We start from the raw sequence: 57,671 nt of genomic DNA, 5'->3' as shown, positions 1-57,671 counted from the left end.
TTATTTTACACACATAAGTAATGTTGTAAAAGTATCAAAAAAACCTTTATACTTAATCTTGGAGGAATGAAAATGACCTACACCACATATGAACACGGCGGAATTTATGATAAGAATTTTAAGATAAAATATGATTTCAGCGTAAACGTCAATCCACTCGGAATGCCCGAGAAAGTAAGACGCGACATCACTGAAAACATTTCTCTTTTGGAAAAATATCCAAACATGAGCGACTGCGCGCTTCTTGCCAAGCTGTCCGCATATCACAACCTTCCCGAAGAGTATTTTGTTCTGGGAAACGGCGCATCGGAGATAATAACTCTTTTATCCCAGGCGATCATTCCGCGTGGTGCCATGATCCCCGTCCCGACTTTTTCAGGATACAGGAAAGCCCTGGCATCAAGAAACTGCCGCGTAAATGAATACGTCCTCAAAAGCGAAGATAACTTCAGGCTCACAGAAGATTTTTTAATATCTGTAAAAAGAGCAAGTACCGTGGATGCAATCTTTATCTGCAATCCAAATAATCCAACGGGAGCACTTATATCCCGTGAACTCGTAAAAAAACTTGCGGATTTCTGCGAGAACTTCGGAATATACCTCATAATCGACGAATGCTTTATGGGATTTGTTCCCGATGAAAAAAAGACAAGCGCGGTCTCACTTATAAAAGATCACCCTCATCTTATAATAATCGACGCTTTCACCAAGCTTTATTGCCTCCCCGGACTAAGGCTCGGCTACTGCATATGCTCGAATCAGCGCATATTGTCAGAACTTAACGCTCTTAAACCCGAATGGAACATCTCAAGCCTTGCACTGCTTGCAGGGGAAGAATCAATATCAGAAATTGACTATGTAAAAAAATCCATCTCATTCATAGAGACCGAAAAGAGTTTTCTTATAAAAGAACTCTCTGCTCTTGGCTTTACCGTCTTTGACAGCGATACAAACTTTATCCTGGCAAGGCTTCCGTTATCCTTGCTCACCACGTCACACTCTCATCTCGAAGGAAGCTCCCTTACAGACCGCCTCGCAAGAGAACACGGGATCCTCCTTCGTAACTGCGCAAACTTTAACGGACTCGATAACTCCTATTTCCGCATAGCAGTCAGAAATCACGATGAGAACATTGCGCTCATAGATGCGCTGATCAAAGAGTTGCATGGCAACTCTTTGCGCGCCGATGCGCGCAAACTTTAGCTTGCATAATTTCAAATAAAAAGTGCCATAACCCGCAAAAAAGCTATGGCACTGCATCTTACATTATATAAATTATTCCGCAATCTGTTTTTTCTCTTTAAGAAAAACAGTCTCTCCGACAACCCAGAGGTTATCGCCTTTTCTCTTTTTCCCAAGTAAAACGATCACAACTATTCCGATAGCAAGAACCACCGATGAAAGAACTGTTCCTTCAATTCCAAATCCGACATTATATGCAAAGCTGTTTGTCGCAGAAGCTACGTCCAGTTTAAAGATAGAAAAATCAAAGACAAGTCCGCTGTTGGGAAGTCCCAGAACTATACTCTGCATGTAGTTCCAGCCGGTATGAACCGCAATCGCCATCCACATGCTCTCGTAATAATAGATCATAAGAGCCATAAATACACCGAACAAAACAATATTCAAAAATCCAAGGAACGATACGTCCGGATTAAGAAGATGCAAGGCTCCGAAAACCAACGCATTTCCTATTATTGCAACCCACGGTGATCTGAACGACCTTCTAAGCCTTTGATACAGAAATCCTCTGCACAGGATTTCTTCGCTTCCCGATTGGAAAAATACCATTATAAAAACAACGAACACTTTGAAAAACTGAAATCTGTTAAAATAAACGGCTATATCCTTGTTGAGCATTGCAATGATAGCGCAAAAGACATTCATTCCGCCGCCAACAAGAAGTCCCAGAAGGAAAAACAGTACCGTATTTCCTTTATATTTTTTCCAAAACGTTTTGAGAATCGGTCTGTCGGGTTTTATTATCAAAAGAAAAACAATAAGCACGATCCATGATCCTATAGTCTGGCCATATCTCGTAACCGCTGTATTAAACGCCAGATCTTCAAGTCCCATATTCGGAATGATCAATAAATTGAACAATAACTGACCTGCAATCTCCCCCGCAAGCAAAAGCGCAAAGAACACCACCGGCAGAATAATCAGAAAATCATACCACCTGTAGTAGTCATTATGAATCTTGTAAAAAAGTTCCTTAAACTTCTCCATGTTGCCCCCTCCATTTTTTTGTTTTCTTCATCCAAATAAACATAATATGATAGAAGTGGCACGTCAACAGGAAGATTTTACCTTATAACGGTTATATCCAGATCCTCATACTCCTGACTCAAAGAAAAGATAGTATTCACGCCTTCCGTGACAATCACCTCTCTGTCATCCGTAACCATGATAAGATCAAATGCCGCGATTCCCTTATCGCCTGTAGAATATTCTTTATAAAACTTCTCGGCTTTTTCTTTTCCCATAACAAAAAGAGCTGTTGAAAGACCGTCACAGACTGTTCCGTTTCTTCCCACAACCGTGACCGAAACAAGACCGCTCTTTGCAGGCTTCCCTGTCTTAGGATCAAGAATATGCCAGTACTTCTCACCGTTTTCTTCAAAAAATCTCTCATATCCTCCGGAAGTTATAACAGCCATATCGCTTGTCTCTATAACACCAAGCACTCCGCTCTTACTGTCTTCAAACGGACTTTTTATCGCAACTCTCCAAAGACTTCCGTCAGGCTTTGTTCCTATGCATTCAACATTTCCGCCAAGATTTATAAGTCCCGATGTCACTCCTTTTTCCCTGAAAAAATCCGCAAGATATGATCCAGTATAGCCCTTAACCACGCTTCCCAAGTCAATTTGCATGTTGTCTTCTATGTTTACGCTGCACTCTTTATCGCCTGAATAATCCACATTGATTCTGTCATAGCCCACATTTGAAACAAGTTCTTTTAACTCATCATCCGAAGGTACCCTGAAATCGCCCGTTGTAAAGCCCCATGTCTTAAGTACCGGATAAACCGATATATCAAGACTTCCTTCTGTAGCTTCACATATTTTAAGCGCTTCCTGAAGGATTTTTGTTCCGTCTTCAGACAGCTTTCCGCTTTTATCATTATTGAGCTTCCCTATTTCACTGTCCTCATCTGTCACGGAAAGTGTACCTTCTATATCTCTGATTTTTTTCTCCGCTTCCGCAAGGAGCTTGTCGTCTCCCTCTATCTCAAGCTGCATCACGGTATCCATCGCAAAGATCGTCGATGTATTTTCTTTATTCTTTGCACCGCACCCTGTTGCCAGCAGTGTAAAGGCGCATATTATCGCTAAAACTTTTTTCTTTCTATTCATATAGTATTTCTCTTTACTCTCTTTCAAAGTCCGTTCCTGATATTCTTACTATAAACTGTCAGAACGATTAATAAAAGAATTGATAATTTCAACTTTTCACTACTGATAAATTTTATTTATTTCCCAAATCGTGTTTCAATCTTGTATAATGCATTCATACCAGTTGAGGAGAAAAACATAAACAATGGTATCGAGGAGGATATGAAACATTATGAAAAAGAGAGTAATTACAAGTTTGGTATTGTCAGCAGCCCTTGCTTTCGGAGCACTTACAGGTTGCGGAGCAAAAGAAGAGTCACAGCCTGCAGATACTACAGCAACAGAAGAAGCTACACAGGCTGAAGCAGATTCAGCATCTGACGCAGACAAGAAGATCACTGTAGGAGCAACACCCGTTCCTCACGCAGAGATTCTTGATAATATCGTAAAGGAAGTTCTTGCAAAAGACGGATGGACACTTGAAACAGTTGTCTTCCAGGACTACGTACTTCCCAACACATCACTTGAATCAGGCGAGATTGACGCCAACTACTTCCAGACACTTGGATATCTTGACCAGCAGAACAAAGACGCAGGTCTTCATCTTTCAGCAGTAGCAGGCATCCACATCGAGCCAATGGGTATCTACTCAGAGAAATACACTAAGATCGATGAGATTCCCGACGGTGCAGAGATCGGTATTCCTAACGATCCCGACAACGGTGCAAGAGCACTTGACCTTCTTGTTCAGAAGGGACTTCTTACATCAAAGGGTTCTTTCGGAGAAGATGCAAGCTACACAGAGGATTCTCTTTCAAAAGATAAGGACGCTAACCCTCATGGATACAAGATCACACCTCTTGAGGCAGCTAACCTTCCTCTTTCACTTCCCGATCTTGATGCAGCAGCCATCAACGGAAACTACGCTCTTGAAGCAGAGCTTCCCGCTAAGCATCCTGCACTTGATATCGAGGAATTCGATGATGAGACAACAGTTAAGAGAACTAACTTCCTTGTAGTTAAGGACGGCAATCAGGAGTCAGAGAAGATCAAAGCTCTTGTTGCAGCACTTAAGTCAGACGAAGTTAAGAAATATATTGAAGAGACATATAAGGGTGCAGTAATTCCTTCATTTATTGACCCACAGTAAACCATTTTAAAAGCCAATAACGTATATGATATACGAAGTGCTTCTATATCATAAAAATCCTACCTTTCATATTACATACTAAAAATATGACACGTCTCCTTGCCAGTGACGTGTCATATTTGATATTTATGGAAAGTAATGTAATAATGTGAAGGCAGCATATAGAAACAAAACAAAAAGGTGGTCTGATTATCCATGATACAGATTAAAAACGTCAAAAAGACCTTTAATAAAACCGAAGTATTAAAGGGAGTCAATATCGACATCGAAAAGGGTGAGATATTCGGCATTATCGGCCAGAGTGGTGCGGGAAAATCCACTCTCCTTCGTTGTATCAACGGTCTCGAATCTTATGATGAAGGTGCTATCGTCGTTGACGATGTAACCGTCGACATCAAGAACAAAAAGGTTCTTCGAAATCTCCAAAAAAGAATGGGAATGATATTTCAGGGATTTAACCTCCTTGAAAGACTCGATGTATACCAAAATGTCGCTCTCCCCATGAAGTTCTGGGGAATACCTACAAATACTCCCGAAGCAAAAGAGAAGATCTTAAATCTCATAAAGCTCGTGGGACTTGAAGAAAAAGTACATTCAAAGCCAAGAGAACTCTCAGGCGGTCAGAAGCAGCGTGTTGCCATAGCAAGAGCACTCGCACTCGATCCCGATTTTCTTTTGTGCGACGAAGCTACAAGCGCACTCGATCCTGAGATCACAAAGGGTATCTTAGCTCTTTTACAAAAGATCAATAAAGAAATGGGCATTACGATCATCATCGTTACCCATCAGATGGAAGTTGTTAAACAGGTCTGCCAGAAGGTTGCATTTCTTAGCGGAGGTAAAGTTCTTGCAGTCGGAAAACCTGAACAGCTCTTCGTTTGGCCAAAAGAACGCGAGATACGTGAATTCCTTCGCGAAGAAAGCGACAAGCTTCCGACAACGGGAATCAATTTAAAGCTCTTTTTCTTTGGCGAAGGCAATCAGCGCCCTATCGTAACCGAGATGTCGAGAGAACTTCAGACAAACTTCAACATCTGCTGGGCTAAGCTTGAAGATTTCAGGGAAGATGTCTACGGAAGTCTCGTCCTCAATATGGAAGAAAAAGATCTTGAAAAAGCATGTGCTTTTCTTGACAGCAAAAATGTCACATGGGAGGTAATTAAGTAATGTCCGGAATTTTATCTGATGCAGGCATGAGTTCTGTTATAATGACTGCCTTTAAACAAACTTTATATATGGTATTCTGGTCCACTCTTTTTTCGGTGATAATAGGATTTATTCCCGCCATTATACTGACACTTACAGCTCCTGACGGACTTAAGCCAAACAAGATTGTTTATGAGATCTTAAGCTTTTTGGTAAACGTATTCAGAAGCTTTCCGTTCATCATCCTTCTTGTAATACTTATTCCTTTTACAAGAATGGTTGTAGGTAAATCAATCGGAACAACTGCTTCTATAGTACCTCTTACGGTATCAGCGATTCCTTATATCGCAAGGGTATTTGAAACAAGTCTTCGAGAGACCAATCCCGGAGTCATCGAAGCCGCAAGATCGTTTGGAGCATCAAACTTCCAGATTCTTATGCGTGTTTATGTAAAAGAATCTATTCCAAGAATGCTAAACGGCGTGATCCTTCTTGTAATCTCACTTATCGGATACTCAGCAATGGCAGGAACTGTCGGAGGCGGCGGTATCGGTGACATCGCAATCCGTTACGGCTACCAGCAGTACAAAACGGAATACCTTATCGTATGCTCCGTTATTCTGATTGCATTTGTTCAGTTTATACAGATGCTTGGAAACTACATGTACAAAAAAATGAGTTGAATTAATTATCTATAGACGAAAAAGAGGGGTTCTTTCCCCTCTTTTTTCATGTCACTACAGTTTTCCGCCCGATGTTGTAACACCTTCGATAAACTGCTTCTGGAAAAATATATAAATAATTATCATAGGCACGCATGAAATAAGTGCCGCCATCATAAGTTCCGGATACTTTTGCGAATACTGTCCGTTCATCTTGGCAAGCGCACTTGCAAGCGTCGTAGCCTTGTTATCGGGACATACGATCATCGGCCACATGAGATCTTTGTAAGCAAATACCGCCGTGAATATTCCAAGCGCAACCATAGATGATCTGGTAAGCGGAGCCATCACAAACAGAAATGTCTCCGGAATATTACATCCGTCAAGTCTTGCCGCCTCCTCCAGATCTTTTGGAAACTGCATAAATGTCTGTCTTAAAAGAAATGTTCCGAATGCTGTCACAAATCCCGGAAATAAGAGTCCTAATGCCGTATTTGTAAGGTGCAATTTGCTGGCCATAACATACTGAGGAATAATGAATATCTGCACCGGTATCATCATCTGGAAAAGAACTATCGCAAACATAATATTCTTTCCCTTGAATTCAAGTCTTGCAAATGCATATCCGCTGAGTGATGCCGTGATCACGGCACACAATATCCTAAATCCGATCATAACCAGCGTATTGGCATAAAGCCTCATAAAATCCATTGTTTTAACCACATTTGTGAAATTCTGCGTCTGCCATACTTTTGGAACGATCACAAACGGCTCTACCTGAGTTGTTTCTCCGACCGTCTTAAATGCAGTTAGTATCATCCAGACAAACGGCACAAGCATTATCACAGATACTGCGACCAAAAAGAAATAAACAAGTATCTTCGAAATAGTATTATTCATGATATGTTCCTCCTACTCGTAATGAACCCATTTTTTCTGACCTACGAGTTGGATTGCGGTTATTACCATGATCACCGCCAAAAGAACTACCACAACCGTCGCACCGTATCCCTTCTTGCTCTGTTGAAAAGAATACTTATAAAAAAGATAAACCATCGATTCCGTCTTTTTCCAAGCAGGATTATTAAGATCTATCATCATATATATAAGATCAAATACCTGCAGCGCACCAATAATCCTCGTGACAAGCACAAAGAAAATAGTCGGAGAAATAAGCGGAACAGTTATATTGATCATCAACTGAAAACTGTTTGCTCCGTCAAGAGACGCCGCTTCATAATAGTCTCTCGGCACCTCCTGTAGTCCTGCAAGAAACAACACCAGGTTATATCCTATACCGGACCATATGCCGATGACAGCTATAGAATAAATAGCAATGTTTGGATCTGATATCCAATTCACTTTTATCCCGAGTACATTATTGATAAGTCCAAAGTTCGAATTATACAACCACTTCCATATCATTGCCACCGCTGCCGGTGCAACAACCATCGGAAGAAAAAAGATAGTTCGGAATACACTTCTGCCTTTAAGTTTTTTGTTCAAAAGAACCGCAAGCACAAGAGCAATAACAATTGAAAAAGGTACCTCTACCAATGCATATTTCACAGTATTCCACAATGCCTGCCATACTTCCGCATCCCCCAGAACCTTCTTATAATTGCTCAGCCCAACAAAAACATTTCCCTTTCCGAAGTCACCTGTTTTATAAAAGCTTTGTCTTATTGTATCAATCATGGGATAGATATTTAATATAATAAGTCCTGTCATCGTTGGAATGATAAACAACCATCCCCATATAAATTCGCTAATTTGTCTTGACGAAGCTTTCTTTTTCACTTAAGTCTCCTATCTCCACCCTGTCATTACGTCAATATTCTTCTGCAAGCGCAGCGTTCATCTCATATGCAATTTCTTTGCAGACCACATCAACAGGTGTATCTCCTGTCCACGCATCCTGAAGTTTCTCAATCAACATATCTTCCCAGACAGTGGTATCTCTTGAATAAGGTCTGAAAACAAGCTTAGCATCAAGCATATTGATATGTCCATTCAAATTAAACGCAGGAACACTCTCAACCCATGCATCCGATGTTCCAATATACGCTGACATTGTAATTCCAAGTTTCGCCTGCTCAATCTGAGCCTCTTTTGATCCAAGATATTCTATAAGTGACCATGCCGCGTCAATGTTCTTGCCGTTTGCCGAAGCCGCCCATCCAAGTCCGTTGTATATAGACACTCTGTCGGAAGGACTGCTTGTATAAGGCAAAACTGCAACATCACAGTTGGCTACCGCATATTCGTTGTCACGATAACCTGAAAGATTCCATGAACCGCTGATACACATTGCAGTCTTTCCCGCACACAAAAGTTCATTGGGAGCCGTTTCTGAAACAGTAGCAAGATCGGGGCACGAACCCTCAGCAATCATATCTGTAAACATCTTAATTGCCTCGATTGACTTAGGATCATCCATTCCCGATTTTTTCTTGTCGTCGCTTATTACATATCCGCCCATTGAATAGATAGCGTTGTAATAACCTTCCTGGTTGTTACCGGGGGCAATGGCAAATCCCCAATGCTCGTCATTTGTGAGCTTCTTCGCATTTTCTTTAAGATCGGCCCATGTCCAGGTATCATCGGGATAGGGAACTCCCATCTCGTCAAAAATTGTCTTGTTATACCATAATGCTATCGTATCAATATCTTTAGGCACGCAGTATTGCTTGCCGTTTGACTGATAAAGCTTAACTATACCATCATAATAGTTTTCCATATCAATCTTTACACTTCCATCTATATAATCCGTAAGGTCAAGCAAAAGATCGTTTTCCATATATTTCTGAGCCACGTTTGAGTGCATCCAAAATACATCGGGAAGTTCTCCGCCTGTCGCTCCCGCTTCAAGAAGTGTCCAGTAATTGCTCCAATCAACAACCTGAATCGTTGCTTTTATCCCAAGTTCTTTACTCCACTCATCAATGATCTGCTGCAGTCCCGGTCTTTGACCTTCATCCCAGATTGCGACCATCAACTCTCCTTCTTTACTTCCTATGCTGTTTTCAAAAGCATCTCCCTCCGGCAAAATATCGTCATACGACTGCACCGTCACATCTTTAGCCGATGATGAGGCTGCGCCACAGCCAACTGCCGCAATTGCCGTAGCAACACTCAACAAAACAGTAATTACCTTTTTTCTCATAGAATAGCGACCTCCCAAGCTTGTCATAAACGCACCTCAAACTGCTTCAATAACGGTAACAAAAGAATCAAAATCTCTGGCTAAGGCAAATCCCTTTTTTTGGAACTCTAAGACAGATAATCCCATATTCATAAGTTCATCGCCAAAATATATCTTTCCTTCCATCTTATATTTTTTATTTTCATCAAGCCCCGCAAGTTTTAAAAAACCCGGAAGCACATTTACATTGGATCTCATGCAATAAAATCCGACAATCGCCTTACTTTTATCTTCCGATACGACCATCCAGGCACACTGGTCTTTTTCAAACGGCGATCTAAGCCTGTAGAAATCACCAAACTGAATAAGCTCTCTGTTCTCTTTCATAAATTCGATCTGTTTTTTTACCAGTTCAAATTCCTCATCGGAAATCTCATTCAGATCAAGTTCATATCCAAAAGTTCCAAAGTATGCTACATTTGCTCTGGTATCAATTGAAGTGCTTCTTCCCGTCTGTTGATTGGGAACCGCAGATACATGTGCTCCCATAGAAACCAACGGATATCCATACGATGACCCATACTGTATGCGTATTCTGTCAATCGCATCCGTATTGTCCGAGCACCATGCCTGCGGAGCATAGTACAACATTCCGGCGTCAAACCTGTTTCCACCCGATGAGCACGACTCAAAGAGAATATCCGGAAACGCTTCCGTAAGTCTTGAATACAAGCTGTATACTCCAAGTACATATTTGTGCGCTATCATTCCCTGCTCTTCCGAAGACGCTGCTACGCTGTAAACCTCTGTGAGCGGTCTGTTCATATCCCACTTTATGTAATCAATCTTAGATGAACTGATGACCGCATATAGCATATCAAAAATATGATCCACTACTTCTTTTCTCGAATAATCAAGAACAAGTTGGTGCCTTCCCAGTGACGATTTTCTACCGGGAGCAGCCAGTATCCAGTCAGGATGTCTTCTGAAAAGATTACTGTCAGGATTTACCATCTCAGGCTCTATCCAAAAACCGAATTTGAGTCCGAGGTCATTTATTTTCTTCGACAATCCGGCCATTCCCTGCGGAAGCTTCTTGGGATTTTCCACCCAATCTCCCAGTCCGGCAAAATCATCGTCTCTATCTCCAAACCATCCGTCATCAAGTACAAAGAGCTCTACCCCCGCGTCCTTTGCCTTTGATGCAATCTTAAGTATGCTATCCTCGGTAAAATCCATGAAAGTTGCTTCCCAGTTGTTGATAAGAATGGGCCTGGGCTTATTCTTCCACTTTCCTCTCACGAGATTATTGTTGTACAGTCTGTGATAAGTATGGCTAAGATCGTTAAGTCCGCTGTCCGTCATTGCAATCACAACTTCCGGAGTCTCAAAGCTTTCTCCGCTTTCAAGCGGCCATGCGAATCTGTCCGGGTTGATACCCATAAGCATTCTTAGCCTTCCGTGCGTACTTCCGTCTGCAAGCGCAATGAAATTTCCGCTGTAGACAAAAGAAAAAGCAATCGCCTCTCCCATGAACTCATCAGTATTAGGTCTTTTCAAAATCACAAACGGATTCTGATTGGCACTGGATACTCCGCGCCTTGATTCAATATAGGTTACACCTGTCGACAGTTTTTTTATCTCGGGGATTCTCTCTCTCGCCCACGCCCCCGAAAACTGCATCCATTCATAGTTTTGATCCGGAAGATCAAGACAACATGAAAGCGCTCTGGTAATCTTAACTTTTGCTTCTCCGATATTTTTAAATACGGTATGCCTTGCCACAACAGGATATTTATCAAAGATAGTATATGAAAGTACAAGCCCCACTCCTGCAAGTTCATCCTTCAATGTAATATCCAAAGTCATAGCTTCGCTTTCATCGGCATATGTCGCAGGAAGTCCTGTAATTACCGGCTTGCCGGCGTAGATCTTATGGCTCTTATATGAAAAAGAGCTGATCCTTGAGCCGTTCTCCATCTCGATTTCAAAGGCTTGCACCCCAAAATCAGTTGTACCGAATGACGAGTACTCCTGCCTGTTAAGTTCCTTCGAATAGCTTTCCGTATCAGCATCGACAGCCACATTAGGTAATCCCATACGAAAGATTACATGTGAAAAATCATCTCTATCGTGAATTCTTTTCCCGTAATATAAATTTATAATATCCCCACCGACGGTTATTCCGATAATATAGCTGATCCTGTCGTTGTAAAGGTGGAAGTGATTTGACGTCTTATTATATACAATGTTCATTGTTGTACTCCCTTTTTGTTAAGTCGTGCACTTTATTTAGTATATTATTCTTCACCTCAAAGGCTAATGGTAGATTTTGATATCATTATGTCAAAATGTGACATAAAAGCAAAAAAATCTATAAGTAATTTCAAGACATGCTACAATAAAAACACCGCATTAACACATCGCTACGCAAAAGAGGAATAATTATGCCAAAAGAAACAGATTTGGTCGGTTGTGATTTTTGTAAATTTGTAAACTACGAAGATTCAGACGATTTCTATCTCTATGAAGTCGGCACCTACAAATGTGAGCCGCTGTATTCATACGAACATCTTGTAAAGAATCGCATTATTATACATTTCGTTTTAAACGGCAAGGGAATACTTCACCTAAACGGCAAGAAATATGAAGTAGGGCCTCATCAGATTTTTCTCATTCCGCAGGACACGAAAACTTTCTATCAGGCGGACAAAGACGATCCTTGGGAATATATATGGCTTCATATAGGAGGCCCAAAGATTCCTCTGATATTGGAAGAAGCCGGACTTACTCCGTCCAATCCCGTCTATGTTCCCATGGCATGCGCCGATAAGATAGAAGCTCTCGCAAAAGATATTGTAAATAATTACACGCGGCAATATTATTGCGTCGGAAATTTATACAAGATATGTGATTACATGATTGAGAATTCGATCACAAAGCATGGCGGTGCGGTTGATCATGCCCGTGTATATGTAAAGAATGTAATATCTTACATTCAGCTCAAATATTCAGAACCCGTGAAAGTAGAACAGATTGCGTCAGCTCTTGGTCTTAACAGAAGCTATCTTACAAGATTGTTTAAAGAAGTAACAGGCTATTCCCTTCAGGAATATCTTTTGACCTACAGAATGAAGATGGCATTCAAAATGCTTTCAGAGAACAGACTAAGTGTTTCAGAGATTGCGGCAGCTGTGGGATACAGTGACACTTTTACCTTTTCCAAAGCCTTCAAACGACACTTCGGCAGTTCTCCTTCTTCCTTCAAAGGAGTAAGCTACGATATGTCTCACGGAGTAAACGGGCGTACATAATAATCATTAATGCTAAAAGAGGTTGCGAAAATAATTTCACAACCTCTTTGTATTCTCTGAAATGTTTAATTGTACTGCTGAAGTTTCTCGATAAATGTCTTTGCCATATCGCTGAGTTCACTGCCTTTACGGATGATGTATCCGAGAGTAAGTGTCTCTTCTTCCTTGAGCTTAACATGATGAATCTCGGAAGTATTAAGACTTTCACCAAGCATTGCCGCACCTACGGCATAGCCGTTAAGTCCCAGCATAAGCTCTACAGAAGTTGCTCTTTCGTTGGTGCTTATGACTTTCTTGTAATCATAGGTTGCAAGCGCCTCTTCTCTGTAATAAAAAGATGTGTTATCGCCCTGATCGAATACCATGCATGGATAATCCTGAAGTTCTTCAAGTGATATCTCATCTCTGTCAGCAAGCGGATGATCTTTTCTAAGGTATACATAAGTATCTCTTGTAAAGAGCTCATGGAATTCAAGAGAAGCGTCCGCAAAAATCTTTTTGAACATGTTTCTGTTAAACTCGCTGAGCGCGATAACTCCGACCTCACTTCTAAGGCTCTTGAGGTCGTCTATTACTTCACTTGTCTGAGTCTCTCTTATTGAGAACTGGTACTCTTCAAGATCATATTCTTTTACCGTATCAATAAATGCATTTACAGCCACTGTGTAATGCTGCATTGAAACTGAGAATGTGGGCTTATCAACCTTGGCATTGATGTACTTGTCTTCAATCTTCTCAAACTGCTCAACCGCGCTTCTTGCATAAGCAATAAACGCGCCGCCCGCAACAGTTGTCACAACGCCGTTATGTACTCTCTGGAATATCTGGATTCCGAGCTCGTTCTCAAGATCTCTTACCGCACTCGAAAGTCCCGGCTGTGACACGTAAAGTCTGTCAGCCGCTTTTCTCATTGAGCATTCCTCATCAATCGCAATTACATATTTAAGCTGCAAAATTGTCATATGTATAATCTCCGAACTGAATTTTTATACATAATAACACATTTTTGACAATATAAGTGCCAAAATTTTTTCAGCTATAATACACGCACATTTAAATCACATATGCATCCTGAGGAATAATTCTTGATAAGAATTGTCTTGTTCGCTCTTCTTTTGGCTTATAAAAAATCTCGCCGGGTTTTCCCTCCTCCACGACAACTCCGCCGTCCATGAATATTACTCTGTCTGCAACATCTTCAGCAAAAGACATCTCATGGGTCACAACTATCATGGTTATTCCGGTCTGTGCCACTTTTTTAATTACTTCAAGTGTCTCTCCAACAAGCTCAGGATCAAGTGCAGAAGTTGGCTCATCAAACAAGATAAGCTCAGGGCTTAGCGCAACCGCTCTTGCAATTCCGACTCTCTGCTGCTGTCCTCCCGAAAGCTGCGAAGGATAGGAATCCTTCTTTTCAAGCATTCCGACTTTTTCAAGAACATCTTCCGCAATTTTCTGTGCCTCAGCCTTACTCTTTTTCTGAACCTGAACAAGTCCCTCCATTACGTTTTGGAGAACCGTTTTATGTGCAAACAGCCCATAGTTCTGGAATACAAAACCTGTATGTCTTCTCATATAAAGAATATCTTTTTTTCCGGCCTTCTTGAAATTTATTTCCTTATCTCCAAATTTCATTATTCCGCTATCGGCTTTCTCAAGAAAATTTATACTCCTAAGAAGAGTTGTTTTTCCGGACCCACTTGGTCCCAAAATTACAACCACTTCGCCGTCATTAACTTTTATAGATACATCTTTTAGCACTTCCTGTTTACCAAAAGCCTTTTTTACTCCCGTAAGTTCTATCAACTCTACTATTCCTTCCTGCTTCCAATCTGCCTTCTATATCAACTTTCTGTTGCTATCTTCAAATACTTACCGCATCTCTTTTCCGCGAAATGAGCAAGTATCTCTATAGCAGCTCCTATGATCCAATAAACAAGTGCCGCCGCAACATACCCTTCAAGATAGCTGTAATACAACAGACTGGGTAAAAGAGCTCCCGTCATGATCTCAACCACAGATATCGCACTTACCAGATTTGAAGCCTTCAAAAGACCTATGAGCGAATTTTGCATTCCGGGTAAAAGAATCGGAATCATCTGCGGAAAGATTATTCTTGTAAGTGTCTTAAATCTTCCCATTCCTATACTGTATCCGGCTTCATACTGCACCTTTTCGATTCCTCTAAATGCTCCTCTTATGCTTTCGCTTATTGAACACGTCGTTCCTATTATCAAAGTAAAATATCCGATTATTATCGGATTCACATCACTTATAGGTACCGATATATGAAACGCATTCGCCACATCTGCATATAAAGTCATAAACAAAAGATTGTAAATAAGAAGCGCAACCATCGTTGGAAGTCCAAGATATACCGTCACAAAGAAAGCAAAAAACTGTGACAACACAGGTATCCTATAATTTCTTATCGTTGCGATCACCGCTCCAAAAATCAGACTGACTATAAATGTTATAGCCGTAAGCTTTATCGTAACCGGTGCATATAGGAGAGCCGATTTAAAAGAATCATAAAAATTTTGCATACTAAAACTCATAGCATTTCTCCTTATATCACCTTTGCCGTTCCGTTATTCATTTTGTATTCAGCCAAAAGAAATACCGCTTTTAAAAACAGGCTGAACGCCACATATATTAAAGCTGCGGAAAGATATCCTTCGATAGAATGCCCCGTAGCCGCTCCGAGTGTTTTTGCTTTTCCAAGAACATCGACAACACCAAGCAAAAAAACAAGCGATGTATTTTGAAAAACGCCGATAAAATCCACACCATAATGCGGAAGTGCCACTTTAAACGCTTGAGGGAGCACAATCCTGTAAAAAGTTTGTGCTCCTGTCATTCCTATAGAATATCCCGCCTCTGCCTGCACAGCAGGTACAGATGTTATAGCTCCTCTGAAGATTTCGCCCAAGAAAGCTCCTTCATTCAGTATTATTGCGATTTCCACAAATATCACAGGATCAAGCCTGTTAAGATTTATTCCAAACACATTTAAGAAAAGATTGCCGAGTACCAATGGTATTCCATAAAAAGCTATCATCATCTGTACCAGAAGCGGCGTCCCCCTCATAAAGGATATATACACTCCCAAGAAGCCGCTTATTACAGGCACTTTGCGTATCCTAAGCACTGCTACGAATATTGCAAGCACAGTGCCAAAAAACATTGACCAAAAAACAATATGTAAATTGACAGACAGACATGAAATTACTTTAGGAAAAATATTTACAAATCTTTCCGAGCTAAAATAATTTCCCATACTACTTATTCCTCTTCCGTCACATCATATCCAACCCACTTAATGGCAAGTTCGGAAAGTTTTCCGTTATCTTTAAGTGTTTTGAGCGCGCCGTCAATCGCATCTCTAAGTTCTGTTTCATCCTTACGATACAGATAATATGTCTTTGAATCATTGATGGGATCTCCAACCAATTTAAGCCATTCTTTTCCGTCGTCACTAAAATTCTTGTTCATCTTGGCAGCATCACTCTTTTTAAGAACAGTCGCTCTTACCGCTCCTGACTTAAGTGCAGCAGCGCCTTCTTCATCAGAACTGCTCTCGGAATTTACAATAACAACTTCCTGTCCCGGATGCTCTTCATTCCATTTTGTAATAATCTGAGTTGTTGCACTTGTCGATCCACCGGTCCTTATCTTCTCACCAGCAAGATCTTCGAGCTTAGTTGCATTATCATCAGCGAGAACTGCAAGATATGTTATATATGATGTATATGACTCACCCGAGAAAAGATATTTCTGTTCCCTTTCAGGTGTGAACTCATACTGGTGAGCCGCAACATCGATTTTTCCCGCTTCAAGCGAAAGAACCAGCTGATCAAATGCCATTGACTGATATTCAAACTCGTACTGAGGAAGAAGCTCATCAATTTCTTTTAACACATCATACTCATACCCGACTGCATCTCCATTCTCATCTATATAGCAATACGGGTTATAATTTATTCCCGAACCTATCACTACTTTCTGTACTTTGCCGTCACTCGAGCCGGACTTTTCTTCGCTTTCAGCGCTATTTGAATTATCTCCCTTGATATTCCCCGCTGCGCTTGCTTCTGCGGCACTTCCGCATCCAACAACCGACATCATCATTGTTCCAACCAATGTTCCTATTACAATAATATTTTTAAGTGTTTTCTTTTTCATAATCATGTTCCTCCTACAAATAATTCCCAAAAGCCCGGATAAATAAAAAATGCCGGAGATTACTGCCCCGCCTAATGATGGCGAACCATTAACCTCCGGTTGTCCGGTAAGTAAACATATGAGTTTGCTCCTTGTTGCTTTTGTTGAGCTTAATATACTATAGCCTCCCCAAAGCCGCAATTACGCTAAACTTTAGGGAGGCTATAACTAAAAGTTATTGTTTAATTATTGCAATTGATTTTCAATATATTCCTTAAATCTGGGAAGCTTCAGTGATATAACACCTCTCACCGCTCCATCTATCACGCCTTTTCCAATCAGTCTTTTTCTTGGTTCACTCCATTCATTATGTTTCTTCTTGGTCATCTCAAGAAGTTCTGTGGCACTCATTGTCTCTTTTTGCGCAATGAATTCCAAAAACCATCTGTCTTGTGGTCTAAGTTCACGCCAGATCTCATCATATGCTTTTGCGGCGAGTGCTTCATCCACCATAGCTATAACTCTTGGTGTTATTTTCTTTGCCTTTTCTTCCCACATATACTTACCAAAAGCCTGATATGCAAACGCATATCCCTTCGTCATAACAGCCAATTCATATGCAACATCATCTGTAAGTCCAAGCGTCTCTTTGTAATCTTCCTTGATTATTCCGATATTAAGAGGAGCAATCTCACACTTTTCCGCTCTCAAAAAGAATGTCAATCCTTTGGTTGTTTCCAAATCCTCAATGTCGTCATATAGTCCGGCCACCAATAGATATATGGGATATTCTTCTCTTATAAGTATTTGAAATTCCTGAATAAAATCAATCAAAGCATCTGTTTTTCGAGCTTCATCTATAACCACAAGTATTTTCTTTTTCTTTGCCTTTACCTCTTTTAAAAGTCTCCCCAAGATAACACTGAGACTACTCACAGGCGCTTGGTCTTTGGATATGCTGACTCCTATGCCAAACGCAGACAGATTAAGATTAGCATCTATGTATTTCGTCATAAAAGGGACATTTGCATAAAGATAGGCAACCAATTCATTTGTAATATCCGCATTAGACCTGATGTTAACTACAATCCATTCCTTTTCTTCTTTTAACTGATTTGCTATGGCGGTAAGTGTAACAGTTTTGCCACATCCCCTTACGCCTGTCAGTTTGAATGCCTGTTCCTGCACAATATCACTATCTAAGGTATCTATAATATCATCTATCAATAAGCTTCTTCTGATATATTGATTTGGAATCCTTCCAAAACTTATCGCATACGGATTTCTTTCACTCATACTCTCGCCTCTCGATCATCGGTGTTTCCCTATCTGAAAATATACACCTGATTACTCTATCGTCTACTATATAATTCCATTACAAAAATATAATACGATATAATTCGATATAAAACAATATAATACGATATAAAACGATATAATATGATATAAAGTAATATAAAATAATATAATAAAATATAATATGGGCGTAATGCCTATTTTTCGCATTACGCCCATATTTTACATCGTTATGATAATACTTATTTATCCCAACCAAGGGCTGCTCTCTTATCTTTCATATCCTGTACAATCTGTTTTGCAAGTGCTACAGGATCCGTGTTTACATTCATTGTTGAACCAAGAAGCTCCTTTGTGCCGTGTTTAAGGAACTCGATTACATTCTTTGAGCCAAAGATCGGAGCTTCAACGCAGTGATAAGAACTGATTCCGTTAAGTCTGAATCCAAGTGCCGCATCGATTCCCTTTTCATTTCCCCACTCGGGAGATGAGAATGCAAAAGGAAGCTCGTAGAGATTCTTTCCAAGCACGCCTGCAATTCCCGCAAATATACCTGTAGAACGTGTATTATCAATACACTCTCCGACATGCCATACGGGCGGAAGGTCGGGCTCAAGAAATTCTCTTAAGGATTCTCCTGCCTTCTCTTTTCCCGAAACTGCGCAATATCCAAGCTTCATAAGAGGGAAAGATGCACATCCGTTGGTGATAATAAGAACGTTGTTCTTAAGAAGTTCATCGGCCACATCAATAATGCACTTCTCATAAAGGACCTTAGGATTATTACATCCGACCATATTTACAACACCAAGGATCTGTCCCGATTTAATTGCTTCGGCAAGAGGCTTCATGCTTCCGAATCTCTTGTGAACATACTCAACAGAGAATCCGACTTCTGCCTCTACCTCGTATGGTGGAATATATACTGGCATTCCTTTTCTGATCTCAAAGCTTTCGATCGCACGTCTTACTATCTTCTCTGCAAGTTCCTTAGTCTGACCTATATTGCTGTGGTGATGATCGTATTCATATCTCTCAGCCCCCGGAAGTCTTGCAGAATCACTTGTTGTAACCACAACAGTCTTAAAGCACTTAGCAACATCCATGATTGAAGGAAATACATCCTGAACATCCGCAACCCACAGATCGAGCGCTCCGGTAGCAAGTACAAGTTCCGCCGAAACCGCATTTGAAAGCGGAATAACACCACTGTCTCTGTACATCGCAGAAAGTCCGGAACAGCAGATACCGTAGAAACGAATGCCCTTTGCACCTTTAGATTTGGCAAGTTCAATCAGGTCTTCTCTTTTTCCTGCGGCAACAATCTGGCTTACAAGTGTTGGAAGATGTCCGTGCACCGCAATATTTACATAGCCTTTTTTGAGCGCACCGATATTGACCTTGGACGTAACTCTGTCACCGACACCAAACAATGCATCGGTCGCAATGCCTGCTCCGACAACACCTGAAAAAGTAAATGCAAGTCCGCAGCGAAGGAACTGCTGCATGATGCTCTTCCAGTCACCGTCCGTAGCACATCCCGACTTATGATATGCTTCAAAAACTTCATGGTAAGCACTGATTGGAAGAATATCCAGATCTTCCCAAACCTTCTGTCTCTCGGGAAGTGCGCAGGCCTTTATTGTCTTATAATCATCGGGAACACTTCTGGACATATCCTCAAGCAAAGCATCCGCTAGATCTTTTGCGACATTTTTAAGCTGTCTGTTCTTTTGCTTTATTCCAAATGCTTCCGCAGTGCTCCTTATCTTTTGCTCGCCAAGGATAGGAATATCAAGTTCTCCCTCAGCAACTTTTTTCAAAGTAAGCATGACTTCCCTTGCATGCATACCATGCTGAGCCGCACCTGAAGCCGCTGAACGCAAAAGATTTCTCGCAACTATCAGATCCGCATCCGCACCGCAAACACCTCTCTGTGCTTTCGCAGTGATATGACAAGGTCCCATGTTGCAGATCTTACAACATGTTCCGCTAAGTCCGAACGCACACTGCGGCTTCTGAGCATCAAACCTGTCAAAAGCCGTATCTATTCCGATCTGCTCCATCCTAAGGATCATCTCCCTTACGGCCGGATCGGGTGTATTATCGATTACGTCCTGCTTTGACGGAAATGTCTTTCTATATTCCGCCACAGCGTTCATATAGTCCTTGGTAAAATCCTCGGGACTACTCTCTCCGCCGTGGTCACTTGCCTTAAGTGTCACTGTCGGAATACCATGCTCATCAAAACCGATCAGATTTCTGTGTGAATGAATGTGCTCTAATCCGTTTTTGCCATGATGGTGGTGATGTTCGTGTTCATGTGAATGTGTGTGGCTCATTTTTTCCCTACCTTAAATCGTATATTCAATATCTTCTTCTATCTTCATTTGCAATAGATCAAAGATTTTGTCTCTTATCAGCAAAAAGTCTCCGCTTGTTCTGTCTCTGAAATGGTGAATCGGAACTGTTATAACACCTTTTACTTTGCCGGGGTTGGGTGTCATTACAACAATCCTGTCCGCCAGATAAACAGCTTCTTCAATGTCATGTGTTACAAAAATGATTGTTTTCTTTTGGCTCTTGCAGATATCCAAAATATCATCCTGAAGCTTCATTCTGGTAATCGCATCCAATGCTCCGAAAGGCTCATCCATAAAGATGATATCGGGCTCCACGGCAAGTGCCCTGGCTATCGCAACTCTCTGTTTCATTCCGCCGGAGAGCTGCCTTGGAAAACTATCCGCAAAGTTCTCAAGCTTTACAAGTTTAAGGTACTCTTTTGCAATTTCTTTTCTCTTTTCTTTTTCAATACCTTTTGATTCCAGCCCTAGTTCTACGTTTTTTATGACAGTACGCCACGGAAGCAAGCCATAGTTCTGGAAGATAGTTACATTCTTTGTGCTTGGCGCCATCACTTCGTTGCCATCAATCTTAACGCTTCCAAGGTTCACCGGATCAAAGCCTGCAATAGCATTTAAAAGAGTACTTTTTCCACAGCCCGAAGGACCAAGGAGGCAGATAAACTCACCTTTTTCAATATCAAGATTTACATCCGACAAAGCTGTGAACTGCGTGCCATTCTGTATGAAGGTTTTTCCTGCATTTTCTATATGAATATATGACATTACTGCTCTCCTCCCCAGGCCTTAAGAATTCTTTTTTCCAACAATCCGATAAGGAAATCAAGTAACAGTCCAATAAGGCCTATCACAAGAATTGTTGCCAAAAGGATGTCCGCTCTGATATTGTTTCTCGCATCAATAATCTGGAAACCTAGTCCCGACTGCGCTCCTACCATCTCACCCGCAACAAGGAATATCCATGCGCTTCCAAGAGCAAGATGAACGGCATTGGCAATCTGAGGGAACGCCGCAGGAAGGATAACTTTCCACATAAGCTGCGGCTGCTTTATTCCAAAATTATCAGCTACTCTGAAATACATATCATCAATCTTATTTACAGCCGATACCGTAGACAGTAATACGGGGAAAAAAGCTGCTATAAAAATAATAACGATCGCAGGAAGATCACCTATTCCAAACAGAAGTACCACAAAAGGCATCCACGCTGTCGGTGATATCGGTCTCAAAAGCTGAAGTGAAGGATTCACATATTTAAACACCTTGGGAAGACTTCCTAAAATAAGTCCCAGAAAGACTGCTATAATAACCGATAATCCATAACCTATTACAAATCTGTACATACTCGCAGCTATGGATGCAAGTAGCGTACCGTCTGCTATCATTTCAAACAGAGCTTCAATCGCCATTAAGGGCGACGGAAATAAAGCCGAACTGTAGTCGCTTATCCAAAATGCCAGCTGCCAGATTCCAAGTAAGATAAGTATTGATACAACAACGTATTTAAGAGAGAGTATTTTTTTCATCATGTCCCCTTGCCTTATTTAAAAGTCATTCTTTACAAATTCGGAATATGCGGGCGGGTTATCTGAAAGTCCGTATTCCTTCACCTTTTCGGTAAGCTTGTTATATTGTTCCTCTGTAATCTCAAGGTCATCATAAGAAATCCATTTCAAAGATGTTTCAAGTACATCTTTTTTCTGCTTAAGATATTTCTCTGCAACAGTTTGGGCTGTTTCGGAATTAAGATTATTTCCCGCTGTCTTGTATCCTTCAACAAATGCCTTGGCTGTATCAGCATGCTTGTCTATAAAATCATCCGTTAAAACAAGTGCGCAGCAAACCGAATCCTCCCACAATTCTTCGGAGGTATACAGTACTTTTCCTTTTCCTGTCGAAACACCTACCGCACCAAAAGGTTCCGCGACGCAGTAACCGTCTATTGTTCCTGTAACAAGTGCCGAAGGCATCTCTGTTGGTGCAAGTTCCACAACATTTATGTCATCAATCGTAAGTCCGTTCTTTGCAAGCGCATCATTTACCAGGATGTTATGTGAAGACTGACGATGAGGAATAGCTATTGTTCTTCCTTTAAGATCGGCGCCGTCTTTAACATCATTTGAAACGATGAGAACATTTCCGTCCTTATGTCCGAGCGCGACAGCTTTTATTCCCACGCCCTCAGCTTTCGACTTCATTGCAAGCTCTATAAGAACCGATGCTCCGTCAACATTTCCGGAATTAAGAGCATCCAGAAGTTCCGGCCAGGAACCGTACTTAACAAGCTCAACATTTACTTTTTCATTATTGGCAAGCTCCTCTGCTTCCTCCAATACAGCGAGTGAATGTGTTATGGGAAGATATGCAATCTTCACTGTTTCTTCGGCCTTTGCGCCACCTGCTGCTTTGGCACTTGCGCTTCCGACATTGGAATTTCCGCATCCTGACAGCGTAAGCACTGTTCCGATCAGTAATGTCAATAATAAATGTTTTTTCATAATAACCATCCTCCACTATAATGTCTTTTCACCCACTGGGTCAATAGGTAATTTTATTTTGATTGAATAATAACACACGCGAATTGAGATGAAAATTAAGAAACACTTATAGTGGATTATAAACTTTGCTTATTCCCAAGCACCGCTGTCCCATAAGGTCTTTATTATGTGATATTTCATGAATTTTCCAATATGAAAAAAATAAAGTGTCCGGATTGTACAAATGATATATTATAATTCTTTTGGATTCCCAATAAAATATAACCAATGCAGAAAGGAACGACAGATGAAATTAAAACTGCATGAAAATATAAAGAAATTCAGAAAAGAGAAGAACCTGACACAGGAAAAATTGGCAGAGATGCTCGGCGTTACGGTCGGCGCGGTGTCCAAGTGGGAAAACGGTAACAATACTCCTGATATCATGATGCTTACAACACTTGCAGGCTTTTTTGATGTTTCGGTTGATGTTCTTCTTGGATACGACATGGTATCCAAGAAAGTGGAAGACATTGTTGCCAACATTGACTCACTTGTTTCCAAGCACAAATTTGAGGAAGCGGAAGTTATATCACGTGATGCCATTAACAGATATCCCCATGATTTTTCTGTAATATTTTCATCAGCGATGATCTATCATGTGAAGGCCCTTGAGAATCAAGATAAGAATGATGCAAGGATGGCAATAGATCTTTTTACCAAATCACTTGAATACCTTTCGCAGAACAAGAACCCGGACATAAATGATTATGTGATAAGGAGCAATATTGCATACAATTACCTGATCATTGATGAAAAGGCGGCGCTTGAACGTCTTAAGGAGATAAACTTCGGAGGAATAAACGATACTGTCCTGGCACTTATATATCTGCAGAATGAAGAGCCGGATCAGGCGCTTAACTATAGCACATCAGGCATAATAAATCATCTCGGAGAATTAATAGACTCATCGATGTACATGATAATGGCCCTTGCAGGTACGGGCAAAAAGAAAAACCTCGAAGAATCAATATGTCTGACGGATACGATGATTGATGTGATCAAAAAATTCTCCAAAGATGAGATTGGATGTTTTAGTAAGTATGTGGCTTTTTATTATGTGATAAAAGCGTATTTTTGTGCATGTATCAAAGATGAATACGGAATGACAAAGTTTATTTCCAAGGGAAAAAAGCTTGCGATGGAATTTGACAAGAATGGCTCAAATGACGTAGCAAGGCACCTTAAATTCTATCATGCGGACAAAGAGCATTTTTATACCATCGATAGCATTGGAGAAAAGGCAGTTTCCGGAATAAGCACGGTACTTAGCAAACAGATTGTAAAAATGGCCGGTGTCGATAAAAAAACACATAATAAAATAATCGATTGTTGGGAGAAAGCATAATGAAAACAGCACTAAAGACTGTAAAGACAGTTTTGATGGTTTTGGCAACGATGATAATAATCTTAGCTGTTGTCAGATCTGTCGGAATGGGAATAAATAAGATAACACCGAAAGGCGGGATAAATGAATCTTTTTACGTTGATATAAACGGAAACAGACAATGGATAAACATTTATGGACAAGACAGAGACAATCCCGTTCTTTTGTATCTGCACGGAGGGCCGGGATCTGCAACAAGTCCCGTAGATTATTCTTTTACCCGAAAGTGGAGCGACGTATATACTGTTGTTACATGGGATCAGAGGAATGTCGGAAAGAGCTTTGATAAGAAAAATATTTCGGATAAGATAACCAAGGATATTATGATGGCCGACGGCAAGGCAATGACTGAGTTTCTTTTATCTTATATGGGAAAAGAAAAAATAACTTTGCTTGGACATTCATGGGGATCTATGTTTGGCGCAAATCTGGCATTGGAATATCCGCAGTACTACGACGCTTTTATCGGAACGGGACAATGTATAGACATCTATGAAAATGAAGTAAGACTCTATGCTGCGGCAAAAGAATGGACAAATGGCGATGCTCAAGGAGAGGCACTTCTTGAAAAATGGTCGCCCGATAACGCGGATAGCCTTGAGGCCATGGCCGCCAGAAACAAAGTAATGGAAAGGTACGGTTATGGGATGATGAAAGATGGTCGAGATTACAATATGATTGCGACGATTCTTTTTAATCCAAATTACATGGTAAAAGACTATATCGGCTATGTAAAAAATATTGCAATCTCGATGGATCCATATATGTCTTTTTTTGCTCATGGTCTTTATGAGTGCTCGCTTAGCGGAAAATATGACTACAAAGTGCCGTATTACAATATAAACGGCGACATGGATTACCAGACCAATTACGATATGGCTTGTGAGTATTTTGAAAAGGTAAATGCTCCCGATAAGAAAATGTACGTCATGAAAAATGCTACACACGGACTTCTTGAATCAAGATCCGAGGAATTTTCTGAATATGTTCACGATATCGCAAATCGAATGAAAAATAAGTAATCTTCACTTCGAGTCAATCATCCTCTTCTAAGGCTTACGTGATTATCAATCTTATCAAAATAAGTTGCGATCTTGGTGAGAGCTTCATCGACGCTGCACTCTACATCAAAGCCTGCGATAGCTTTCTTTTCGAGCTGTTTCTGGGCTTGGAAACCGATTTTCTTGCAGACAAGGCTTCGACAATCTGCAATGAGCTCAACTTTCTTGAGCGCTCCGTCGCTTCCTCCGCAGCCGCCGTGTCCACCGCCGTTTCCGCCACAGCCACCTTGCAATCCGGCGCCGCAACCGGAAGTCTGTCCGCCGCAAACTTCTTGCGATTCTGCGCATTTACTTATCTGCGATGCAGTATCTTCACCTCCTTTTTCATTCCTTGCACCTGCGCCGGAACTTATCTCTTCTTCCGTAAACTCTCTGTATTCTTTTTCTTTATAATCGGTTCCTTCCACCTCGTAGATATGGAACCCCTTAGCAGCACCAAAGCCAAGGTCAACGGCCTTGGCATCTGATGTTGCGACAGCAATCAAATATGACATCGCTTTTTCCTCTTATATTAAACACGAACTTTAGGCAGATTGTTGAATCAAAAAGCTGTGTTGTCGCTGTGTTTATCTATTAGTGAAACACTGACTGAATCAATATTTCTTTAGTTGAATCTCTGTGATGCTACCGTGTAGATATCCTCAATAAGTCTGATACCGCCCTCGTATCCAACAATTGCATCATTAAGAACAATCTTGTCCTTAACGGGCCATGAGATATTAAGGAAGTTACCCTTTAAGTCTTCCGTCACTTCTTTGTCATAGTAACCACCGAGAACCAGCGGATATCCGTGATAGTCATGACTCTTTATCTGCTCATGAACCTTGTAGCTGTCTGTCTCAAATACAACCTCAGCTTCAAGTCCGTAGTTGAGCTTCTTGAATTCTTCGGTAATCGCTTCCCTGTATTCCTTCGGCGTATCATCGGTAATGAACTGCTTTGCGGGAACAAGTCCGAGATCGTTTGTAAGGAACTTGGTAATTCCAAGAGCATACTGAGCATCCGCTACAACAGAGAACTGCTTGTTGATTACTCGGTTCTCAAGGAAAAGATCCGCAAATCTCTCGATGAGGTAGTAGTAATAATTTTCATGCTCTGTTATTACGTCCTCGACCTTCTTTTCATCCACTCCCGCAAACTTTCCGACTTCCCTTAAGAACTTACTTGTCTCGAAAGCTCCAATTGGAAGTGTGCTGTAGTGAAGATAAGGAATGCCGAGCTTTTTCTCCATCTTCTTTACGTTCTTAACAGAAACCCAAGGAGAAATAAGAAGGTTAAACTCAGCCGAAGCAATCTTGTCTATATTCTTGATTCCTCTTTGATATCCGAAGATAGTGTTGGGAGTAAGCCCAATCTCTTTTAACAGCTTCTCAAGCTCTCTTAAGTTTCCGAGCCAGTAAAGATCCTGATAAGGAACGTCGGCCCAGATATTTACAAGTCCTTTCTCCTTCTTGTCAGTCTTTTTTACATACTGATCTATGATCGCATCAATTATCTGCTCATGACCTCTATAGTTGTTCCCCTTAAATCCCGCTGTGGGAGCATAGATTACAGGCTTCTCCGCATCTGCAAATTCAGATACGACTTCACCCGAATCATCACCTACGATTTCAGGAATACAACCTGTAAGAACCACATAGAGGTCTGCATCGATGACCTTGAGCGAATTCTCGATTGTTGAATGAAGCTTTTTTACACCGCCGAATACAACGTCTTTTTCATTAATACTGGTACAGGGAAAAATATTCGGTGAAAAATATCCGCTGCTTCCGTTTCCGTCGGAAAGCTTCTGCGCACATCCCGGACCCGAATGAAGGATCGGAATGGCTCTCTCTATTGCCTGCACTGTCTGCATCGCGCCAAGTGCACACTTATATCTTTGTTTATCAAGTAACTTTGCCATTTATATCAGCCTCCGTGAATCATTTTTTGTCCTTTTCCTGCACAAGGAAAGCTCCTACGTTCTGCTTGTACCACCAATCCGTGTAAGGAAGCTTTGTCCTCTTTGCGAGGTTCTTCTCAAAGCTTCTGTTCCTGATGCTATCGAGTATGGAATATGCAAATTCCAATGTGTGCTTGTAACCGAAGATCATATACTCATCGGCAACATACACAGAAGGTGTTCCGTTCTTGATAGCCCATACGGTTGAACCCGGATGTCTTGATAGATACAGATCGGGCTGATATTTGTTGAGGATATTCATAACCTCGAAATTCTGCTGGTCGGCAACACTGGCCTCGAAATCAATATTGTTATCCAAAAGATATTTCATTGAAGGCGGAACATCTCCGTTCTCATACTTCTTGTCATAGTGCCATGCAAGTGCCCATACAACCTCAATTCCAAGTTCATTAAGAACACGGGATACTTCAAAAGTATAACCGGGGCCCATGCCGAGTACTGCTCTGAGTCCTTTGAGCTCCTTTTTAACTTCTTCAATCTTGGGAAGATAGATTGCACGCTGTTCTTCAATGTACTTCTCAATCTTTTCGCTTCTTCCGGTAACTTTACCGATCTCGCGAAGCCATGCTTCAAATCCTACGATACCGCACTGGTTGATACTTCTTACGTAAGGAACGCCGTACTTCTCTTCAAGAACGTTTCCTAAGTAGTTTCCAAGTGTTCCGCAGATACATGTTGTGGCAACGGCTTCCGAAATATGTGAAAGTTCTTCAACCGTTGAGTTACAGTAAAGGAATGTAGGCTCGAGATCAAAGTTCTTGAACATCTCGATGATCTCAGGTCTTGCACTCTCATAGAAGTTCTTAAAGTTGATCTTGTTACTCTTAACTCCTTCTCTCGGAGGCTGAACTATTGACTGAAGCACCGCGTGGTCTGCGATATCAAAACCTGTTGCCCAGATTCTTGACTTGAATCCTTCACAGTGAACCGCAACTATAGGCACATCAATCTCTTCTTTTAACTCATCGACGATACTGTCGATATCCTCACCGATGATACCTGTTGCACAGGAACTTGAAACAAAGATTGCCTTGGGGCTGTATCTTTTGTTTACTTCAACGATGATGTTACGAAGTGTAGACGTTGAGCCAAAGATTGTATCATTCTCGTTCATATCGGTTCCGACATAAACAGTGTTATTTGTTACACCACGTTTTTTGGCCATAACCTTATCAAGGTAATATGTACCTGCTGCCGCAACGGAACATCCCGCAGGGCCGTGATGAATAATAGCAATATCTCTTATAGCTGAAAGCTGACCGAGCGCACAGCTTGAAAGACATGAACTTGACTGCGAAAAACATCTTGAACAGCCTTTCAAAGTACCGCATTCACTCTGGCTTGCAAGATCTTTGAGTGAACCGATGTAGCCGGTGATAGATCCGATTCGGTTCTCTCTGGTAGCTACATTGGAATTATTTAAATTAGTTGCCATGTTATCTTTTATCTCCTGCTTTTTTCTTAGTCTTGTGTTGCAAAAAGGTTGGTTGAAAGATATCTGAGTCCTGTGTCAGGGAATACCGCAACTATCTTCTTTCCTGCATTTTCAGGCCTCTGAGCAAGTAACTTTGCCGCATAAAGAGCCGCACCCGAAGATGTTCCTATAAGGATACCGTCGTTTGCCGCAACCTCTCTTGCAGCCTCAAAAGCTTCAAGTGCTTCAACTTCGATATATTCGTCATATATCTTTCTATCAAGTGTTGAAGGAACAAGATTGTCAGGAACTCCTTCAAAAGGATGTACACCTGTAATTTCTTCTTCAGGCTGATTCTTATCTTTATCGGGAAGTGAATTAGGACCTGGCTGAACTCCGACTACCTTGATGTTCGGATTCTTTTCCTTGAGGTAAGCACCTGTTCCGGAGATTGTTCCGCCTGTTCCTACGCAGGCAACGAGGATATCAACTTCACCGTCTGTATCTTCCCAGATCTCGGGACCTGTTGTTCTCTTATGTACCGCAGGGTTTGCGGGATTCGAACACTGATCAAGGAATACGACATTCTCTTCCTTATCAAGAACATCTTCCTTGAGTGCCTTGATAGCAGCAACGAAGTCACCGCCTGTCTCTTCAAGAACTTTTGCGATAACAGGCTCATCACCAAGCTTAATTGTCTTTCCGCCAAATGCCTGAATTACCTGGAATCTCTCTTTACTAACCTGATCCTGAATATAAACTCTGAAAGGATATCCCTTTGCTGCAGCTATTGCAGCAAGTCCGATACCTGTGTTTCCGCTTGTTGTTTCAACAACCGTATCGCCGGGTTTAAGCCTTCCGCTCTTCTCGGCATCTTCTATCATTGCAAGGGCAATTCTGTCCTTTACGCTCTGGTTGGGGTTAAAATACTCAAGCTTTCCGATAACGGTTGCCTTGAGATCGTGATGTTTTTCAAATCCTGAAAGTTCAAGAAGCGGTGTTTTTCCTACCAATTCTGTGATTGATTTATATACGTTTGACATACATAGTCCTCCTTAATTGTGCATTTTCTTAATAGCGATCAGATCTTGTAATCATCTGAAAGTTCCATCATTCCGTACTCCATGAGGATCTCTTCAAGTCTTTCCTGAGTCATGGGTGTCGGGATAACAAAGTCTGTGTTCTCGATAACTGCCTGTGCAAGATTTCTGTACTCCTGCGCCTGATTTGAATCGGGCTTGTACTCGATAACTGTCTTCTTATTGATCTCAGCGTGCTGAACAACGTTATCTCTGGGAACGAAGTAAAGAAGCTTTGTTCCGAGCTCTTTTGAAAATGCTCTTAAGAGGTCAAGCTCTCTGTCAACGTTTCTTGAATTACAGATGATACCGCCAAGTCTTACTCCACCTGTTCTTGCATATCTCTGGATACCCTTTGAGATATTGTTTGCGGCATAAAGAGCCATCATCTCACCACTTGCTACGATATAGATTTCTTTCGCCTTACCTTCACGAATAGGCATTGCGAAACCACCGCAGACAACGTCACCAAGTACGTCATAGAATACATAATCAAGGTCCTCTGTATAAGCACCGAGATTCTCAAGCATGTTGATTGAAGTGATGATACCTCTTCCGGCACATCCTACACCGGGCTCAGGTCCGCCTGACTCAACGCACCTTGTACCGCCAAAACCTTCCTTCATGATTCGGTCAAGTGAGATATCCTCACCTTCTTCTCTTATAGTGTCAAGAACCGTCTTCTGAGCAAGTCCGCCAAGAAGAAGTCTTGTTGAATCCGCCTTGGGATCACAACCAACAACCATTACTTTCTTGCCGTGCTCAACAAGTCCTGCCGTAAGGTTCTGGGTTGTTGTTGACTTTCCGATTCCTCCTTTTCCATAAATTGCGATCTGCCTAAGTTCTGCCATTTTTTCTTTCTCCTTTAAATTTATAATTGCTAATAATCAATAGTCTCTTGAGACTATTGCGTGCCCGAGCGGAATTGCGAAGCAATTATCTTCCTTTCCGCGAGGTGCGCATCCATAGCGGAGCGCTTTTATTTGATAGGATTTTCCTATCAAATAAAAAAAGGCATGCGAAAAATGATCCAATCGATCAAATTCACAAAACCTCCGGTTGTCCGGTCAGCTTCATTACTGTCCTTTTATATTATTCATTTCCTGAAGTAGCTTTAGATATCCGTCAAGTTTCCTTATCGCTTCCGAAACAGGCCCCGGCATCTCAAATGCCGCAATACCGCGTTCTTCAAGCTCTCCTCTTGCTCCGTCTCCAATTCTGGCTGCCAGAACAAAATTACAATCGGAAACTCCGTCTACTCCTCTTTTTAATTTAGCAGCGTCGTGATGTCCTCCGTTACAGACGGGATTCACAAATCGCTGTTCAATCTCTTCGTAATCGCCGTTATCATCCACATCCACTATAAGGAAGCTCTCAGCTCTTCCAAAGTGCTGATCCACAAACCTGTTGTCCGTAGATGCGAGTGCGACTCTGTAAACTGCTTTATCCATGTGAAAAAGTATTCCTTATATTTAATCTGCTCTGATATACGAGCTTACTGTACTCTGATATTCCGGGTACTCCGACCGCATCGGCTCTGCAGTGTGCGCAGTGTCTAAATACCTTGATATACTGCTCCGCATCACTTCTTGCTTTTTCAATCTGCTCACAAGTGGGCTTTGGTATATCTTTAAGCTGATGCTGAGGAATGAGCGGTATTATATTATAGATTATTGCACCCAATTCTCTGACCGTTTTTGCTACAGTAGCTATGTGCTCATCGTTTATTCCGGGCACGAGAACCGTGTTTATCTTGACCGTAACACCTGCATCGGCAACCTTTTTGATTCCCTTAAGCTGGTTCTCAATGAGAATCTTTGCTCCCTCTTCTCCGTATATCTTCTCGCCGTGCCAGATTATATACTCGTTCAGTTTAGCTTCAATTTTGGGATCTACCGCATTGACCGTAACTGTTAGAGTATCTATTCCGATCTTTATGAGCTCGTCAGCCTTCTCATAAAGAAGAAGTCCGTTAGTGCTCATGCACTTTAGAAGCTCAGGATGACTCTCACCGATCTTTTTAAACGTTTCAAATGCATAATCTGTAGCCAGTGTATCTCCCGGTCCCGCAATTCCGGCAACCTTAATATTTGGCACAAATTCAAGCGCTTTATCTATAAATGTATTTGCTTCATCCGGTGATATTATTTTAGACGTTACTCCGGGGCGCTGTTCAACGTCGTTCATTGTCCTGTCGCAGAATCTGCAAGCTATGTTGCAACCGGGACTTACCGGAAGATGGATTCTGCCTGCGTTGAACTTGCAACCACCAAAGCACGGATGGTTTTTCTCAAGTTCTTCATATGTTCTAGCCATTTTAATCTCCTACTAGCTGAATCTCTGTTTACGGCTGGTCTCAATCTGAGTTACTTTGCCATCGTGAACCGTAATCGTGACCGTTCCGTACTGCAAACTTTTGATGCTCTCAACTATCCCATCCAGAACAGCTGCATCAACTTCTTTTGTCAGGGGTTCTTCTACCTTTGCCATAAGATTATCTCCTCTATCATGTGCTTTGCCTTACACATTTGTGTTAATAGCATTATGCTTTAGCATGGCGACGTTGTAAAACGCTAAAAATTTATAGCAGGGTATAAAAAATTCTTAACCCTTTATTTTTGAGTATTCTTTTCTGCCACTTCAAACACTCTTTCAAATTCGCTTATAAGATCTTCCGTTCCTTCTATTCCGACAGAAAGTCTGAGAATACGATCGTTTATACCGTTCTTCTCAAGTACGTCCGCAGGAACATCAGCATGAGTTTGCGTTATCGGATAAGTTATAAGTGTCTCCGTTCCGCCAAGACTCTCCGCAAAATAGATAAGTTCCACATTGGCAAGTATCTCTTTTGCAAACTCAGCGGAATCAACTTCGAAAGTCAGCATCGCGCCAAAGCCTCTTGCCTGCTTTTTCATGATTTCATAACCGGGATGCTCTTTAAGTCCGGGATATATAACTTTCGTGACATGCTTGTTTTTCTTAAGATACTCCGCAATCGCAAAAGCATTCTCCTGCGCCTTGTTAAGCCTTACCGACAACGTCCTTATTCCGCGAAGGATAAGCCAGCTGTCAAAAGGGCTGAGCCCCGCGCCTGTCGTCTTGTAAATAAAACGAAGTCTCTCATCGATCTCATCATCCTTGACGATTGCGAAACCGCCTATAGTATCGTGGTGTCCTCCGAGGAACTTTGTTCCCGAATGAAGCACTATATCTGCTCCAAGATCAAGCGGATTCTGATAATAAGGGGACAAAAAAGTATTATCCACGATCAGAATAAGTCCTCTCTCATGAACTTTTTTCGCCAGCTCCTCTATATCCGTCACATTCATCATCGGATTAGTCGGCGTCTCAAGATACACAGCCTTCGTATTTTCTTTTATAAGAGGAATCACATCCTCGCTGCTTAAGTCAGCCGTCGTGTAAGTCAGCCCGTTCTTCTTGCTGATCTCGTTAAAGAGTCTTACACTTCCGCCGTAGAGATCCGAATCAATTATGAAATGATCTCCCGGTGAAAAAAGCTCCATCACAGCCGCAACTGCTGCCATTCCGCTTGCAAAAGCTATCGCATCCTTTCCGTTTTCCAAAAGAGCTACAACCGCCTCAAGCTGCTGCCTTGTGGGATTCTGCATTCTCGTATAGTCAAATCCCGTGCTCTCGCCAAGCCCCTTATGCGCAAATGTAGCCGTCTGATAAATCGGATAACTAACCGCTCCCCATGCATCCTTAAGGCTCTGATCATTCAGCTGACACTTTGTATCCACGCTGTACTTTTCTTGTTGTCTACAGTCAATCTCCGTACTCAAATTCACTCCTCCTTAATTGCCAAATCTTTTTATGTATGCAGCGTATAATTGCTCCATTGCCTGTTCAATGATGCTTCGGGGGCTCGCTATATTGATTCTTTCAAAAAGAGCCGTTTCTCTTCCGAAGATAACTCCGCCGTCAAGCCATAGCTTAGCCTCATCTTCTATAAACTTCCTAAGTTCCCGATAATTGTCAAAAGCATCTGCAAAGTCAAGCCAGATAAGATATGTTCCTTCCGGTTCTATAAGTTTTATCTTTGGAAGTTTTTCTTTTATAAAAGACCTGATGTAATCAAGATTTCCTTCAAGATATGTAAGCAGCTCATCAACCCACTGTCCGCCTTTTTCATAGCAGGATTTAGTTGCTGATAGACCTATCACATTACACTGGCTGTAGCCCGCTGCAGCATTCTCGGTTTTGAATTTAGCCCTTACCACTTCATCCGGAATGATTATGTTTGCAATCTGAAGTCCCGCAATATTAAATGTCTTACTCGGTGAAGTTCCGAGGATAAGATTCTCTGTATATTTTTCTCCAAGTGTAATAAAAGGAGTATGCTTATATCCACTAAACACAAAGTCCGAATGAATCTCATCCGCAAATATCGTAACGTTATGCTTTACGCAGATATCGCCAAGTTTTATAAGTTCCTCTTTTGTCCACACTCGTCCCGCAGGATTATGAGGACTGCAAAGAAGAAACAATTTTACATTTTCTTCTTCAATTTTTTTCTCAAAATCTTCAAAATCAATCTCATAATGCCCGTCTCTATATACAAGCTGATTGTTTACGGCTTTTCTTTTGTTAAGTTCTATTGTTTCTCTAAACGGATAATAAACAGGTTCCTGAATAATGACGCTCTCGCCGGGCTTCGTAAAAGCCCTTACAGTAACCGCAATTGCATAAACTATTCCCGGAACTACAGTGTTCCAGTCTTTTTTAATCTCAAAGCCATGTCTTTTGCCATACCAGTTTGCGACTGCTTTTTGATAATCTTCCTTGGGATCTGTATATCCGAATATGCCGTGATCGACTCTATCTCTGATGTCATCAAGTATCTCTTCGGGGAGCTTAAAATCCATATCCGCAACCCAAAGCGGAAGAAGATCGTCGCGCCTTCTTCTTTCTATTCCAAAATCATATTTAAGGCTGCTTGTTCCGTGCCTGTCCGTCACCTTGTCAAAATCATATCTGCTCACGATAAGTACCTCTTTTTAAAATTGAGACCGCTCATCATGTATGATGACAAGCGGTCTCATATTAGTCAGTTCAATAATATATAATTGTATGCGAATTACTTCGTGAAAATGACCACTCTCGCAATTATACAGGGTTCTTAGTTTGCAAAAAGAGGTGTTGAAAGATATCTGTCACCTGAGTCGGGAAGAAGTACAACAATGTTCTTGCCCTTATTCTCTTCTCTTGCTGCAACGATTGTAGCTGCCTTAAGAGCTGCACCTGATGAGATACCTACAAGGATACCTTCTGATACTGCAAAGTTCTTGCCCTCTGCAAATGCGTCATCGTTCTCAATTGCAATAACTTCATCATAAATCTTTGTGTTAAGTGTCTCAGGAACGAAGCCTGCACCGATTCCCTGAATCTTGTGAGGTCCTGCTTCTCCCTTTGAAAGAACAGGGCTTGTAGCGGGCTCAACTGCGATAACCTTAACGTTAGGATTCTGCTCCTTGAGATATTCACCTACACCTGTAATTGTTCCACCTGTACCGATACCTGCAATAAAGATATCAACTTTTCCGTCTGTCTGCTCCCAGATCTCAGGACCTGTTGTAGCTTTGTGGATTGCAGGGTTTGCAGGGTTAACGAACTGTCCGAGGATTACTGCTCCTTCGATTTCTTTCTCAAGTTCTTCTGCCTTGGCGATTGCTCCCTTCATTCCCTTAGCGCCCTCTGTAAGAACGATCTCAGCACCGTATGCCTTAAGAAGATTTCTTCTTTCTACACTCATTGTATCGGGAAGTGTAAGGATTGCTTTGTATCCCTTAGCTGCTGCAACTGCTGCAAGTCCGATACCTGTATTTCCACTTGTAGGCTCGATGATTGTTGCTCCGGGTTTGATCTTTCCGCTCTTCTCAGCATCTTCAATCATGCTAAGTGCTACTCTGTCTTTTACAGATCCTGCGGGATTTAAGTACTCAAGCTTTGCAAGGATGTTTGCATTTGTTGCTCCAACCTTTTTGCTATATCCGTTAAGTTTAAGAAGAGGTGTTCCTCCGATAAGTTCCAATGCGCTTTCTTTGATGTCTGCCATGATTCATTTCTCCTTTATATTTCATTTTTATTTTTTGTTCGTGTTTGTTTTGATGATTGAATCATAGCATAAGGGTACCGAGGTGAAAATTAAGGAATACTTATAGCGGAGTATAAACTTTGCTTATTACAATATATAATCCAATCAAAATCAGCCAAGATACGCATGGATACTGATGTGCGCATTTTGTCTATTTGTATACATGTTTATTTTTCCATTAACATATCTCGATTAAATAGTTCAAAGCCCAGTATTTACGCCGTTTCTCGTTATAAAAAAATTGACAACACCCGTCAATTGTATTATTATTCCTTAGTCACACCGTATCTTAAGTGATTTAAGTAATTTATGTGATGGAAAAAGCATTAAGGAGGTTCAAAAGTATGAACAGAGAAGAACTTATTGAGGCAATCTCTACGGAGGCCGATCTTACAAAAGTAGCATCAGAGAAGGCAGTTAAAGCTTTTATCGAAGTAGTTTCAAATGAGCTTGCAAACAAAGGTAAAGTTCAGATCGTTGGATTTGGAACATTTGAGACAACAGAAAGAGCTGCAAGAGTTGGACAGAACCCCCAGACAGGTGAGAAGATTGAGATTCCTGCTTCTACAGCACCTAAATTCAAAGCAGGTAAAGCTCTGAAGGATATTGTTAACGAATAATGCTTATAAAGCCGGAAATCATCACGATTTCCGGCTTTAATTTTATTCTCTTACTTTCTTTATTGTATATATACCGCAACCTGTAAGTGTTACCAGTATACCGACACATGCAACAATAAATGAACCGACTCCGGGCTTATGCTTAGATTCATTCATGGATTCTACAATAGAATCTTCAATATGTTCCTCTGGTTCGGATACTTCATTGACAGATGAATCGGCAGATGCCACTAACTGCTCAGTCTCACTGTTATCTTTAACATCATCGTTACTTACAGCATCATCTTTACTATCAGTATTCTTCCTGCTCTCTCCAAGAACTTCCGGTTTATTACCGGCATCTCCGTTGGTATTCTTTTTTACGCTTGAATTTGCCTTATTGGAAACGGAAGTATTTCTTGTACCGTTACTACTTTTCTTCTTTTCGGTAGTTCCTGTTGTAACCGGTGTTGCAGAAGTAGTCTTGTTTACAGCTGTTGTAACTGCCGGTGTTGATGGAGTTGTGTTTGCCTTAGCTGTACTATCTTTTACTTTAGAGGTACTATCTGTTTTTTTAGTTGTACCATTATCTTTCTTAGATGTTGTCTTGTTTTTGTCAGTTTTTGATTTTTTCTTATCTTCCGTTTTCTTGGTTTCACTCTTTGTATTTGAGCTGTTTACTGAACCGTTTGCCGCATTGTTTTTTTCGGCATTTGTTGCAGCTCCTGATTGTGACGAATTGTTATTGTTACTATCATTCTTTACCGAAGCTGCAGCTTTCTCTTCTTTTGATGTTTCCTTATCCTTTTTTTCTTCTGCTACGGTAAGCTTGGATTCATCAAAGTACTTTTTTACAACGGGAACTTTGTTGCTGTCTCCTGTTCCATGCCAGTAATTATCACTGGTTGAACCATCTACTTTTCCATATACGGCAGTAACATCAGATCTTGTAGAAACAAGGATTTTTCCCTGTACAGGCTTTACCAAAGTATCAAAGCTTGAACCGCCTTCGGCATATATATTCTTAACATCCAAAGAACCGTCACCCGATATTGCCGCACCGCCTCCAAGAAGTGATCTGTCACCGGTGATGTTCATTCCAAAACCACCTATAGCAATTAGGTTTCCGCTTCCCTGTATAAGTCCTCCGTTAAGGACTACCGCATCTCCGCCTTTTGCTGTAAGATGTGATCTTCCGCCTCCGTATACAGCGACGGTAGAGCCACTCGGAATATTAAGAGTTCCGTTTACCGCAAGTCCTGTCTGTCCATATGAACCGTTTGGAGCTTCATCGGCAAGAATATATACATCACCCTTTACATTAACGTTTCCATCAACTACAACTACAGGATTCTGATTCTTTCTGTTAATATCATCCCTTGCAGAATAATTTGTCTTTGATATTATTCTGGAGTTTTCTATTGTAGCTCCGTCTTTTAACCTGATCTGTCCATTTATGGTTGATCCGTATATAAATCCGGCATCCGCACCATAATCAACATAATCACATGAGAAACTACCGCCGTTTTCTACTTCAACAATACCTTCCAAGGTAGACTGTCTTATCGAAAACTTTCCGCCCTTTTGGACAACAATCTTTACTCCGCTGTGGACTCTTACATTTACCATAGTAAGATTGCAACCGTCAGGAATGACAAGTGTCTGCTTAGGTTCATCTCCATTAGACAATGAAATGATCTTACCAATTTCGGAATATGTTCCCAATGTATGTGAACCAAACCATGCCTTTATTTCTTTTGGAACGACAACCGTATCTTCTCCAAATTCCTCGATATACCATGGATCCTGGTCAAAAATATATTTACCGTCGGCTGTCTGCGTGCAATTCTTGATATTAAGTCTTTCAGAAAGCTTTTCATGCTGAGAATTCACCTTGAATTCCACTGCATTACTTGTAGCAGTTCTTCCTTCAGTATCTGTAAATACAACATATATTTTATAGGTTCCTTCCTTCTTCGGAGTTCCCGACAAAATCACATCACCTGTGAAAATATTATATTCAGCAATGATTCCCTCACATTCGGGTTCTACAACAATCTTGGTTTTTGTAGGATCTTCATTAACTTTTATGGCGCCTTCTTCTTTGTTAAAAAAGCTAAGTTCATGCCATGAACCTTCTTCAACTTCTTCTGCAGTTTCCTTTTCTGAGAGCGCAGCCTGAAGCTTTACGGAATTGCTCTGTTCAGGAATGTACGATACTGTTGTTGCGCTTGAAATCGCATCAAACTCTTCCTCTCCGACCATCTTTGATTCAAATGCTCCGACAAGTCTGATGAAAAGATTCTTTTTTACAGGTTCTACGTTCTCTTTTTGTTCTTTTGCTGCTTCAATATCTTTTACTTCTGTAGCACTGCCATCTTTCGGTAAATCTTGCTTAGACTTATCTCCGTTATCTTTAGGCCCTGTAGTATTTTCAGGCTGCTGTGCCTCTGCAGGCTTATCCTTCTCATCAGCACTCTCTTTTGTGTTTTCGGAAGATTGATCCGGTGTCTCTGTAACCTGCTCGTTTCCCGCAACTTCTATCTCAAAAGTCTCATCGTCTTTGTACCATCCCCAGAAATCCTCTGCGTGCATGGTAACAGTAACGCTTCCGGGTGCAATTGCCTTAACCTGTGCTTTGGTTACGGAACTGTATGAGTTTCCGTCATCTGTATCGACAATCTCAACAACACCGTCTTTACTGCAGTTCCATTCTACTTCTCTGCCATTATATGCGTAGTTACTTGAGCATATAAGCGTAACAGTGTCATCAACAGTCAGTTCCGTTTTTTCTCCTGCCTTAACTTCTCCCTTATCAGCAGCATTTGCAACATATCCGGGACTTAGCATAAAGCTAAATATACCGGCCAATGTCATGATCAAAATTTTTCTTCCAACATCTCTTACTTTCTTCATCACGTTCCCCTTAGAATATATAAATAACTCGTGTTAGTATATGCTAACGCAGTATTGTAGGCAATCTCCTGAATTGATAATATTTATCATCTGGGATTTTATTGATCAAGGCTCGATAAGGGTGTGATAAATAATTGCTACTATAATATCAATTTATTGAGATTTTAGCCACAAAATGCTATAATAATAGCAATAAAGAAGTGTGATCATATAAAGCGAGGATACCACTATGGATTATACAAATTACTTGTGGGATACGCCGTCTGATGTTGCCCTTAGATTGGCCAATAAGATCAAAAGCGTTAGAAAAAGGAAAAAGATTACCCAAAAACAACTTGCCGGAAGAAGCAATGTAAGTTATGCCACTTTGCGAAAGTTTGAGAAAACCGGAAAGATTTCACTTGAATCTTTTATAAAACTTACCATGGAACTAGGACTGATACAAGAAATAAACAATTTATTTTCCGAACCTGTTTATAACAGCATTGAGGAAGTAATAAATGCAAGTAAGATTGGAAATATATGAAAACCAGACTTTTTACAATACTTTTATGCTTAGTGACTATTACAGCGTGCGCTAAAAATGATAACAAACAAAATGATGTGAGTGTGACAACTACTTCCGAAAATAATGATGAAGTTACAACTGAATCTGTAGTAGAGACTACGGAAGATAATGAAGAAGATTCTGCAGCAAGTGCTTCAACAGAAGTTTTGTATACCGGTCAGGAACTTGACCCAATTTATGCGAGCTTTCTTCGAGGTGAGACGAAAGTTCATATAGATTCGGAAAATGACTTCACAGATCCTTTAAATGACGAGTTTAAGATTATAGGAAAGAAAAAAGATTTTACAATAGATGAGCTTGTAAACACTATAATAGATAAACGCTTAGAGCTTAGGTGTAGCGATTCAAAATTTGACTCAATCCAATATGCATCAATAGACTGCGGTAGCGATGGCGAAAAAGAATTGGTGTTAAAAATCAGAATAACTAATCCTGTTACCGATAATGAAGAAGTATTGATTATCAAAAATTTTAATGGATCTTTGAAAGCTATTTATTCTGATGTTGCATGGTGTAGACGCTTATTCCTCATTAATGAATTTGGATATATTTGTTTCCGCGGTGGTTCAGGCACATGTGCAGTATATGAAAAAAGCTTTGTTGGTGGCGATTCAAAATGGCATTTCCTTTATAAAATTGAATATTCAGATTATGCAAATTATTGTAATAGCGATAACAGTTGTTCTGCTTTAATCCAATTTAATAAAAACTCCGATGAATATTCAAAAGATACTATATTAACATTAGCAAAAGACAACTATGATACATCTGACATTGATTTTGAAAATGGATATCCGGATTATATCTATGATAAATTTCCACGTGATGAATCTGATGCTGTGTTTGAAAAATATCGTGATGAATTCAAGGATAGTAATTTCACTACACTTCCCTTAAGTGAAGTTGATAAAATGATTACAGATAAAGAAAAAGCTGAAGGCCTTACTGATGAAATCAAAAACGGCAAAACAGCAGATTGGAAGAAGCTTGATTATACGCTGACTCGCTGACAATGTTTCCTTACAAGAAGGACCGACATATGTGAATACGTCGGTCCCTCTTTTTATATATTACTTATTTTAAATTTTCCAACATGTTAATGAAAGTTCTGCTTTCTTCAGATCCGCTGTCAAAGAATAACCATTCGGGTTTTGAGATCTGGCCTTCCCTTTCAGGAATTTTGGAATAGATCATCTTATAAATATATGAATCAAGTGATGAATACTTTTCATCTTCTCTTTCCTTCCAGCGGCGCAAATACCAGCCTTCGCCACTGTCGCCTTTATTCCACTCGATTACCTGTTTTTCTCCGTCAATATCCACAAAGAAATACACATTTAACTCTTCAAAAAAGCCCTCGGTCTTCAACCAGAAATAATTGCCGGTAAACGTCACTTTGTTTCCGCTGTCGGTCTGAATCTCCTTTCCATCAATTCTTGTGTCGTAAATAATTTCCTTGCTTCTTACTGCCATACCCATAATGCCTGATCATACCTCTCATCATCTAGTAATATTCTTTTCCTAACATTCGATAGTCCTTAAAATGACGGAAAAGCAAGAATATATTAACTTTATGATATGCATATGGATTTTTATTATACAAGGAAAAAGCTGTACTGTTTCTTTATCATCCTGCTCAATTCGCCCTAAGCATCAGGTGATTCGCCTCAAGGTCATAGTAAAGTGTGCATCCTGAATCGCTCAGATCATAGACACTCACAACATTTGAATCGCCTGTAATTCCCGAATCATCACAGAACTCTCCCGTAATATCCTTAAACCTCGCAAACTTATCAGGTGCAAAAACCACTGTCTTCTCACCGCTAAACACAGCAGTGTAGAGAATATCCGCCTCAACAAGATCCTGGAAAATATGGCTTCCATAGGATAACTCGGGATTGTAGCCGGCTTCTTTTTCCTCGACTTCGCACACTGCTTCAAATTCACTAATGTCCGCAAAGGTAGTCGGAACGCCAAGTTCGGGTGACGATGTACCTATACGTCCGGGGACTATCAGCATCATATGTTTTCCCTTGTCTCTGTATGTCCAGTTGACTTTTCCGATAATGCTTGCAATGTTTGGTTTATCCGCGTATGGCATATTGTAATAAGCCTTGGGATCGACATATACGATAAGATCGATCGGAACGCTCCTTGAAAGTCCCATTGATGAATCCACATTTTCAAGCAAAATTTCATCTTTATCCACATCTTTCGGAATCGTCACACTTCCCGTATCCTTTGAAACCTGCAGCGGTCTGCACTGCAGAAGGTTTATCGAATACTCTCCCGTATCCGACAGATTTATCGTAAACTCAATATCCACGGGATGCTCGTATTCATCCTGAATACACTTCATGAGCTTCTGCATCCGCGCCATTATCTCTTCTTTTCTGACAAGTCCTCTGCAGGAAATAAATCTTACATCGCGAAGGATTCCTCTTTCTTTAAGAGAGCCCTCAACTTCATAATCATGCTCAAGCAAAGTATTGATCAGATACATCGGAAGTTTCTTCTCAATATCCCTAAGCTCCAATCTCTTGAGCTCATGCTCTGTTACATCAACAACTTCCACCGCTCTCTGTGAGAACTGATGCCTTTCCGCAACCGTCACACAAGATGTCGCCTCAGGCATATCAAGACTTACAAGGCGTGGGTACGAACCCATTGTCCTGTCGACAGCGGATGTTCCAAGCCCCATTACAAGCCTGAGCATTCCGGCCTGAGGATCGATATCCGCAAGAAACTTGTACGGACTGTAGGAATACCCAACTCCCGCAGCGCATGGCATATAGTACTGTCCGTAATATGAGCCCGAAACTCTCTGCACGAGAAGAGCCATCTGCTCATCTCTTTTATCAAGTCCTCGCCTCTTACGGTAGTCAAGCGCCGACAAGCTCATGGTACTTGCATAAACCGTCCTGATCGCATTTTCAAATTCTTCAAGTCGCTCCTCAAGCGTTCCTCTGTTAGCACAAAAAACTGATTCATACTTACCCGCAAAAGCATTGCCGAATCCATCTTCAAGAATACTGCTTGAACGCACGATAAAGGGATCCTGTCCGTAGTATTCCAAGATATGTCTAAGCTGCGTACGTAAGTCCTCGGCAAATGTGCCTGTCCGTAGCTTCTCCGCAAACTCATCCGCAAGCGAGAAGTACTCTTCATCAGTCCTCTGTCGAACTCTTATATCCCAGAAATCATTGTCAACTATGTAGGTATAATAAATATCCGATCCTATAAAGAATGAATCATGCGGCTCAAGCACTTCGTCAACATCAGGCGCCATATTCCTTATAATGGCACGCGCAAGCAACATTCCGCACGCTTTTCCTCCGATAAGCCCCGTGCCTATCATATGACTTCGCACGTTGAAATAATCCTCAGGCTTAAAGTGCTTTTTTACCATAAGTCTCATCTTGTCATCACGCGTCATCATTACCTTGCACATTATATCGCAGGACTCATCCATGTTCATCCGGCTCTCATATTGGAACTTCGCCGTGTTAAAAAACTTATCCCAGAAATCAATATACTGGTCCTCGCCGGGACGCTGGAAATTATCAAGCAGCTGATAAAAACGACTACTCTGCACACCGTCGAGAATCGGTCTGAAATATCCGTCCTCTTTCCTGTAAATATGCGGAAGAAACATGGTATCGGAATCACGGTTCCATACCTTCTCGGGACGTACATATACATTTTTTGAATCGGAATACACATCAAGAAAAAGCTGTGTTGTATTAAGAATCTTGTTTATGGAATAAAATGAATGTTTTCCTCTGATTATGGGGAAAAAAGCTACTGTATCAAGAATAAAAAGAAACGGGCATGTCACCCTGAAAAAATTGCCCATCATAAGGTCAGTCGCCCACGCTATCTGAAGCTCCGACAGGCAATCAAAAACATAGAAGGCATCCTTACCCTCTTTTTCTATAATATTGTGAATCTCAACCGTAAATGTCTCAAACCTGTGCGAAAGAGGGACCTGCACAGTCTTAACTTCAGGGCAGTCCTCCACAAGCGGCTCATGCGTTGCAAAGCGAAAATAAATAATGTTCCGCTTATCTTTTTTCGCCTGCTCAACATAGGGATCCACAAAAAGTTTAAACTCCGATAGTTCGGAAACTCTGAAAACAACGTTGTCGCCAAGCCTGATATTATCAAGCGCTTCGTCCATCTCGGGTATACCGGACAATACTCTGTCAAATGCTGCCATAGATAGTACCTCCGCTCAAAGATAAACCAACAAGCTCAACTAAGCCCGATAAAGCCTTGTTGAGTAGTAATCAAAAGAAAAAGGCAAAGACCACCAATTTCTTTGGCGCCTTTGCCTCTATGAATTAATAATACACGTTTTGCTGTTGTAAAACAACCGGTGCATCTTCCGCACCATCTCATCGCAGGACGAGCATCTATAATCCGCTTTATTTCTATCATTGTCGCTAAGCGTCACGACCGTCTTAATTTCTTCCGCATTCATCAGATAATCCGTCATATTCTTTACGGAAGCATTTTTGCTGTAAATCTTTATATAAGAGTAGCCTTTATATTCGCGCGAAGGATATGACAAAATCTTAAGTTCATCATATACGTCGCTCTCTTTTATCTCACCGACAAGCTTCTCTATCTTCTCCGTCTTGTCTATACTCATCATATAAACAACCGCATGATCACAGGGACGCTTCTTGTTAAGATAGTTTCGGTAAGGCGACTTGTGCATCTTCTCGTAAATATCTTTTTCCGCATCATTTACAAGCTCGTTATAATAGATAATAAGGACATCTTCGAGTATAACTGTCGTAAAAATATTAAACCCACGCTCAGTGATAAACTTCTCAATCTCGCCTGCATGCTCGGCTGAGATAATGTATACCTTGGGATATCTGTTCTCTTTTACATCATATAATATTGCTCCGTCCATCGCGATTATGGGAAGCGACGGCTTTATCTCAGGCATTCCCTCAAGAAATCCCGCAGGAGTTCTGAGTGTCATAAACGACAGCTTCATACCTTTTTCCAGCATGCCATTCATAATAACCTTACTGTAAGGCGTTACTCCGCCCGACAATCCGTCCATTGAGTTATCCATATTTACAACGAACAGCGTTTCCTTATCAAGTTTTCCGTGAAAAGAGATTGAATTAAGGATTAAACCTACGAATATTCCGATCAGCGTATCAAGTGATCTGTTCAGTACAAAAATATAAGGATTTTCATCCAGCAAATGATTCACAACTATACTCAAGAATACTACGCAGGAAAAGTACGACGCCTTCTTTTGCTTTATCACAACAGTGGTGTAGATAATAGGTATCAGCGCCAATGAGATGATACAGTAGTGTAAAAAACTGTCTCCGAAATTGAAGATATTCTGCTTTAACAATATATAGATGAGTCCGTACACCGCTCCTATAAATGTGCCTATAGTGCGCTGGATTGCATTATTTACAGTATTCTTTGTCTGGTTCTGTATACACCAAAGTACCGCGAGTGCAGAATAAAACGGCGTTCCCTGCTTTCCGCGCAAAAAATATATCACAAAGCAGATAAGAACTCCAATCGCCGATTTTATTATCCTCATCCCTATATGCGGAAGATGTACTCTCTCATTTTTCATTTTTTAATTAAAAACACTCCTTGCTATGCCGCATAGAATCTTGGCCGTAGCTTCAGCTCCGAATTTACTCGAATCTATACATATATCTCTGTTGTCAAAGACACCCGCCATATCTTTACAGTATTTTTTCCTGTAATTATCACGTGCCTTATCTACATCCTTTATCATATCTCGTGCGGTCTTTTCATCCATACCCAGAATCGATGTACAATTTTCAAGTCTCTTTTCATAGGGAGCATAAACATATACATGTAGCGCCCTGTCTGCATTTCTGAGGCAATAATCTCCGCATCTTCCGACAATAATACATGATTGCATCGCCGCAAAGTCTTTGATTATATTGCTCTGGATAAGAAAAAGCTCTTCCTGCATGCTAACAGGTCCCATACCGAGAGGATATCTTTTTTCTGCAAAAAAACCTCCCGCACGCTCCTCTTCTTTGCTTATCTCCGAAACGGGAAGTCCCATGCGCATCGCTGTCTCCTCGACAATGTCCCTGTCAAAATAATCTATTCCCAGTTCCATCGCCATATGCTGGGCTATCGTTCTTCCAAGTGCCCCAAACTGCCTTGAAATAGTAATAACATATTTATCCATAATCATCCTACCTTGCTTTCTGCATATTCCTTACCGTCATGGAGATACTGAAATTTATAACGAAATAAATTGCTGCCGCAACTCCGAACAAAACAAATACATCTGAGACATTGATGGCATTAAGACCGTTGTATCTGTTTGCCGATGACAGCACCTGTTTTGTCCTTGCCATAAGTTCGATTACCGCCACATTTGCAAGGAATGAACTGTCTTTAATCGTTGTTATGACCTGACTGAGCAGTGTCGGAATTATCGATCTGAAAGTCTGGGGAAGCACTATATACCACAATATCTGAAGCATCGAAAAGCCCTGTGAATATCCTGCTTCAACCTGTCCGCTTGCAACCGAGTTAAGGCCGCCTCTTACAATCTCCGCAATAACACCCGACGTATACAAAATAAGTGCAACGGTTGCTTTGAACAAAAGCTTGTTATTTACCGATGAGAGCCCGAACATCTGCTTATTTGCAAATCCGGGAACAGGGCAAAAAACAACGCATATAAATATCCAGAACAGTAGCGGAGTATTTCTGAAAAGCTCAATGTATATGACAGAAAGCACCTTCAGTATTCCTGTCTTTTTATTTGTGCAATAGTTTCTAAGTAGTGCCAGTCCGGTTCCGATAACTATGCTGAAAAGAACCGCAGCGACCGAGATGATCATGGTAAAGAGCACACCTTGCATTATGAACTTTAATATTGCAGGATTTTTTAGCATTGAAAAACTGTTTCCTAATGTACCCATATCATGCCTCCTTCGGTCTGCCGTTTTGGAATACTTTGCTGTCTCTCTTTTTAAGCGATGTTTCCCACATTGATGCAAAAGATGACAATGGGAAACAGATCAAAAAGAAGATCGCACCGCATACAATATATGCGGGAGCATAGGATCCGCCTGTATTTTCTCCCGTCACAAAGCTGTATGTAAGAGAAAGAAGATCCGCACCACCTACTATGTAAAGGCAAGACGTATTCTTTATCATATTCACAACAACGTTTGTCATTGGCGGCAAAATTACCTTTATACTCTGAGGGATTATGATGTAAAACATCTGAGCGGCATATCCGAATCCCTGTGCCTGCGCGGCTTCGAACTGTCCTTTGGGTACAGATTCGATTCCCGTCCTTATTACCTCTGCCATGTAAGCACCTGTATATATGCCAAGTGCCAGAAAACCTGTCACTATTATTCCGGGGCTGTGTCCCGCAAACGCAAGCGCGTAGTACAAAAAGCACATCTGTAACAGAACCGGTGTGTTCTGGATTACCTCCACATACATCCTGCTTATTGCCTTTAGTATCTTCTTTCCGCTAGTTGCCATAAGTCCAAAAATGATACCAAGTGCAAGCGCAATCAAAAGTGCAACAAATGCTGTTTTTATAGTATTTAAAAATCCAAGCAGGAATGTATCTTTATAAAGCCATATTTTGTTCCATGCTCTCGGAGAAAATAATCCTGACATACCGGTCCTCCAATGTTTCTTCTTTAAATCAGTTCTGTCTTAATCAAGTCCGTTCTCGGAAACGAGCTTATCGATCGTTCCATCAGCCAATTTCTCTGCAATAAGTTCCTCTGCTGTCTTTGAAAGTCCCGAACCTTTTGTTGTAGCAATACCATATTCCTGAGGTGCGAATTCCGCATCGATATATGATCTTCCTTCTGTCTTGTAGATGGCAAGAATAGACTTATCTACGCAGAACGCATCAATTTCACCTGCACTTAATGCCGTTGAGATTGTCGGATAGTCATCATACTGCTGGAACTTAACTCCGGTTGTCCATGTTGCGGGATCAAAACTCTCTTCATCAAATCCGTCGCCGCTTATAAGACCTTTTTCGATCATTGCTTTTACAAGTGATTTAGCTGATGTTGAACCGGATGATACACCGACTTTTTTATCCATAAGATCTTCAAGTGTCTTGATTCCCTTTGCGTCCTCAACAAGTACGCTTACATGATCCGTATAATACGGTGTTGTGAAATCCCAGCTTTCTTTTCTCTCATCGGTAATAGTGAATGTGGCAAGTACGCAATCAATATCTCCCGAATCAAGAAGCTCTGTTCTTGTAGCTGCCGTAACCGCCGTAAACTCAGCCTCTACGCCAAGCTTCTCGGCGAGCGCTTTGGCAAGTTCTATCTCAAGTCCCGAATACTCACCTGTAAGCGGATCTTCATAGCCAAATCCCATTACAGCGTTCTTTACACCAACTTTCAAAACTCCTCTATCGATAATTGCCTGCACATCTTCTCCGGCTACCTCGGCCGATGTACTTTCCGATGCAGGAGACGCCGTAGTATCACTTGATGCTTCACCTGTACCTTCGCCTCCGCATGCAACGAGCAATAAGCTCATTACACCTGCAAATACCATGCTTAAAATCTTTCTTTTCATAACTGCTTCCTCCTCGTATTACCTGATATTACCTGATTATCTTTCCCAAAAACTGCTTTACTCTGTCGCTTTCGGGATTATTGAAAAAGTGCTCCGGAGTTCCGGACTCTATGATCTGTCCGTCTTCCATGAATATCACTCTGTCAGCTACCTGTCTTGCAAATCCCATCTCATGAGTCACAACTACCATTGTTATGTTTTCTTTTGCAAGCTTTATCATTACATCCAGAACTTCCTGAATTGTTTCAGGGTCAAGTGCCGATGTGGGTTCGTCAAAAAGAATGATCTTACTCTGCGAACACAGCGCCCTTGCGATTGCTATTCTCTGCTGCTGTCCACCGGAAAGTGTTGTCGGATACACATCTGCCTTGTCTTTAAGTCCGACTATATCAAGGTAATGATATGCTAGTTCCTCGGCATCTTTCTTTGACTTATGCTGTAGCTTTATGGGAGCAAGTGTCAGATTCTTCAGCACCGTTATATGCGGATAAAGATTGAACTGCTGAAACACCATCGAAGTATTGTCCCTTACAACCTTTGTCTTATTCTTGGTCGTAAGCTCCGTTCCGTTTATGTAAACATGTCCGCTGCTTGGAACCTCAAGAAAATTCATGCAACGCACCGTTGTCGATTTTCCCGAACCGGAAGGTCCGATGATTACCAGCTTTTCGCCCTCCGCAACTTCGAGATTCACATTCTTAAGAACATGAAGATCGCCAAAATTTTTATTTACATTTTCCAGTTTGATCATTGCCATTGCTTGTTACCTTTCTAAGCTCATCTCTGAGCGTTTTCGGATCCCCTTTTAGGGAAAGATATAAAAGAACGGCGCTCCGAAAAAAATCCGAAACGCCGTTGTCTCTTATATCTTTGCAGAAAAATTGTTATGAAGAAAGGCGCTCTGAAACACTAAGTGAATCAAAACGCCCTTGTTTGTATACAAGTATACAGATTATTTTCTTTTTAGCAACTGTCAATTTTTACAAAAAAACCTGTCGCCTTAAAAATACTATAATGACATTTGCCAAATATTTTTTTCAATCGATTATGTCATTCTGAAACCTCGAAAGATGCTCAAACGGCAAGATGAGTCTTCCTCTGTACAAGCCGCAACCGTCGTTTACAAGCTGATTATTAACTGCTCCGAACATATTCACATCAACTTTTGAAAGATCCAGCTCCTGCAGTTTCATTCCCCTTTCATAGGCTTCATCAAAATATACACACTCTCCCATAGGAATCTTGTATCTTCTGCTTCGCTCCTTATCCTGCCTCTTTTCATATCCAAGATGATGCGCGGGTCCTATCTCAGCGTAATCGTCCATCTGCTTTGTGCGAAGCTGAACTTCAAGATACGACCTCGACTGATTATCGTAAAAAGTAATGTGCAAAGACTTGTAACCATAGGGGCTTGGATTCTTGATATAGTCCCTATAATACGGCCTGAGCGATTCCTCAATAAGCTCTGACGGCTCACATCCCGGTATTCCGTATATCTCTGCCGTAAATCCATTTTCTTCCAAAAAGCCGGGAAGCTCATTTGCAATCTTATACAGATACTTTAACTCTACCTCTTCCCTGTCTTCGCCTTCATCCAAATGACATGAAGGCATGGATATAACTATGCGGTACGCGATAAGATCCCTTATTGCCCCCATATGCTGCTTAACCTCGCATACATTTGGAAATTTTCCGTTCTTGTTGTAATAGTCACATACTGTCTCAACAATATTTCCGTTGAATTTCTGCTCGGCCCTTATTATGGACTTGATCCTGCCCTTAAACGTAAACGCAAGATAAGGATATTCAACAGACATATATTTATAGAACTCTCTCAGCCTCTGTGACTGCGATGTCAGGAAATCGTTATGCTGCAAAAGTTCAAGCTGACGCAAAAGAAAATTGCAATGAATCTTATCCATATTGTTCTGAGTATGTTTCGCATCCTCTTTCAGATCCACATAGTATCGCTGCAAGATCTTTAGTACCGTATCCCCTGAATATAAGTAATCATTTAATGTGATCATTTCCCCATCCTCCTACAAAGAAAGCAAAGGCACCTACGAAATTGTAAGCGCCTTTGCTTTCTTTTATATAATAACATATTCTATCTGCTATTACATAATTATTTACAACCTCAATACTATAACTTACCAAAGACTGTTGAAATACTTTTGTATTATCGTAATAATATAATAGTTAAGAAACTGTTAAGAAAGGAACATGAACTATGCCGGAAAACATTGGCAATATTTTTTATATGAATTGGGAATTAGAATTCCTGCACCACTTACAAACTATACACACCCCGGAATTGGACAAAAAAATGCTTTTTTTCACCGGTTTGGGTGATAAAACTATACTTATCGCATTGTTTTTACTTGCTCTTATTATTATTCCAAAGACCAGGAAATATGGCATTCAAATGGCAATTGCCGTAGTTATCTCTGTACTGATCGTAAACGTAGGTATAAAACCTTTTGTCAAGAGATGCAGACCTTGTTGGCTGGAACCGAACATACCACTGCTCATTCCTGTTCCGCACGATTATTCCTTCCCGTCGGGACATACAAATGCATTTTTTGCAATGGCAACGGCACTGTATCTGAAAGACAAGAAACTCGGAATCCCCGCTCTTGCACTTGCTTCAATAGTAGCGTTCAGTCGTATGTACTTATTTGTTCACTGGCCGACGGATGTAGTAGGAGGAATCATCACAGGTTTTGTAAGCGGCAAGATCAGCTATAAAATCACCAATCCTTTCTCAGGATTATTCAAAAAGAAAAAACGAAGAAGAAGATAATTAAACAATTACCGCATCCATAGAAGCAAAGGTAGCAAATATGCGCCTTTGCTTTTTTATATGTTATGCAATATTTTAAAAAGATGTTGACATACCTTGTCTGTCGTAGTATATTACTGTTCAGATCGAATACCACGTCAAACGTAGTACGATAATAATAGTATGACAATCATAGCATTTAAAGGAGACAGAATATGCCACAGGATTTAGGTACAGTTTTTTATTTTGATTGGGAACTTAGATTCCTACACTTTTTGCAAAGCATTCATAATCCGATATTAGATTCGATTATGTTATTTTTCACTAATTCAGCTCCCATAATTTCGATTTTGATATTTGTATCGATTATCTTTCCCAAAACAAGAAGGATAGGGATTCAGATATATCTTGCATTATTCATTTCCATACTCATAGTAAACTGCGGCATGAAGCCTTTTATCATGAGATGCAGACCTTGTTGGCTGGAACCCGGTGTGAAAATGCTAATAGAGCTCCCTCATAGCCACTCTTTCCCATCAGGTCATTCAAGTACATTTTTTGCAATGGCAACGGCAGTGTTCTTAAGTAATAAGAGATTCGGAATACCTACCCTTGCGGTTGCATCCATAGTTGCCTTCAGCCGTTTATACTTATTTGCTCACTGGCCGACGGACGTTATCGGTGGAATCCTTACAGGCACTTTGAGCGGTGTTTTGAGCTTTTTGATAATTGACGCACTCATCAATATTTTTAGAAAAAAAGTAAAGGACAAATAATATGAAAACAAGTTTAAGATTGACAAAGTATTTAGGTGGCATCGTTTTAGCACTCATACTGATATTTACTCTTCCCGGAATAATTGTTCAGCGAGCAAATATTACTAACAAATCATTAATGGAAATTGTTTATCTGCTTTCGATCATTGCTATTCTCTCAGCAGTGATAATCGGGTTCGGAGAAAAAAGTGTTTTCCATTTTTCTTTCAAAAGCTTTAAAGATACTTTCACTATTGGCAGTGTCATGACTGCTGTTACATTATTCTATCTTATAACAAACATGTATAGATCAATAAAAGAATACGGCACTCCGCTCATGGATACAAAATCTGTTATTTCGTTCTTAATAACTGTTTTTTTAGGTGCCGGTATTCGTGAAGAATTACTCACCAGAGGTTTCTTACTTACATTCTTCAAAAAAGCCTTTGGAAAAAGCAAAGCTTCCTATCTGTTTGCAATGACATTATCATCACTTATTTTTGGTGCAATGCACTTATCAAATCTTAACGGTGCAACAAATCCGACACCTATATACGCTCAGATCATTTATGCTGTGGGAATCGGTTTCTATTTAGCGGCACTTTATTTAAGAACAGGAAATCTATGGGGAAATATAGTATTGCACTACCTCTTCGACATCAGTTTAATGGTATACCCTATGATCTACGCTAACAGAGAAGATATGGATGTGCTCATCGGAGAATGGCTTGGTAACGGAATCATCCTTAAGTCCATTCTGATTCTGATTGTATCGGTATTGCTGGGACTTTACCTTATCAGAGACAGTAAGATGAAAGATGTTTATCAGACTGTAGAAAACTAAGTTTCCCAAAAACAAAGAGTACTTCTTGGAAATATCACATAATCAAGAAGTACTCTCTTTTTTCAATTATTTCTTATCTTTCGAATGTCTCTCACCGATCTGGAAGTCATCACTGTGAGCGAACATGAAATCTACGGTGATGGGATCGTCGCCTGTAAGTTTCTTGAAGTCATCGGTATGAACGGCCATCTTGCCTTCTCTTATCGCCTGTGCGAAAGTTACCATACCGTCACTTGAGAACGGCGCTTCGCTTCCTTTTTTGAAAAGACCGTCTGTCGTTCTCGGAACTCCCATAGCATCAAAGATCTTGTAATTCTCTTCATCTGTAACAGCCTTGTAGCTTATGTTGTTGCCGGTTTCTTTGTTTCCAATCTCGACAAACTTAGTGATCGTCATCAGCTCTTTTCCATTGATATTTAGAGTTGCATGATCATATTCGGATGCGCGGTGAAGAGCGTATGCAACAGCTTTTGCACAGTCTTTTCTTGAAATGTATGCCATAAGCCCGTCGCCCTGGCTGTTTGTAAGAGGTGCATTCGCATGTACATATGTAAAGTAATTGGTGATCATAGCTTCTGCATACTGGGAATTACGAAGGAAGATATAATCAAGGCCTTCGCCCTTAATGTAGTTCTCAGTGTAGATATGATCAAGCTTTTCAATCGAAGGATTGGTCTCATCACCGGCATTTACAAGGGATGTGTAGATAATCTTTTTTACACCCGCTTTTTTCGCCGCATCGACAGCATTTTTATGAGCGCTCTGCCTCTTCTCACCGACAAAAGGCATAGAGATAAGAGCAAGAACATCTGCACCCTTAAATGCTTCCGCAAGCCCGTCCGGATAGTTGAAGTCCGTCACATGTGTCTCAACTCCCTGAGCTGCAAATCCCTTAAGTGAATCTTCACTGTAGCCGCAGAATATAAGATTACTCTTATCTTCCAATGTCAGCAGCACTCTCGCTGCCTCAGCGCCAAGATTTCCATCAACACCTGTAAGTAACAGTTTACCCATGAAAATACCTCCTTCTATGAAATTGTTATGATATAAGGTCAAAAGCTTAAAACGCATACATGCTTGCATGCTAAACGTTTTAAATTTTAAACTATACCCTTATATTATATCACTTAAACTTTCTAAGTTCCGAATATGCAAACGGAACCGCAATAAGCGTAGAAAGTACATCGGCACATGGCTGCGCAATCTCTACTCCTGTAATTCCAAAGAACCTTGGAAGAAGCAGTATCATTGGAAGGAAACAGATACCGTTTCTCGCAGATGCCGTAATTGAAGCCTTAACTCCCTTTCCTATAGACTGAAGCATCATATTACTCATTACAATAGGGCCTGATAAGAACAGCGTCGCGCACTGGAATCTGAGCGCCTTTACACCAACCTCCACGGCAGCTGCGTCCTTGGAGAAAAGAGCTATCAGATTCGGTGCAAAATAGAAACATACCGCTCCGAGTCCCAAAAGGAAGATTGATGCATATTTAAGGCAGAAAAAGAATCCCTCTTTTACCCTTGCCGTAAGTCCTGCGCCGTAGTTAAACGAGCATACGGGCTGATATCCCTGGCCAAATCCTATAAGTGCCGAAACCATAAGCATAAGGATTCTTGTTGCAACAGACATTCCGGCAATTGCCGCATCGGCACCTATGCTTCCCGCAGTTCTGTTAAGAACGAGAGTTGCTATAGCCGCAAGTCCCTGTCTTGCAAGTGAAGGTCCCCCTCCGTTTGCTATCTCAAAGAGGTAATGCCCGTTAAGTCTGACCTTCTTAATACTAAGCTTTATATTTTCACCCTTGGTCGTTCCGATAAGAAGGACAAAAAAGCTTGTGATCTGTCCCATAACCGTTGCGATTGCAGCTCCCGTAACTTCCATGTGAAATACCATGATAAGAAGCGGATCGAGTATCATATTCATCGCAGCACCGCTCATAAGACCGATCATTGCGTAATATGCGCTCCCCTGGAATCTGAGCTGATTATTTATAACAAACTGCGCCATCATAAACGGAGCGCCAAGCAATATGATCCTCATGTACTGCTTTGTAAATGTCAAAGTCTGCGCACTCTTTGCACCAAGCGCACCTGCTATATCTGTCAGAAAAATATTTCCGATCAGCGCAAAAGCAATTCCGAGAATAATCGACAGTGCAAAACCTGTAGATGCCATCTCATCTGCTTCTTCATACTTCTCGGCACCAAGCATTCTTGACAGATAGTTTCCCGATCCGTGTCCGCAAAAGAATCCTGCTGCCTGAATGATCGCCATCACGGTAAAAACAAGTCCTACAGACGCGGTAGCTGCGGTATTTACTTCCGGATTACTTGAAACTCTCGATACAAAGAAAGTATCAGCCGTGTTATAAATTCCCGTAACCAGCATACTTATTATGGTTGGAAAAGATAATGTCATAATAAGCTTCGGTATTGGTGTTGTAGTAAAGTATTCTCTTCTGTTTTGAGTAGACATTTAGATTAGCTCCGATATAAATTATTTCCTGCAATAAATGCAGCAAAAAACATTATAGCACACCTTTTGCTTCTTCGAACTTCGCCTTCATGGTCGGATTACCACGCGTAAGCTTCTTTACGCTGACATCATCAACCTTGCTGTTTGCGATCCTGAGCTGATTGTCGGAACCGAGAAGTTCTTTTTTCACCTTCTCAAGGTGCTGAATAGTCTTATCTATTTCATCTATAGCCTTGTCAAAATGATTGTGTGCTATCTCGTAATTTCTTGAAAAATCATTTTTGAACTTCATCAGACTGTCTTCAAAGTTTGAAATATCAATATCCTGATTACGCACAAGCTGAAGCTCCTGCTTGTATTCAAGCGCTGTAAACGCGGCGTTCCTAAGAAGCGTAATGATGGGAATAAAGCACTGCGGTCTTACAACGTACATCTTGTCATATTTGTATGAAACATCAACGATTCCGGCATTGTAGAGCTCACTGTCACTCTCAAGAAGAGATACCAAAACAGCATACTCGCAGTTTTTCTCCTTGCGGTCCTTATCAAGTTCTTTAAAAAAGTCCTCATTCTTGTGCTTCGTCGCAGTCTCATCCATCTCGTTCTTCATCTCGAACATTATAGAGATTATCTCAACGCCGTTCTCATCACACTCTCTGTAGATATAATCGCCCTTACTTCCGCTTCTTGCATCATTATCTTTTTCAAAATATGCATTTCTGAAAGCGGTCGCACGAAGCTGGTTAAACTGTATCTCGCAGTGTTGCTCAAGAGTCTCACCGACCATCTTTGTCGACATCTTGGTTTTTAAGTCTTTATAGAACTCGACTTCCTTCTCTTTCTGTTCAAGAAGGATCTTTCCCTTTTCTTTTTCCTGATTTAGGGCGTTTTCAAGTTCATGTTTCTCATCGTTAAGAGCATTGGCAAGCTCGTTCTTCTCTGTTTCCACTTTTCTTACGGCTTCAAGAACGGCAAGTTTTGTCTTGTCCTCAGCACCTTTTACTTCCATGGAAAGAAGACTCTTCTCTTCAAGAGCCTTATTAAGCTGCGCTCTAAGGTCATCTAGTTCCTTTTGATGATCCTCTTTTTCCTTCTCATACTGAGCTTTGCTCTTTAAGATAATCTCGTTCTCTTTTGCCGCAAGCTCAAGCTCATGCTTTTCTCTATAGTGTCTTTCAAGCTCGGAAACTCGGCTCGAAAGATCTTTTTCAAATTCTTTATCTCTTATCTGCTTCATAATGGAACCCAGTTCCGTATCGTCAACCGTAAAAGCCTGTCCGCAGTGCGGGCACTTAAGTTCTGCCATTTTTACCCTCCATCGATCGATCAGTAAAAAATATCTATATCCATAATATGATGTGAAATTAAAAAGGTCAAAGTTATTGAAGAAATGTGCTATTATAGAAACATTAAGAAAAGTGAGGTTTCTATGCGAAGATTAAGAATTACATTTAATTCCCCGGTAGTTTTGGGATTTATGTTGCTAAGTTTTGGCGTATTGGAGCTGAGCGCCTTTACAAACGGCTTTTCCGACCAGCTCCTGTTTATGACCTACAGGTCACCACTTACCGATCCGCTTACTTACATCAGATTTTTTACGCACGTACTTGGACACAGCGGTTGGGAACATTACATCAGTAACGCATCCTATCTATTATTGCTCGGTCCCTTACTTGAAGAAAAATATGGATCTAAGCCGATCATTCAGATAATTGTTATCACCGCACTTTTTACAGGAATTGTAAACTACATACTGTTTGAAAATGTAGCTTTGTGCGGCGCCAGCGGAGTTGTATTTGCCTTTATCCTCCTTACGTCATTTACAAATTTCAGACAAGGAGACATTCCGCTGACATTTATACTGGTTACTGTCGTTTTCCTGGGACAACAGATTCATGACGGATTATTCCTTCAGGACGATATATCAAACCTGTCACATATCATAGGTGGTGTCATCGGTGCCATCATCGGATATCATCTTAAC

Annotated in this window: 54 protein-coding genes (1 of these 54 running past the window's edge); 14 read left to right on the top strand and 40 right to left on the bottom strand. The window is 40.9% G+C overall.

The genetic code is table 11. From position 1 onward, the window contains the following. Positions 1-72 precede the first annotated feature (72 nt). A complete protein-coding gene (locus BM398_RS07030; RefSeq protein WP_175531871.1) occupies positions 73-1,203 on the top strand; it encodes a pyridoxal phosphate-dependent aminotransferase in 1,131 nt (376 codons plus the stop codon). Between the two features lie 72 nt (positions 1,204-1,275). Here BM398_RS07030 and BM398_RS07025 read toward each other — a convergent pair whose 3' ends face one another. Continuing rightward, the gene (locus BM398_RS07025; RefSeq protein WP_092337030.1) at positions 1,276-2,229 is read right to left on the bottom strand and encodes a CPBP family intramembrane glutamic endopeptidase; all 954 of its coding nucleotides are present in this window, start codon (positions 2,227-2,229) and stop codon (positions 1,276-1,278) included. A gap of 77 nt (positions 2,230-2,306) precedes the next feature. Next, entirely contained in the window at positions 2,307-3,359 is a 1,053-nt protein-coding gene (locus BM398_RS07020; RefSeq protein ID WP_092337029.1) for an FAD:protein FMN transferase, read from the bottom strand. 211 nt (positions 3,360-3,570) lie between these two features. On the opposite strand from BM398_RS07020, the gene BM398_RS07015 reads away from it, so the two are divergent. The 3 genes from BM398_RS07015 to BM398_RS07005 all read left to right on the top strand — a co-directional run bounded on the left by BM398_RS07015 (position 3,571) and on the right by BM398_RS07005 (position 6,317). Further along, positions 3,571-4,488: a MetQ/NlpA family ABC transporter substrate-binding protein gene (locus BM398_RS07015; RefSeq protein ID WP_092337028.1), complete on the top strand. Its 918-nt coding sequence runs from the start codon at positions 3,571-3,573 to the stop codon at positions 4,486-4,488. Between the two features lie 195 nt (positions 4,489-4,683). Continuing rightward, positions 4,684-5,655 (top strand): methionine ABC transporter ATP-binding protein, encoded by a 972-nt coding sequence (locus BM398_RS07010; protein WP_092337027.1) that lies wholly within the window; start codon positions 4,684-4,686, stop codon positions 5,653-5,655. Further along, entirely contained in the window at positions 5,655-6,317 is a 663-nt protein-coding gene (locus BM398_RS07005; protein ID WP_330390562.1) for a methionine ABC transporter permease, read from the top strand. Before BM398_RS07010 ends, BM398_RS07005 begins: the two co-directional genes overlap by 1 nt. 54 nt (positions 6,318-6,371) lie before the next feature. Here BM398_RS07005 and BM398_RS07000 read toward each other — a convergent pair whose 3' ends face one another. Genes BM398_RS07000 through BM398_RS06985 form a run of 4 tightly spaced genes read right to left on the bottom strand, consistent with a single transcriptional unit; the run spans position 6,372 to position 11,697 of the window. Further along, entirely contained in the window at positions 6,372-7,196 is an 825-nt protein-coding gene (locus BM398_RS07000) for a carbohydrate ABC transporter permease (RefSeq protein ID WP_092337026.1), read from the bottom strand. Between the two features lie 12 nt (positions 7,197-7,208). Further along, complete coding sequence (locus BM398_RS06995; protein ID WP_242949774.1) at positions 7,209-8,096, bottom strand: carbohydrate ABC transporter permease; 888 nt, start codon at positions 8,094-8,096, stop codon at positions 7,209-7,211. 31 nt (positions 8,097-8,127) lie between these two features. Next, a complete protein-coding gene (locus tag BM398_RS06990) occupies positions 8,128-9,462 on the bottom strand; it encodes an ABC transporter substrate-binding protein (RefSeq protein ID WP_242949773.1) in 1,335 nt (444 codons plus the stop codon). A 36-nt stretch (positions 9,463-9,498) separates the two neighbouring features. Then, the gene (locus BM398_RS06985) at positions 9,499-11,697 is read right to left on the bottom strand and encodes an alpha-galactosidase (protein ID WP_092337024.1); all 2,199 of its coding nucleotides are present in this window, start codon (positions 11,695-11,697) and stop codon (positions 9,499-9,501) included. A 191-nt stretch (positions 11,698-11,888) separates the two neighbouring features. Here BM398_RS06985 and BM398_RS06980 point away from each other — a divergent pair, with 191 nt between their 5' ends. Next, the gene (locus tag BM398_RS06980; protein ID WP_092337023.1) at positions 11,889-12,755 is read left to right on the top strand and encodes an AraC family transcriptional regulator; all 867 of its coding nucleotides are present in this window, start codon (positions 11,889-11,891) and stop codon (positions 12,753-12,755) included. Positions 12,756-12,820: 65 nt separating this feature from the next. Here the strand turns inward: BM398_RS06980 and BM398_RS06975 are convergent, their stop codons facing one another. The 10 genes from BM398_RS06975 to BM398_RS06930 form a co-directional block, all read right to left on the bottom strand. Beyond that, positions 12,821-13,717 (bottom strand): LysR family transcriptional regulator, encoded by an 897-nt coding sequence (locus BM398_RS06975; protein ID WP_092337022.1) that lies wholly within the window; start codon positions 13,715-13,717, stop codon positions 12,821-12,823. Positions 13,718-13,808: 91 nt separating this feature from the next. Continuing rightward, positions 13,809-14,561 (bottom strand): amino acid ABC transporter ATP-binding protein, encoded by a 753-nt coding sequence (locus tag BM398_RS06970; RefSeq protein ID WP_092337021.1) that lies wholly within the window; start codon positions 14,559-14,561, stop codon positions 13,809-13,811. A gap of 38 nt (positions 14,562-14,599) precedes the next feature. Continuing rightward, on the bottom strand, positions 14,600-15,313 hold the full coding sequence (locus tag BM398_RS06965) for an ABC transporter permease subunit (RefSeq protein WP_092337020.1): 714 nt from the start codon (positions 15,311-15,313) through the stop codon (positions 14,600-14,602). 11 nt (positions 15,314-15,324) lie between these two features. Next, a complete protein-coding gene (locus tag BM398_RS06960; protein WP_092337019.1) occupies positions 15,325-16,035 on the bottom strand; it encodes an amino acid ABC transporter permease in 711 nt (236 codons plus the stop codon). 5 nt (positions 16,036-16,040) lie between these two features. Beyond that, positions 16,041-16,940: a transporter substrate-binding domain-containing protein gene (locus BM398_RS06955; protein ID WP_175531870.1), complete on the bottom strand. Its 900-nt coding sequence runs from the start codon at positions 16,938-16,940 to the stop codon at positions 16,041-16,043. A 225-nt stretch (positions 16,941-17,165) separates the two neighbouring features. Next, complete coding sequence (locus BM398_RS06950; RefSeq protein ID WP_092337017.1) at positions 17,166-18,215, bottom strand: DNA/RNA helicase domain-containing protein; 1,050 nt, start codon at positions 18,213-18,215, stop codon at positions 17,166-17,168. Positions 18,216-18,457: 242 nt separating this feature from the next. Further along, complete coding sequence (gene cooS, locus BM398_RS06945) at positions 18,458-20,557, bottom strand: anaerobic carbon-monoxide dehydrogenase catalytic subunit (RefSeq protein ID WP_092337016.1); 2,100 nt, start codon at positions 20,555-20,557, stop codon at positions 18,458-18,460. Between the two features lie 12 nt (positions 20,558-20,569). Then, the gene (locus tag BM398_RS06940; RefSeq protein WP_092337015.1) at positions 20,570-21,343 is read right to left on the bottom strand and encodes an ABC transporter ATP-binding protein; all 774 of its coding nucleotides are present in this window, start codon (positions 21,341-21,343) and stop codon (positions 20,570-20,572) included. Continuing rightward, positions 21,343-22,104: an ABC transporter permease gene (locus tag BM398_RS06935; RefSeq protein ID WP_092337014.1), complete on the bottom strand. Its 762-nt coding sequence runs from the start codon at positions 22,102-22,104 to the stop codon at positions 21,343-21,345. Before BM398_RS06935 ends, BM398_RS06940 begins: the two co-directional genes overlap by 1 nt. 18 nt (positions 22,105-22,122) lie before the next feature. Next, a complete protein-coding gene (locus BM398_RS06930; protein ID WP_092337013.1) occupies positions 22,123-23,076 on the bottom strand; it encodes an ABC transporter substrate-binding protein in 954 nt (317 codons plus the stop codon). Positions 23,077-23,362: 286 nt separating this feature from the next. On the opposite strand from BM398_RS06930, the gene BM398_RS06925 reads away from it, so the two are divergent. Both BM398_RS06925 and BM398_RS06920 read left to right on the top strand, forming a co-directional pair. After that, on the top strand, positions 23,363-24,463 hold the full coding sequence (locus BM398_RS06925; RefSeq protein ID WP_175531869.1) for a helix-turn-helix domain-containing protein: 1,101 nt from the start codon (positions 23,363-23,365) through the stop codon (positions 24,461-24,463). After that, positions 24,463-25,524: an alpha/beta hydrolase gene (locus tag BM398_RS06920; protein ID WP_092337011.1), complete on the top strand. Its 1,062-nt coding sequence runs from the start codon at positions 24,463-24,465 to the stop codon at positions 25,522-25,524. The genes BM398_RS06925 and BM398_RS06920 overlap by 1 nt, the downstream gene beginning before the upstream one ends. 17 nt (positions 25,525-25,541) lie before the next feature. On the opposite strand, the gene BM398_RS06915 is transcribed toward BM398_RS06920, so the two are convergent. From BM398_RS06915 to cysK, 11 genes are all read right to left on the bottom strand, one after another. Beyond that, positions 25,542-26,057, bottom strand: a complete 516-nt coding sequence (locus BM398_RS06915; protein ID WP_092337010.1) for a NifB/NifX family molybdenum-iron cluster-binding protein — start codon at positions 26,055-26,057, stop codon at positions 25,542-25,544. A 110-nt stretch (positions 26,058-26,167) separates the two neighbouring features. Then, positions 26,168-27,466: a nitrogenase component 1 gene (locus tag BM398_RS06910; protein WP_027208501.1), complete on the bottom strand. Its 1,299-nt coding sequence runs from the start codon at positions 27,464-27,466 to the stop codon at positions 26,168-26,170. 19 nt (positions 27,467-27,485) lie between these two features. Beyond that, entirely contained in the window at positions 27,486-28,961 is a 1,476-nt protein-coding gene (locus BM398_RS06905; protein ID WP_092337009.1) for a nitrogenase component 1, read from the bottom strand. Positions 28,962-28,987: 26 nt separating this feature from the next. Next, positions 28,988-29,983, bottom strand: coding sequence for a PLP-dependent cysteine synthase family protein (locus tag BM398_RS06900; RefSeq protein WP_092337008.1), 996 nt, complete (start codon positions 29,981-29,983; stop codon positions 28,988-28,990). A 38-nt stretch (positions 29,984-30,021) separates the two neighbouring features. Next, positions 30,022-30,870, bottom strand: a complete 849-nt coding sequence (nifH, locus tag BM398_RS06895; protein ID WP_092337007.1) for a nitrogenase iron protein — start codon at positions 30,868-30,870, stop codon at positions 30,022-30,024. Positions 30,871-31,095: 225 nt separating this feature from the next. Then, complete coding sequence (locus BM398_RS06890; protein ID WP_092337006.1) at positions 31,096-31,470, bottom strand: NifB/NifX family molybdenum-iron cluster-binding protein; 375 nt, start codon at positions 31,468-31,470, stop codon at positions 31,096-31,098. After that, positions 31,463-32,335, bottom strand: coding sequence for a radical SAM protein (locus BM398_RS06885; protein ID WP_092337005.1), 873 nt, complete (start codon positions 32,333-32,335; stop codon positions 31,463-31,465). Before BM398_RS06885 ends, BM398_RS06890 begins: the two co-directional genes overlap by 8 nt. 12 nt (positions 32,336-32,347) lie before the next feature. Beyond that, on the bottom strand, positions 32,348-32,509 hold the full coding sequence (locus BM398_RS06880) for a YezD family protein (protein ID WP_092337004.1): 162 nt from the start codon (positions 32,507-32,509) through the stop codon (positions 32,348-32,350). Between the two features lie 122 nt (positions 32,510-32,631). Beyond that, positions 32,632-33,822, bottom strand: coding sequence for a trans-sulfuration enzyme family protein (locus BM398_RS06875; RefSeq protein WP_330390561.1), 1,191 nt, complete (start codon positions 33,820-33,822; stop codon positions 32,632-32,634). A 12-nt stretch (positions 33,823-33,834) separates the two neighbouring features. Beyond that, on the bottom strand, positions 33,835-35,022 hold the full coding sequence (locus BM398_RS06870; RefSeq protein WP_092337003.1) for a MalY/PatB family protein: 1,188 nt from the start codon (positions 35,020-35,022) through the stop codon (positions 33,835-33,837). 137 nt (positions 35,023-35,159) lie between these two features. Continuing rightward, positions 35,160-36,095, bottom strand: coding sequence for a cysteine synthase A (gene cysK, locus BM398_RS06865; RefSeq protein WP_092337002.1), 936 nt, complete (start codon positions 36,093-36,095; stop codon positions 35,160-35,162). A 383-nt stretch (positions 36,096-36,478) separates the two neighbouring features. Here cysK and BM398_RS06860 point away from each other — a divergent pair, with 383 nt between their 5' ends. Continuing rightward, on the top strand, positions 36,479-36,754 hold the full coding sequence (locus tag BM398_RS06860; RefSeq protein WP_092337001.1) for an HU family DNA-binding protein: 276 nt from the start codon (positions 36,479-36,481) through the stop codon (positions 36,752-36,754). A gap of 42 nt (positions 36,755-36,796) precedes the next feature. On the opposite strand, the gene BM398_RS06855 is transcribed toward BM398_RS06860, so the two are convergent. Continuing rightward, positions 36,797-39,649, bottom strand: coding sequence for a hypothetical protein (locus BM398_RS06855; protein WP_092337000.1), 2,853 nt, complete (start codon positions 39,647-39,649; stop codon positions 36,797-36,799). A gap of 229 nt (positions 39,650-39,878) precedes the next feature. Between BM398_RS06855 and BM398_RS06850 the strand changes: the two genes are divergently transcribed. Together BM398_RS06850 and BM398_RS06845 are read left to right on the top strand one after the other, a co-directional pair. Continuing rightward, a complete protein-coding gene (locus BM398_RS06850; RefSeq protein WP_092336999.1) occupies positions 39,879-40,175 on the top strand; it encodes a helix-turn-helix domain-containing protein in 297 nt (98 codons plus the stop codon). Beyond that, positions 40,172-41,227, top strand: a complete 1,056-nt coding sequence (locus BM398_RS06845; protein WP_092336998.1) for a hypothetical protein — start codon at positions 40,172-40,174, stop codon at positions 41,225-41,227. Before BM398_RS06850 ends, BM398_RS06845 begins: the two co-directional genes overlap by 4 nt. Before the next feature lie 64 nt (positions 41,228-41,291). Here BM398_RS06845 and BM398_RS06840 read toward each other — a convergent pair whose 3' ends face one another. The 9 genes from BM398_RS06840 to BM398_RS06800 all read right to left on the bottom strand — a co-directional run bounded on the left by BM398_RS06840 (position 41,292) and on the right by BM398_RS06800 (position 50,854). After that, positions 41,292-41,696, bottom strand: coding sequence for a hypothetical protein (locus tag BM398_RS06840; protein ID WP_092336997.1), 405 nt, complete (start codon positions 41,694-41,696; stop codon positions 41,292-41,294). Positions 41,697-41,853: 157 nt separating this feature from the next. Continuing rightward, entirely contained in the window at positions 41,854-44,436 is a 2,583-nt protein-coding gene (locus tag BM398_RS06835; RefSeq protein WP_092336996.1) for a PEP/pyruvate-binding domain-containing protein, read from the bottom strand. Positions 44,437-44,553: 117 nt separating this feature from the next. After that, complete coding sequence (locus tag BM398_RS06830; protein WP_092336995.1) at positions 44,554-45,837, bottom strand: FUSC family protein; 1,284 nt, start codon at positions 45,835-45,837, stop codon at positions 44,554-44,556. Positions 45,838-45,840: 3 nt separating this feature from the next. Continuing rightward, the gene (locus tag BM398_RS06825) at positions 45,841-46,434 is read right to left on the bottom strand and encodes a cytidylate kinase-like family protein (RefSeq protein ID WP_092337107.1); all 594 of its coding nucleotides are present in this window, start codon (positions 46,432-46,434) and stop codon (positions 45,841-45,843) included. Positions 46,435-46,441: 7 nt separating this feature from the next. Then, positions 46,442-47,179: an amino acid ABC transporter permease gene (locus tag BM398_RS06820; RefSeq protein ID WP_092336994.1), complete on the bottom strand. Its 738-nt coding sequence runs from the start codon at positions 47,177-47,179 to the stop codon at positions 46,442-46,444. Position 47,180: 1 nt separating this feature from the next. Beyond that, positions 47,181-47,897, bottom strand: coding sequence for an amino acid ABC transporter permease (locus BM398_RS06815; RefSeq protein ID WP_092336993.1), 717 nt, complete (start codon positions 47,895-47,897; stop codon positions 47,181-47,183). Between the two features lie 39 nt (positions 47,898-47,936). Beyond that, positions 47,937-48,827: a transporter substrate-binding domain-containing protein gene (locus tag BM398_RS06810; RefSeq protein ID WP_092336992.1), complete on the bottom strand. Its 891-nt coding sequence runs from the start codon at positions 48,825-48,827 to the stop codon at positions 47,937-47,939. Between the two features lie 28 nt (positions 48,828-48,855). Next, positions 48,856-49,584: an amino acid ABC transporter ATP-binding protein gene (locus BM398_RS06805; RefSeq protein ID WP_330390560.1), complete on the bottom strand. Its 729-nt coding sequence runs from the start codon at positions 49,582-49,584 to the stop codon at positions 48,856-48,858. Between the two features lie 280 nt (positions 49,585-49,864). Further along, the gene (locus BM398_RS06800; protein ID WP_026655928.1) at positions 49,865-50,854 is read right to left on the bottom strand and encodes a nucleotidyltransferase family protein; all 990 of its coding nucleotides are present in this window, start codon (positions 50,852-50,854) and stop codon (positions 49,865-49,867) included. A 299-nt stretch (positions 50,855-51,153) separates the two neighbouring features. Between BM398_RS06800 and BM398_RS06795 the strand changes: the two genes are divergently transcribed. The 3 genes from BM398_RS06795 (at position 51,154) to BM398_RS06785 (ending at position 53,208) form a co-directional block, all read left to right on the top strand. Continuing rightward, on the top strand, positions 51,154-51,630 hold the full coding sequence (locus BM398_RS06795) for a phosphatase PAP2 family protein (RefSeq protein WP_242949772.1): 477 nt from the start codon (positions 51,154-51,156) through the stop codon (positions 51,628-51,630). A 194-nt stretch (positions 51,631-51,824) separates the two neighbouring features. Continuing rightward, positions 51,825-52,385, top strand: a complete 561-nt coding sequence (locus BM398_RS17385) for a phosphatase PAP2 family protein (RefSeq protein WP_092336991.1) — start codon at positions 51,825-51,827, stop codon at positions 52,383-52,385. Position 52,386: 1 nt separating this feature from the next. Then, the gene (locus BM398_RS06785; protein ID WP_092336990.1) at positions 52,387-53,208 is read left to right on the top strand and encodes a CPBP family intramembrane glutamic endopeptidase; all 822 of its coding nucleotides are present in this window, start codon (positions 52,387-52,389) and stop codon (positions 53,206-53,208) included. Between the two features lie 66 nt (positions 53,209-53,274). Here BM398_RS06785 and BM398_RS06780 read toward each other — a convergent pair whose 3' ends face one another. The 3 genes from BM398_RS06780 to BM398_RS06770 form a co-directional block, all read right to left on the bottom strand. After that, the gene (locus tag BM398_RS06780) at positions 53,275-54,222 is read right to left on the bottom strand and encodes an NmrA family NAD(P)-binding protein (protein ID WP_026655931.1); all 948 of its coding nucleotides are present in this window, start codon (positions 54,220-54,222) and stop codon (positions 53,275-53,277) included. Between the two features lie 109 nt (positions 54,223-54,331). After that, positions 54,332-55,687 (bottom strand): MATE family efflux transporter, encoded by a 1,356-nt coding sequence (locus BM398_RS06775; protein ID WP_092336989.1) that lies wholly within the window; start codon positions 55,685-55,687, stop codon positions 54,332-54,334. Between the two features lie 52 nt (positions 55,688-55,739). Beyond that, positions 55,740-56,993: a DUF2130 domain-containing protein gene (locus BM398_RS06770; protein WP_026655933.1), complete on the bottom strand. Its 1,254-nt coding sequence runs from the start codon at positions 56,991-56,993 to the stop codon at positions 55,740-55,742. 123 nt (positions 56,994-57,116) lie between these two features. On the opposite strand from BM398_RS06770, the gene BM398_RS06765 reads away from it, so the two are divergent. Next, on the top strand, positions 57,117-57,671 hold the 5' portion of the coding sequence (locus tag BM398_RS06765) for a rhomboid family intramembrane serine protease (RefSeq protein WP_092336988.1). The gene runs 18 nt beyond the window's last position; only the first 555 of its 573 coding nucleotides appear in the window; its start codon is at positions 57,117-57,119; its stop codon lies off the right edge, out of view.

The organism is Butyrivibrio sp. M55 (assembly GCF_900116865.1).
In the GTDB taxonomy this organism is placed as follows: Bacteria; Bacillota; Clostridia; order Lachnospirales; family Lachnospiraceae; genus Butyrivibrio.
Note: the sequence above shows the minus strand (reverse complement) of the source record. Positions and strands in the feature narration are given on the sequence as shown.

What these genes read in the sequence shown, in the direction of transcription:
- BM398_RS07030 (WP_175531871.1), top strand. Translation starts at nt 73, where the DNA reads ATGACCTACACCACATATGAACACGGCGGAATTTATGATAAGAATTTT.
- BM398_RS07025 (WP_092337030.1), bottom strand. Translation starts at nt 2,229, where the DNA reads ATGGAGAAGTTTAAGGAACTTTTTTACAAGATTCATAATGACTACTAC.
- BM398_RS07020 (WP_092337029.1), bottom strand. Translation starts at nt 3,359, where the DNA reads ATGAATAGAAAGAAAAAAGTTTTAGCGATAATATGCGCCTTTACACTG.
- BM398_RS07015 (WP_092337028.1), top strand. Translation starts at nt 3,571, where the DNA reads ATGAAAAAGAGAGTAATTACAAGTTTGGTATTGTCAGCAGCCCTTGCT.
- BM398_RS07010 (WP_092337027.1), top strand. Translation starts at nt 4,684, where the DNA reads ATGATACAGATTAAAAACGTCAAAAAGACCTTTAATAAAACCGAAGTA.
- BM398_RS07005 (WP_330390562.1), top strand. Translation starts at nt 5,655, where the DNA reads ATGTCCGGAATTTTATCTGATGCAGGCATGAGTTCTGTTATAATGACT.
- BM398_RS07000 (WP_092337026.1), bottom strand. Translation starts at nt 7,196, where the DNA reads ATGAATAATACTATTTCGAAGATACTTGTTTATTTCTTTTTGGTCGCA.
- BM398_RS06990 (WP_242949773.1), bottom strand. Translation starts at nt 9,462, where the DNA reads ATGAGAAAAAAGGTAATTACTGTTTTGTTGAGTGTTGCTACGGCAATT.
- BM398_RS06985 (WP_092337024.1), bottom strand. Translation starts at nt 11,697, where the DNA reads ATGAACATTGTATATAATAAGACGTCAAATCACTTCCACCTTTACAAC.
- BM398_RS06980 (WP_092337023.1), top strand. Translation starts at nt 11,889, where the DNA reads ATGCCAAAAGAAACAGATTTGGTCGGTTGTGATTTTTGTAAATTTGTA.
- BM398_RS06975 (WP_092337022.1), bottom strand. Translation starts at nt 13,717, where the DNA reads ATGACAATTTTGCAGCTTAAATATGTAATTGCGATTGATGAGGAATGC.
- BM398_RS06965 (WP_092337020.1), bottom strand. Translation starts at nt 15,313, where the DNA reads ATGAGTTTTAGTATGCAAAATTTTTATGATTCTTTTAAATCGGCTCTC.
- BM398_RS06960 (WP_092337019.1), bottom strand. Translation starts at nt 16,035, where the DNA reads ATGGGAAATTATTTTAGCTCGGAAAGATTTGTAAATATTTTTCCTAAA.
- BM398_RS06955 (WP_175531870.1), bottom strand. Translation starts at nt 16,940, where the DNA reads ATGAAAAAGAAAACACTTAAAAATATTATTGTAATAGGAACATTGGTT.
- BM398_RS06950 (WP_092337017.1), bottom strand. Translation starts at nt 18,215, where the DNA reads ATGAGTGAAAGAAATCCGTATGCGATAAGTTTTGGAAGGATTCCAAAT.
- cooS (WP_092337016.1), bottom strand. Translation starts at nt 20,557, where the DNA reads ATGAGCCACACACATTCACATGAACACGAACATCACCACCATCATGGC.
- BM398_RS06940 (WP_092337015.1), bottom strand. Translation starts at nt 21,343, where the DNA reads ATGTCATATATTCATATAGAAAATGCAGGAAAAACCTTCATACAGAAT.
- BM398_RS06935 (WP_092337014.1), bottom strand. Translation starts at nt 22,104, where the DNA reads ATGAAAAAAATACTCTCTCTTAAATACGTTGTTGTATCAATACTTATC.
- BM398_RS06930 (WP_092337013.1), bottom strand. Translation starts at nt 23,076, where the DNA reads ATGAAAAAACATTTATTATTGACATTACTGATCGGAACAGTGCTTACG.
- BM398_RS06925 (WP_175531869.1), top strand. Translation starts at nt 23,363, where the DNA reads ATGAAATTAAAACTGCATGAAAATATAAAGAAATTCAGAAAAGAGAAG.
- BM398_RS06920 (WP_092337011.1), top strand. Translation starts at nt 24,463, where the DNA reads ATGAAAACAGCACTAAAGACTGTAAAGACAGTTTTGATGGTTTTGGCA.
- BM398_RS06915 (WP_092337010.1), bottom strand. Translation starts at nt 26,057, where the DNA reads ATGTCATATTTGATTGCTGTCGCAACATCAGATGCCAAGGCCGTTGAC.
- BM398_RS06910 (WP_027208501.1), bottom strand. Translation starts at nt 27,466, where the DNA reads ATGGCAAAGTTACTTGATAAACAAAGATATAAGTGTGCACTTGGCGCG.
- BM398_RS06905 (WP_092337009.1), bottom strand. Translation starts at nt 28,961, where the DNA reads ATGGCAACTAATTTAAATAATTCCAATGTAGCTACCAGAGAGAACCGA.
- BM398_RS06900 (WP_092337008.1), bottom strand. Translation starts at nt 29,983, where the DNA reads ATGTCAAACGTATATAAATCAATCACAGAATTGGTAGGAAAAACACCG.
- nifH (WP_092337007.1), bottom strand. Translation starts at nt 30,870, where the DNA reads ATGGCAGAACTTAGGCAGATCGCAATTTATGGAAAAGGAGGAATCGGA.
- BM398_RS06890 (WP_092337006.1), bottom strand. Translation starts at nt 31,470, where the DNA reads ATGGATAAAGCAGTTTACAGAGTCGCACTCGCATCTACGGACAACAGG.
- BM398_RS06885 (WP_092337005.1), bottom strand. Translation starts at nt 32,335, where the DNA reads ATGGCTAGAACATATGAAGAACTTGAGAAAAACCATCCGTGCTTTGGT.
- BM398_RS06880 (WP_092337004.1), bottom strand. Translation starts at nt 32,509, where the DNA reads ATGGCAAAGGTAGAAGAACCCCTGACAAAAGAAGTTGATGCAGCTGTT.
- cysK (WP_092337002.1), bottom strand. Translation starts at nt 36,095, where the DNA reads ATGGCAGACATCAAAGAAAGCGCATTGGAACTTATCGGAGGAACACCT.
- BM398_RS06860 (WP_092337001.1), top strand. Translation starts at nt 36,479, where the DNA reads ATGAACAGAGAAGAACTTATTGAGGCAATCTCTACGGAGGCCGATCTT.
- BM398_RS06855 (WP_092337000.1), bottom strand. Translation starts at nt 39,649, where the DNA reads ATGAAGAAAGTAAGAGATGTTGGAAGAAAAATTTTGATCATGACATTG.
- BM398_RS06850 (WP_092336999.1), top strand. Translation starts at nt 39,879, where the DNA reads ATGGATTATACAAATTACTTGTGGGATACGCCGTCTGATGTTGCCCTT.
- BM398_RS06845 (WP_092336998.1), top strand. Translation starts at nt 40,172, where the DNA reads ATGAAAACCAGACTTTTTACAATACTTTTATGCTTAGTGACTATTACA.
- BM398_RS06840 (WP_092336997.1), bottom strand. Translation starts at nt 41,696, where the DNA reads ATGGGTATGGCAGTAAGAAGCAAGGAAATTATTTACGACACAAGAATT.
- BM398_RS06835 (WP_092336996.1), bottom strand. Translation starts at nt 44,436, where the DNA reads ATGGCAGCATTTGACAGAGTATTGTCCGGTATACCCGAGATGGACGAA.
- BM398_RS06830 (WP_092336995.1), bottom strand. Translation starts at nt 45,837, where the DNA reads ATGAAAAATGAGAGAGTACATCTTCCGCATATAGGGATGAGGATAATA.
- BM398_RS06825 (WP_092337107.1), bottom strand. Translation starts at nt 46,434, where the DNA reads ATGGATAAATATGTTATTACTATTTCAAGGCAGTTTGGGGCACTTGGA.
- BM398_RS06820 (WP_092336994.1), bottom strand. Translation starts at nt 47,179, where the DNA reads ATGGGTACATTAGGAAACAGTTTTTCAATGCTAAAAAATCCTGCAATA.
- BM398_RS06815 (WP_092336993.1), bottom strand. Translation starts at nt 47,897, where the DNA reads ATGTCAGGATTATTTTCTCCGAGAGCATGGAACAAAATATGGCTTTAT.
- BM398_RS06810 (WP_092336992.1), bottom strand. Translation starts at nt 48,827, where the DNA reads ATGAAAAGAAAGATTTTAAGCATGGTATTTGCAGGTGTAATGAGCTTA.
- BM398_RS06805 (WP_330390560.1), bottom strand. Translation starts at nt 49,584, where the DNA reads ATGGCAATGATCAAACTGGAAAATGTAAATAAAAATTTTGGCGATCTT.
- BM398_RS06800 (WP_026655928.1), bottom strand. Translation starts at nt 50,854, where the DNA reads ATGATCACATTAAATGATTACTTATATTCAGGGGATACGGTACTAAAG.
- BM398_RS06795 (WP_242949772.1), top strand. Translation starts at nt 51,154, where the DNA reads ATGCTTTTTTTCACCGGTTTGGGTGATAAAACTATACTTATCGCATTG.
- BM398_RS17385 (WP_092336991.1), top strand. Translation starts at nt 51,825, where the DNA reads ATGCCACAGGATTTAGGTACAGTTTTTTATTTTGATTGGGAACTTAGA.
- BM398_RS06785 (WP_092336990.1), top strand. Translation starts at nt 52,387, where the DNA reads ATGAAAACAAGTTTAAGATTGACAAAGTATTTAGGTGGCATCGTTTTA.
- BM398_RS06780 (WP_026655931.1), bottom strand. Translation starts at nt 54,222, where the DNA reads ATGGGTAAACTGTTACTTACAGGTGTTGATGGAAATCTTGGCGCTGAG.
- BM398_RS06775 (WP_092336989.1), bottom strand. Translation starts at nt 55,687, where the DNA reads ATGTCTACTCAAAACAGAAGAGAATACTTTACTACAACACCAATACCG.
- BM398_RS06770 (WP_026655933.1), bottom strand. Translation starts at nt 56,993, where the DNA reads ATGGCAGAACTTAAGTGCCCGCACTGCGGACAGGCTTTTACGGTTGAC.